The following is a 55728-nucleotide window of genomic DNA, read 5'->3' on the forward strand; positions in this document are numbered from 1 at the left end:
CGGATGCGGCGGGTGGTGGGTGGCGGGCAGGCCATGCGGTGATCCGCCGGAAGCGACGAACCCTGCAGTTTCGCCCGACGGGCCTCCCCGGAAACCCGTCCCGGCCGAATACCCGCGCCGGTGGCGGGGTGAACGCGCGACCGCGTGCGGCGGCGCGCGACTGGCCCTACAATCGCCGGACGTCATAAGCAAATTACCCGGCGCGATAACGGCCGGCATTGCCGGCGATGCGCGCCGGCCTTTTCCCAGATCACATCATGTTCACGAGACTGCGCGAAGACGTTGCAACGATTCGCGAGCGGGATCCCGCCGCTCGCAGTGCGTGGGAAGTGCTGACCTGTTATCCGGGGCTGCATGCGCTCGTGCTGCACCGTTTCGCGCACGCCTGCTGGCGCGCGAAGCGCTACTGGCTCGCGCGGTTCGCGTCGCAGGCCGGCCGGTTCCTGACCGGGATCGAGATCCACCCCGGCGCGACGATCGGCCGGCGCGTGTTCATCGATCACGGCATGGGTGTCGTGATCGGCGAGACGGCGATCATCGGCGACGACTGCACGATCTATCAGGGCGTGACGCTGGGCGGCACGTCGCTCACGCGCGGCGCGAAGCGCCATCCGACGCTCGAGGCCGGCGTGATCGTCGGCGCTGGCGCGAAGGTGCTCGGCGGTTTCACGGTGGGCGCGGGCGCGAAGATCGGCTCGAACGCGGTGGTCGTCAAGCCGGTGCCGCCCGGCGGCACGGCGGTCGGCAACCCGGCGCGCATCGTGATGCCGGCGCAGCCGAAGCCGCAACCCGAGCGCGCGGCATTCTGCGCGTACGGGATCACGCCGAACGCCGACGATCCGATGTCGCTTGCGATTCACGGGCTGATCGATCACGCGGCGAAGGAAAGCCGTCGCGTCGACGAGATCGTCGCGGCGCTCGAACGGCTCGGTACGCATCTGGAAACGCTGCAGGGCGCCGATGCGGCGCGCCTCGACCTGCGCAGGCTGTCCGCGGTGCTGGAAGGCAAGACGGTCGAACGCCAGATGTAACGAACGAGCAGGGCGCCCACGGCTGCCGGTCGATGCGACGACAGCGGCAGCGGTGGCGTCAGTCGAGCGGCATCGCGTGGATGCCTTCCGCGTCGACGCGCAGATAGCCGCCGCGCGGCGTGCCGTGATCGAGATCCCAGTCGGGCAGTACCCAGCGGATTCCGCCCGGTTCCGCGTGGCGCGCGGGGCGGTGCGTGTGGCCGTGAATGATCACGCTTGCGCGACTTTTCCGGAACAGCGCGGCCACGCCTTCCCGCGTGACGTCGTAGATTGCTGACACGGGGCGCATGCGGCCGGCTTCGCTGTTCGAGCGCATGCGCTGCGCGAGCGCGCGGCGCCAGCGGAACGGCCACGCGAGAAACAGCCATTGCGCGACGCGGTTGCGCGCGACGCGCCGGAACAACTGATAGCCGCGATCGGCCGTGCATTGCGCGTCGCCGTGCGCGAGCACGATGCGCTGGCCGAACGCCATGATCAGCGAGGGGTCGGGCAGCAGCATCGCACCGGCCGCCTTCATGAAGCGCCGGCCGAGCAGGAAATCGCGGTTGCCGTGCATCACGTAGAGCGCGATGCCGCGCTCCGAGAACGTGTGCATCAGCGCGGCCATGCGCGCGGCGAACGGATCGTCGTCGAGGATGTCGTCGCCGATCCAGTATTCGAACAGGTCGCCGAGGATGAACACCGAATCGGCGCTGTCGGCGGTGTATTTCACGAAATGCTCGAACGCGGCGACCGTCTTCGGAATCGCTTCGCTCAGGTGCAGATCGGAGAGAAACAGGAACGGGCGTGCGGCTTGCGCGTACTCGCGCTCGCCCGGCACGCCCGCGGAGACGCTTCGCGGCGGACTCTCCTGCAACATCGAAGTGCCTCCGTGACGGCTGGTGCGTCAGACCACCACGGCCTTTTCGATCACGACGTCGTCGGTCGGCACGTCCTGATGGAAGCCCGCGTTGCCCGTCTTGACGCCCTTGATCTTGTCGACCACGTCCTGGCCCTCGACGACCTTGCCGAACACCGCGTAACCCCAGCCCTGCGGCGTCGGCGACGAGTGGTTCAGGAAGTCGTTGTCGTTCACGTTGATGAAGAACTGGGCGGTCGCCGAGTGCGGATCGTTCGTGCGCGCCATCGCGATCGTGTAGTTGTCGTTCTTCAGGCCGTTGTTCGCCTCGTTGTCGATCGGCGCGTCGGTCGGCTTCTGCTTCAGGCCCGGCTCGAAGCCGCCGCCCTGGATCATGAAGCCGTTGATCACGCGGTGGAACACGGTGCCGTCGTAATGGCCCTTCTTCACGTAGTTCAGGAAGTTTTCGACCGTCTTCGGTGCCTTCGCGGCGTCGAGTTCGAGCTTGATCACGCCGTGGTTCGTATGCAGTTCAACCATGATGAATTCCTTCGGTGAGGCGGTTTAAATGGCACGCGGCCGGTCGTGCGACGCGGCCGCGTGTGGCGCCGGACGTGCCGGCAGGTGCTTACTTCGAGACGATGCTCGCCGATTCGATCACGACCGGTTGCGCCGGCACGTCCTGCATCGGGCCGCGCGAGGTCGTCGCCACGCCTTCGATCTTCTTCACGACGTCGAGGCCCGACACGACCTTGCCGAACACCGCGTAGCCGTTGCCGTCCGGGTTCGGATAGTCGAGGCCGCTGTTGTCGACCGTATTGATGAAGAACTGCGCGGTGGCCGAATTCGGATCGCTCGTGCGCGCCATCGCGATCGTGCCGGTCAGGTTCTTCAGACCATTGCGGCTTTCCAGCGGGATCGGCGCGCGGGTCGGCTTTTCCTCGAAGTTGGTCTTGTAGCCGCCGCCCTGGATCATGAAGCCCTTGATCACGCGATGGAAGATCGTGCCGTTGTACTGGCCGGCCTTCACGTAATCGAGGAAGTTGGCGACGGATTTCGGCGCCTTCTCCGGATAGAGCTCGACGCGGATGTCGCCCTGCGAGGTCTTCAGCTGCACGACGGGGTGCGCGGTGGCCGTTTGCGCGAACGCGGGCGCGGTCGCGAGAAGGGCGGCGCCGCCAAGCGCCAGCAACAGACGTTTCATTGCGATCCTCAGGTTGGGAGGGAAGGAAGGGCGCGCCGCTTATTGCGACGGCGCGACGTACGGTGCCGCCAGTGCGCCCGACGGACCGTTGAACTGGAACGTCGGCGACATCGGCAGCGTGGTGGTGCTCACGTTCGCGGCGGCGCGGTCGGTGTAGGCGCGCGTGGCCGGCGTCGTCGCGCGGGCGTTCGGCGCGGCTTTCGGCGGCGACACGATCTTCTGGAGATCGGCGAGGCGCTGCGCGGTCGCGCCGCTCGTGCGGCCGAGCGATTGCGCGCGCTTGTACGATTCGGAAGCGAGCCGCAGGTAGAGGTCGCCGAGGTTCTCGTACGCGAGCGAGTAGCTCGGGTTCGATTGCGTCGCGGTGACGAGCGCGGTGCGCGCTTCGTCATAGCGGCCGTGCTTCGCGTAGAGCGCCGCGAGGTTGTTGTACGGCTCGGGCAGTTCGGGGTACGCCTGCGTGATCGCGACGAACTGCTGGATCGCGTCGTCGTCGCGGTTCAGGCGGGCCAGCACGGTGCCGCGCTTGAACTGCGCCTGCACGTCGTGCGGATTCGACGCGATGCGCGCGTCGAGCTGCGCGAGCGCCTGCTTCCACTGCTTGCCGGCGATCGACGCGTCGATTTCGGGGGTGCCGTCGGCGACCGCCGGGGCCTTTTGCGCATGCGCCGCGGGAGCCGCGAAAAGCGTCAGCGCGACGCCCATGACGGTGGTCGCAACGAGGGTCGCAGCGCTCGGCGCGCGGCCGCGATGAGGTTTCATAGGCGTAAATCGGAATGTTATACTCCGAGCCATTCTAACAAAACGTCTGCGCGTTCCGGCGAGCGGCAGACAGTCTTTCTTAGCCTCTCGTGGCCGTCACCGCTGTGCTTGCAGCCTGACCGCCCCATGTGATATCGAGGACGCGCGGCCTGGCGCCGCAGCAGATGGTCCGTCCGTTTCACATGCTGGGCGAGCTTCGCCAGGGCGGTTTCCTTCGGCTCACGGTTCATCTCTATGGAATCACTGCGCATCTACAACACGCTCGCGCGTGACAAGCAAGTTTTCGTGCCGCGCCAGTCCGGCGAAGTGCGGATGTACGTATGCGGGATCACCGTCTACGACTATTGTCACGTGGGCCACGCGCGCATGCTGGTCGTGTTCGACCTCGTCCAGCGCTGGTTGCGTGCGATCGGCTATCGGGTCACGTATGTGCGCAACATCACCGACATCGACGACAAGATCATCCGCCGCGCGGTCGAGAACGGCGAGACGATCAAGTCGCTGACCGACCGCTTCATCGGCGCGATGCACGAGGACGAAAGCGCGCTGGGCATCCAGCGGCCCGACATCGAGCCGCGCGCGACGCAGTTCATCCCGCAGATGCTCGGCATGATCGAGACGCTCGAGACGAACGGCTACGCGTACCAGGCGAGCGACGGCGACGTCAATTACTCGGTGCGCAAGTTCACGAACTACGGGAAGCTGTCGGGCAAGTCGCTCGACGATCTGCGCGCGGGCGAGCGCGTCGCCGCGAACGACGCGAAGGAAGATCCGCTCGATTTCGTGCTGTGGAAGCGTGCGAAGCCGGAAGATCCGGAAGGCGCGTCGTGGGCGTCGAAGTACGGAATGGGTCGCCCGGGCTGGCACATCGAGTGCTCGGCGATGGGCTGCTCGCTGCTCGGCAATCATTTCGACATCCACGGCGGCGGGCAGGATCTGCAATTCCCGCACCACGAGAACGAGATCGCGCAGAGCGAGGGCGCGACCGGCGAGACGTTCGTCAATTACTGGATGCACAACGGCTTCGTGCAGGTCGACAACGAGAAGATGTCGAAATCGCTCGGCAACTTCTTCACGATCCGCGAGGTGCTCGAGCGTTACGACGCGGAAGTCATGCGCTTCTTCATCGTGCGCACGCACTATCGTTCGCCGCTCAATTACAGCGACGTGCATCTCGACGATGCGCGCGCGTCGCTCACGCGTCTGTACACGGCGCTGAAGGACGTCGACGCCGATACGCTCGCGCTCGACTGGAACGAGCCGCACGCGCAGCGTTTCGCGGCCGCGATGAACGACGATTTCAACACGCCGGTCGCGGTGGCGACGCTGTTCGAGCTGGCGGGCGAAGTCAACCGCACGCGCGACGCGTCGCTCGCGCGGCAACTGAAACAGCTGGCGGGCCTGCTGGGCCTGCTGGGCCGCGAACCGCGCGCGTTCCTGCAGCAGGCGTCGGGCGCCGCGCAGGCGGGCGGGCTCGCGGCCGACGAGATCGAAGCGAAGATCGCCGCGCGCGTCGCGGCGAAGCAAGCGAAGGACTATGCCGAAGCGGACCGGATCCGGGCGGAATTGCTCGAAGCCGGTATCGCACTTGAAGACAAACCGGGCGGATCGACCGAATGGCGTCGCGTATGAGCGCGGTGCGTTCCACTGACCGATCCGTCAGGTAGGAGGCAAGATGGCAACGGCCAGAAAAGCGCCGGTCAGGCGCGCGACCCCGGTCGCCGCGCGTCCGGCAGCCAAGCGTGTACCGGCGGCGAAGTCGGACGCGACGCGCGCCGTGCCGAACGGCGCGCTGAACGGTCATGCGCAGCCGGCGGCCGCGCTGCCGGCCGCCGACGCGGCCCGCAAGACACGTGCGTCCGAAGCGGACGGCGAGGAGGTCGTCGTGCGTCCTGCCTATTGGGACAAGGCATGCGCGGACCTCGTCAAGCGCGACCGGATCCTGAAGAAACTGATTCCGAAGTTCGGTCCCGCGCATCTCGTGAAGCGCGGCGACCCGTTCGTCACGCTCGCGCGCTCGGTCGTCGGCCAGCAGATTTCGGTGCCGTCCGCGCAGTCGCTGTGGGCGCGCATCGAGGACGCCTGTCCGAAACTCGCACCGCAGCCGGTGATCCGGCTCGGCGCGGACAAGCTGATCGCGTGCGGGTTGTCGAAGCGCAAGACGGAATACATCCTCGATCTCGCGCAGCATTTCGTGTCGGGGGCGCTGCACGTCGACAAATGGATGTCGATGGACGACGAGGACGTGATCGCGGAACTCACGCAGATCCGCGGCATCAGCCGCTGGACGGCCGAGATGTTCCTGATCTTCAACCTGTCGCGGCCGGACGTGCTGCCGCTCGACGACCCGGGCCTGATCCGTGCGATCAGCGTCAATTACTTCAGCGGGGAACCCGTCACGCGCAGCGAGGCGCGCGAGGTTGCGGCCAACTGGGAGCCGTGGCGCACCGTCGCGACCTGGTACATGTGGCGCAGCCTCGATGCGCCCGACGCCGACGCCTGAGTGTCGGCTATCGGGTTTTAAACATCAATAGTTGAGAGCCGGTTTTGAGCGTCGCCCGCGCGGGTAGAATACGCGCTGCCGCAAGACCCAAGGATTCGAACACATGAAGACCACGTTTCTGGATTTCGAACAGCCGATCGCCGAACTCGAGGCCAAGATCGAAGAGCTGCGATTCGTGCAGGACGACTCGGCTGTCGATATTTCGGAAGAAATCGAGCGGCTGTCGAAGAAAAGCCAGCAACTGACGAAAGACCTCTACGCGAACCTGTCGCCATGGCAGGTTTCGCAGATCGCGCGGCACCCGCAGCGTCCGTACACGCTCGATTACGTTGCGGAACTGTTTACCGATTTTCACGAGCTGCATGGCGACCGCGCGTTCGCGGACGACCTGTCGATCGTCGGCGGTCTCGCGCGCTTCGGCGGCCATCCGTGCATGGTGATCGGTCACCAGAAGGGCCGCGACACGAAGGAGCGCGCCGCGCGCAACTTCGGGATGCCGCGCCCGGAAGGCTATCGCAAGGCCGAACGGCTGATGCGTCTGGCCGAGAAGTTCGGGCTGCCGATCTTCACGTTCGTCGACACGCCGGGTGCGTACCCGGGTATCGGCGCGGAAGAGCGCGGCCAGTCGGAGGCGATCGGCCGCAACCTGTACGTGATGGCCGAGCTGAAGACGCCGATCATCACGACGGTGATCGGCGAGGGCGGCTCGGGCGGTGCGCTGGCGATCGCGGTGGCCGACACCGTGATGATGCTGCAGTTCTCGACCTACTCGGTGATCTCGCCGGAAGGCTGTGCGTCGATCCTGTGGAAGAGCGCCGCGAAGGCGCCGGAAGCCGCGGAAGCGCTCGGCCTGACCGCGCACCGCCTGAAGGCGCTTGGCCTGATCGACAAGATCATCAACGAGCCGCTCGGCGGCGCGCATCGCGATCCGAAGGGCATGGCCGCGCTGCTGCGCCGTGCGCTGGCCGATTCGCTGCGCCAGTTCCAGGGCATGAGCATCGACGCGCTGCGCGAGCGTCGCTTCGAGCGCCTGATGGCCTACGGCAAGTTCAAGGAAACCACGCCGGGCGCATGACCGGCTGCGTATTCAATTCGCGCGCCGTTGCGCGCGTGTCCCGCTCGTGATCCCGCCCACCGAATTCTCCGCCGACCGCGCCGTACTCGACGCGGTCGGCGTTGCGCTTTCCAGCCTGCCGCCTGATGCGCGCATCGCGATCGCCTACAGCGGCGGCCTCGATTCGACCGTGCTGCTCGACGCGGCCGTGCGCGTCGCGGGCGCCTCGCGCTGCGTCGCGCTGCACGTGCATCACGGCCTGAGCGCGAACGCGGACGCCTGGGTCGCGCATGCCGAAGCGGATGCGGCGCGACTCGGTGTTGCATTCGAATCGATGCGCGTCGACGTGCCGCGCGACAGCGGGCTCGGCATCGAGGCGACCGCGCGCGAGCGTCGCTACGCGGCGCTCGACGCGATGGGTGAACGCCACGGCGTGGCGACGCTGTGGCTCGCGCAACATGCGGACGATCAGGCCGAGACGGTGCTGCTGCAACTGTTGCGCGGGGCGGGAATCGCGGGGCTTGCCGCGATGGCGCCGCGTTATCGCCCCGACGGCGTGAGCATCGAGCGTGTGCGCCCGTTGCTGCGGCTGTTGCGCGCACAACTCGAGCGCTATGCGGAGCAGCACGCGCTTGCCTGGATCGATGACGAATCGAACGGCGATACGCGCTATGCGCGCAATGCGCTGCGCCTCGACGTGCTGCCGGCGCTGGCCGTGCATTTTCCGGGTTTTCGCGATGCGCTCGGTCGCGCGGCCCAGCATGCGGCCGCCGCGCAGCGGCTGCTCGACGATCTGGCCGAGCTGGATTTCGCCGTCGCCGCGCGCGACGACGGGCGGGCGCTGTCGCGCGACGCGCTGATCGGATTCGACGATACGCGCGGTGCGAATCTGCTGCGCTTCTGGATGCGCCGGCTCGGTTTGCCGGGCGCGTCGGCTGCGCGGCTCGCCAACATGATGCGGCAACTGCGTGCCGCGCACGACGCGCATGCGCTGCGCGTCGATCACGCGGGGCAGTGCCTGAGGCTCTATCGCGATGTCGTGTACTGGGAAGCGGGCGACAGCAGCGAACCGGCCGACGACGGCACCGGTACGCCGCACCCGGAGGCGGCGCTTGCATGGGACGGGCAGGAAGTGTGGCATCTGCCGGGATGGCGCGGCACGTTCGTGTTCGCGCCGGCCGACGCGGGGAGCGCCGATGCGGTACCGGAGGCGCTGCTGCGCGGTGCGCGGCTGGCTGCGCGCGCCCGGGCGGGCGGCGAACGGATGCGTACGTCGCCGGGCGGGCCGGGTCGGACGCTGAAAAACCTGTTCCAGGAGCGCGGCGTGCCGGCCTGGCAGCGCGACGTGCCGCTGCTGTTCGCGGGCGACCGGCTGATCTACGTGCCGCGGCTGGGCGTCAATCGCGACATCGACGTGCCTGACGGCGCGACGTCCGGCGCCGCCGCATGGCGCCGGATCGAATGGTGTCCCGACCTGCTGATCGCGTAGCGGCGGCAGCCTGCCGGCGGCGCGATGGCGTGCCCGTTTTCACCATTTGGTAAACAGCGCCGGAACGGCCGCCGACACGGCGTGCGGCTTGTCAAGCGGGCTTCTATCGGGTACGCTCGGTCGTTTGCTCGGCTCGATTTTTGAGCGTTTTGTGCAGGTTTTCCGCGTGACGTACCCGGTTTGCGCGGCCTGATCGGCCTTCCGGGCAAAATCCGTCACGCTTGCGTGTTGCGTCCCAGCCGTCCCCCTCGTCGTCCGTCCACAGCCACAAGCCGCGTGACCGAACGGCTACGCGGCCTGCCCAGCGCGCCCGTGCGGTTTCTCCTCCAGTTCAGAACGACAATGGCACTCATCGTACACAAATACGGCGGCACTTCGATGGGCTCGGTCGAGCGCATCAAGAACGTCGCGAAACGCGTCGCAAAATGGCATCAGGCCGGGCACCAGATGGTGGTCGTGCCGTCGGCGATGTCCGGCGAAACCAACCGTCTGCTCGGTCTCGCGAAAGAGATTTCGAGCCAGCCGAGCCCGCGTGAGCTCGACATGATCGCGTCGACCGGCGAGCAGGTCAGCGTCGGCCTGCTGTCGATCGCGCTGCAGGAAATCGGCGTCGAGGCCGTGAGCTATGCCGGCTGGCAAGTGCCGATCAAGACCGACAGCGCGTTTACGAAAGCACGCATTCACTCGATCGACGACGAGCGTGTGAAGGACGATCTGAACGCGGGCAAGGTCGTGATCATCACGGGCTTCCAGGGCGTTGATCCGGACGGCCACATCACGACGCTGGGCCGGGGCGGCTCTGACACGTCGGCGGTGGCGGTGGCGGCTGCGCTGGGTGCCGAAGAGTGCCTGATCTATACCGACGTCGACGGCGTCTACACGACCGATCCGCGTGTCGTCGAAGAGGCGCGCCGCCTCGATCGCGTGACGTTCGAGGAAATGCTGGAAATGGCCAGCCTCGGCTCGAAGGTCCTGCAGATCCGCTCGGTCGAATTCGCCGGCAAATACCAGGTGAAGACGCGTGTGCTGTCGAGCCTGACCGATCCGCTGATTGCGCTCGACGAAGAAATGCGCTCGGGCACCCTGATTACTTTTGAAGAAGACGAGACCATGGAAAAGGCAGTCATTTCCGGCATCGCGTTCCAGCGCGACGAAGCACGCATTGCTGTGATGGGCGTGCCCGACAAGCCGGGCATCGCATATCAGATCCTCGGGCCGGTGGCCGATGCGAACGTCGACGTCGACATGATCATCCAGAACCAGAGCGTCGAAGGCAAAACCGACTTCACGTTCACGGTTGGTCGCGGCGACTACCAGAAGGCGATGGATATCCTCACCAACCAGGTGCAGGGCCATGTGAGCGCCGAGCGCGTGCAGGGTGACCCGAAGGTGTCGAAGGTGTCGGTCGTCGGCGTCGGCATGCGGTCGCACGTGGGCGTCGCGAGCAAGATGTTCCGCACGTTGTCGGAAGAGGGCATCAACATCCAGATGATCTCGACGTCCGAAATCAAGATTTCGGTGCTGATCGACGAGAAATACATGGAGCTGGCCGTCCGCGCGCTGCACAAGGCATTCGAACTCGACCAGGCATCGTGAATTTTTCGTGATGCATTGAAGAAAATGCATCACGGAAATTGACGGGCGGTTCGAAACCCTATATTATTTCGTTCTCGTCGCACTGCCTCCCTGGTGCGAGCGAAAGTTTGGGAGACGTGGCCGAGAGGTCGAAGGCACTCCCCTGCTAAGGGAGCATCTGGGCCAAAACCTGGATCGAGGGTTCGAATCCCTCCGTCTCCGCCAAAAGCGGTGACAAAGCCCCGCAAGTTCTCGGACTTGCGGGGCTTTTTCTTTTTCAGTCCTCAGCGGGCCCATCAGCAAGAATGCGCTGGACGTAGGTGGGTACCGGTTGGCGCCGCGTGGTATTGCGCGCTGCCGTCGCGCGCGAGGGCAGCGCTTGACGATTGCTCGTCCGGGCACGCCGGGGAAAAGACCCATCCGAGATGCTTCGGAACGCGCCTGAAGCGGCGGATGCGGCTGCCGAGCGTCCCAAGCATGCCGGACTGGCCTCTGCGGGCAAGCGCCCGGAGCGGGTGGCCCTGCCGTAGCACAGCTGCGGTCTCAAGCGGTAAGCCGCCGATCTCCGCAAGGTCTCGATAACACGCCCGATCTCCTCTGATTGCATGACCTGATAGCGCGCAGAGACAACCGACAGCAGTGCTTCGGTATCCGAACGATAGAGGGCCTTCCGTTCGTGAAACGCGTGAATCGAGCCGAGGCTGCGATTGCCAGCGGCGACGAAGCGCACTTCGTCTTGTTCGATCCGCCCGTTCATGCCGGCGGCACGCTTCCAGACTTCGAGCCGGCGCCGGATCGTGCTTGCCCGGCCGATCCTCGCTCAAATGCACGCGGCACGAAATGAAATAACAATGAAAGGTTATTTGTAAGGAGCGAGGCGCCGAGCGACCGGGGCACAGCCGAACACCGATCATGCTGTTCCGGCCCTCCGAAATGACCGGTTGACATCAAAAATGCGGCGCTGCGTCGATTTTCATCGCGCACGGCATCAAGCAATACGAAAAATTACTCAAACAAATCAGTGAACTACGCTGCCGCCGAAAATCGATGCTCTGCTGCGCTGCAGAAAATAATCAATCGTCTTATGCTGGTTAACCCGATCGCATTTGAGCGGCGTCAAGTTTTCCGGTGATGCCGCTTTACATTTTGCCAACATTGGCGATTCACGAAATCTACCTGTCGATTTGATTTCGTTCCTTTCGTCGCGCCTTTCCCCGATGCAGGGCGCGACCTCCTCAAGGCCCTGTTGACATGCATGATTTCCCCTTCCTGAGCCTGGCCATCTGGGTTCCGATACTGTTCGGCGCGGGCCTGCTGCGCGCCGGTTCCGACCAGCAGGCACGCCGGATACGACTGATCGCGCTGGTCGGCGCGATTGCCGGGCTGGCGGCCGTGGTTCCGCTCGTTGCCGGCTTCGATGCGCATTCGGCCGCGATGCAGTTCGTCGAAAGACGCGACTGGCTGGCGGCATTCAATTCCGGGTGGCGGGTCGGCATCGACGGCGCGTCGCTCTGGCTCGTCGTGCTGACCGCATTCACGACACTCGTGGTGGTGGTGGCGTCGTGGGAGTCGGTCACGGTGCGCGTCGCGCAGTACTACGCGTCATTCCTGATCCTGTCGGGGCTGATGGTCGGCGTGTTCGTCGCGCAGGACGGGCTGCTGTTCTTCATCTTCTTCGAGGCGACGCTGATCCCGCTGTACTTGCTGATCGGCACGTGGGGGCGCGAGCGACGCGTGTATGCGGCCGTGAAGTTCTTCTTCATCTCGTTCGCCGGCTCGCTGTTGCTGCTGATGGCGATGCTGTACCTGTACGCGCAGTCGCATACGTTCGACATGGCCGTGTGGCGCACGCTGCAGCTCGGTTTCGCGCCGCAGTTGCTGGTGTTCCTCGGCTTCTTCGCCGCGTTCGCGGTCAAGGTGCCGATGTGGCCGGTCCACACGTGGCTGAGCGACGTCTACACGGACGGCCCGACGGGCGCCGCGCTGATGCTCGCGATGCTCAAGCTCGGCGGCTACGGGTTCCTGCGCTTCGCGCTGCCGATCACGCCGGACGCGAGTCACTTCTTCGCGCCGGCCGTGATCGCGCTGTCGCTGTTCGCGATCGTCTACGCGAGCCTCGTCGCGCTCGCGCAGACCGACCTCGGCAAGCTGCTGGCGTATTCGACGGTCGCGCACATGGGGATCGTCACGCTCGGCCTGTTCCTGTTCAATCGGATCGGCGTCGAAGGCGCGATCGTGCAGCTCGTGTCGTACGGCTTCGTGGCGGGCGCGATGCTGCTGTGCGTGAACGTGCTCGTGGACCGCACCAAGCAGCGCGAGATCGCCGCGTACGGCGGCGTGGCGGGCGTGATGCCGCGTTTCGCGACCTTCACGCTGCTGTTCGCGATGGCCAACGTCGGCCTGCCGGGCACGTCGGGGTTCGTCGGCGAGTTCATGGTGATCATGGGCGCGATCCGCTTCAATTTCTGGATCGGCGCGATCGCGGCGCTCACGCTGATCCTCAGCGCGTCGTACACGCTGTGGATGCTCAAGCGCGTCGTGTTCGGCAAGGTCGCGAGCCAGCGGATCGCGAAGCTCGCCGACCTGAACCGTCGCGAGATCGTGATGTTCGCGTCGCTCGCGCTGATCGTGCTCGCGGTCGGCATCGATCCGAAGCCGTTCACCGATGCGATCGATCCGACCGTCGGCAGGCTGATCCAGGAAGCGAGCCATTCGAAGGTGCCGGCAGGGGATGGCCCCACGCCGGCGCTGCCGTCGTACATGGCCTCGACGCACGACTGATCCCGGCACGTCGAGCCGCGCAAGCGCGCCGCCTCACGCGGCGCGCGTCGTTGCGCGCGCATCGATCACGGTCCGGCACGGCGCGTGCCGGGCCCGCTTCCGGCTGCGTGAAATTGCCCCGCGACAATGTGACTCACGGCAGATTTTGCAATGATGATTTGCCGCATGCACCGGTTTTTCATCGCACTCGCGCGACGTATGATTCGGCCAATTTCGTGAATCGAATGCGCATCGGGCGTACGCAAACGGATTCAATGACCCTCGGGCTGTGTGATGAAAAGAAGAGCTTCAAGAGGCTGGTCGGCGCTGATGTCCATGGGCGCGGCATTGAGCCTGTCAGGTTGTAATTTAGATGTACTAAATCCGAAAGGAAGCGTGGGTGCGGCCGAAAAGGCGCTGATCGCGACGTCCACCTGGGCGATGCTGATCGTCGTCGTGCCGGTGATCCTGCTCACGCTATGGTTCGCGTGGCGTTACCGCGCGTCGAACCGCAACGCCGCCTATGCGCCGAACTGGTCGCACTCGACCGCGATCGAGGTCGTGATCTGGACCGTACCGACGCTGATCATCCTGTTCCTCGGCGTGCTCACGTGGAAGACCACCCACGAGCTCGATCCGTACAAGCCGCTCGAATCGGCGGTGAAGCCGCTCGACGTCGAGGTGGTCGCGCTCGACTGGAAGTGGCTGTTCATCTATCCGGAACTCGGTATCGCGTCGGTGAACCAGCTCGCGATTCCGGTCGGCACGCCGGTGAACTTCCGCATCACGTCGGATTCGGTGATGAACTCGTTCTTCATCCCGCAGCTCGGCGGCCAGGTCTACGCGATGGCCGGCATGCAGACGCGCCTGCACCTGATCGCCGACGAGCCCGGCAACTACGCGGGCACGTCCGCCAACTTCAGCGGCCGCGGTTTCTCCGACATGAAGTTCCGCACGCTCGCCGAGCCGCGCGAGCAGTTCGATGCGTGGGTGCAGAAGGTGAAGGCGTCGCCGGACCGGCTCGACGCGACCCTGTACGGCAGCGTCGCGCAGCCGAGCGAGAAGGCGCCGGTGCGCTACTTCTCGTCGGTCGATCCGAGGCTCTTCCACAACATCATCGCGAAATACAACGATGGCCACGTCCTCGACCTGAAGGACGCCGCCTGCGGCACGAAGGGGTAACGCATGTTCGGCAAACTCACACTTTCGGCGATCCCGTTCGATCAGCCCATCATCATGGGGGCCGGCGCCTTCATGGGGCTGGTCGTGCTGGGCATTCTCGCCGCGCTGACGATCACCGGCCGCTGGAAATGGCTGTGGACGGAATGGCTGACCACGGTCGACCACAAGAGACTCGGCGTGATGTACATCATCGTCGCGCTGATCATGCTGCTGCGCGGCTTCGCCGACGCGATCATGATGCGCATGCAGCTCGCGCTCGCGTACAACGCGCCCGGCTACCTGCCGCCGCACCACTATGACCAGATCTTCACGGCACACGGCGTGATCATGATCTTCTTCATGGCGATGGTATTCATGGTCGGCCTGATGAACCTGATCGTGCCGCTGCAGATCGGCGCGCGCGACGTCGCGTTCCCGTTCATCAACTCGCTGTCGTTCTGGATGACGGCGGTCAGCGCGATCCTGATCAACGTGTCGCTCGTGATCGGCGAATTCGCGCAGACGGGCTGGCTCGCGTACCCGCCGCTGTCGGAGCTGCAGTTCAGTCCGGGGGTAGGGGTCGACTACTACCTGTGGGCGCTGCAGATCTCCGGGGTCGGCACGCTGCTGACCGGCGTGAACTTCTTCGTGACGATCATCAAGATGCGCGCGCCGGGCATGACGCTGATGAAGATGCCGGTGTTCACGTGGACGGCGCTCTGCACGAACGTGCTGATCATGGCGTCGTTCCCGATCCTGACCGCGACGCTCGCGCTGCTCGGCCTCGACCGTTACCTCGGCATGCATTTCTTCACGAACGAAGCCGGCGGCAACGCGATGCTGTACCTGAACCTGATCTGGGCGTGGGGCCATCCGGAGGTGTACATCCTGATCCTGCCGGCGTTCGGGATCTTCTCGGAAGTCATCGCGACGTTCGCGAAGAAGCCGCTGTTCGGCTACAAGACGATGGTGTATGCGACCTGCGCGATCATGGTGCTGTCGTTCCTCGTGTGGCTGCATCACTTCTTCACGATGGGCTCGGGCGCGAACGTGAACGCGTTCTTCGGGATCATGACGATGATCATCGCGATTCCGACCGGCGTGAAGGTGTTCAACTGGCTGTTCACGATGTACCGCGGCCGGATCGAGTTCACGACGCCCGTGCTGTGGACGATCGGCTTCATGGTCACGTTCACGCTCGGCGGCATGACCGGCGTGATGATGGCGATCCCCGGCGCGGACTTCGTGCTGCACAACAGCCTGTTCCTGATCGCGCACTTCCACAACGTGATCATCGGCGGCGTGCTGTTCGGCTATCTCGCGGGCTTCAACTACTGGTTCCCGAAGGCGTTCGGCTTCAAGCTGAACGAGAAGCTCGGCAAGGCCGCGTTCTGGTTCTGGCAGGTCGGCTTCTACGTCGCGTTCGTGCCGCTGTACGTGCTCGGCTTCATGGGTATGACGCGTCGCCTGAACCACTACGACAACCCGGCCTGGCATCCGTGGCTGCTGGTCGCCGCGTTCGGCGCCGTGCTGATCGCGATCGGCATCGCATGCCAGCTGCTGCAACTGGTCGTCAGCATCCGCAACCGTCACCTGCCGGAATACCGCGACACCACGGGCGATCCGTGGGGCGGCCGCACGCTGGAATGGGCGACGTCGTCGCCGTCGGCCGACTACAACTTCGCGGTGATCCCGCAGGTGCGCACGCTCGACGCGTACGCGGACATGAAGGCGCGCGGCGAAGGCCGGCCGAACCCGGCGGCGATTCGCGACATCCACATGCCGTCGAATACCTGCGCGGGCCTCGTGATCGCGATCTTCAGCCTGGTGCTCGGCTTCGCGCTGGTGTGGCACATCTGGTGGATGGCGATCGGCGGGCTCATCGGAATCATTGCGACGCTCGTGATCTACAGCTCGCGCGATAACGACGGCTATTACATCCCTGCGTCGACGGTGCGCAAGACCGAAGACAAGCAGCCGACGCAGCGCACGGCCGCGCGCGTCGACGACGTGGAACTGGAGGCCAACTGATGTTGCAGAAAACCTTGAGCGCGACCCTGCTCGAGCACGACGACCATCCGCCGTCGCATTCGGTGTTCGGGTTCTGGCTGTACCTGATGACCGACTGCGTGATCTTCGCGGCGCTGTTCGCGACGTTCGCGGTGCTCGGTCACCAGTACGCGGGCGGGCAGACCGCCAAAGAGCTGTTCGACATTCCGGGCGTCGCGGTCGAAACCGCCGCGCTGCTGCTGTCGAGCATCACGTACGGTTTCGCGATGCTCGCGGCATACAAGCAGCAACGCGGCGCGCTGCTCGCGTGGCTCGCGGTGACGTTCGTGCTCGGCGCGGCGTTTCTCGCGATGGAACTGCGCGAGTTCTCGCACCTGATCGCGGAAGGCGCGGGCCCGCAGCGCAGCGCGTTCCTGTCGGCGTTCTTCACGCTGGTCGGCACGCACGGGCTGCACGTGACGGCCGGCCTGCTGTGGATGCTCGTGCTGGCCGCGCAGATCGTGTTCCGTGGCGGCGACCTGACCGATCGCGACCTGCGGCGCCTGACGTGCCTGAGCCTGTTCTGGCACTTCCTCGACATCGTGTGGATCTGCGTGTTTTCCTTTGTCTATCTCGCGAGCGTGATCTAAATGGCCCATTCGCATTCGTCTCAACTCGAAGAAGGGCACGGCAGTGTCGGCGGCTACGTCGCCGGTTTCATCCTGTCGGTGCTGCTCACGGCCGCGTCGTTCGGCCTGGTGATGGGCGGTGTGCTGTCGCCGCATGCGTCGCTGATCGGGCTGGCCGTGCTCGCGTTCGTGCAGATCGTCGTGCACCTCGTGTACTTCCTGCACATGAACGGCTCGTCGGGCCAGCGCTGGAACGTGATGGCGTTCAGCTATACGGTGCTGACCGCCGCGATCGTGATCGTCGGCACGCTGTGGGTGATGCACAACGTCAGCATGAACATGATGTCGCGGTGAGCGGCAGCGTCGCGCATCGGGTTCGTATCCATGCGTGTTCATGAAGAAAAGGCGGCACGCAGGTGCCGCCTTTTTGCTTTTCCGGCTGCGTCGCGCCGGACCGTACAGTCAGTGCGGCGTGCCCGCGTCGGCGGTCAACGCATGCGTGCAGTCGGCGCGGTACTCGGCGGCGAGCCGATGCTTCGCGCCGTCGAGATCGTCCGGGTAATACGGGCTCGCATGGGCGGGGTCGTAGCCGACCTGTTCGAGCTCGGTCAGCTCGCGCACGAGGTCCGCGCGCGTGACGTCGTGGCCCGTGTGCACGAACGGGTACGCATTGCATTCCTGCGGGGTGAGGTGCGGCCCCGCGAACGCGGCGGTGCTGGCGCAGGCGAGCAGCATGCAGACGAGGGTGGTCGACGGTTTCATCCGGTAGCTCCTGGTTTCGCGGCCCGATGCCGCATGACGTGAGCGTAGGCGGCACCGGCCGCGGGGCGGGCGACGCCTGGATGAAACATGTTTCACGCGTGCGGCCGCGCGGCCGGATGAAGCTATTTTCATCTGGCGCCGCACGGCGCTCGCGGCGCTTACGATAGCGTCGTGCGCGTCGTGCGCGCCCGTCTTGAGGTTCATTGCGAGGGCAATCATGCGAGTACTGACGGTCGAGGACGATGCGGTGACCGCGAACGAAATCGTCGGCGAACTGACCGCGCGCGGATTCGAGGTCGACTGGATCGACAACGGTCGCGAAGGGATGATGCGGGCGATGAGCGCCTCGTACGACGCGATCACGCTCGACCGGATGCTGCCGGGCGCGGACGGCCTCGCGATCCTGACCGCGATGCGCACGGTCGGCATCGACACGCCGGTGCTGATGCTGAGCGCGCTCGGCGACGTCGACGAGCGGATTCGCGGGCTGCGCGCGGGCGGCGACGATTACCTGACGAAGCCGTTCGATTCGGGCGAACTGAGCGCGCGCATCGAAGTGCTGCTGCGCCGCCGGCAAGCCTCGGGCGTGCCGCAGCAGACGCTGCTGAAGGTCGGCGCGCTCGAGCTCGACCTCATTTCGCGCTGCGCGCGTCGCGGCGCCGACGAGATTCCGCTGCTGCCGACCGAGTTCCGCGTGCTCGAATTCATGATGCGCAACGCGGGCCAGACGATCACGCGCACGATGCTGTTCGAGGCCGTGTGGGGCTATCACTTCGATCCCGGCACGAACCTGATCGACGTCCACATGGGCCGGCTGCGCAAGAAGATCGATCCGCCTGGCGCGAACCCGATGATCCAGACGGTGCGCGGATCGGGCTACATGCTCGCTTGACGGAGGCACGGATGGACGCAGCTCGCGCGGCGAATTTCACGCGCCGCTGGCATACGACGACGTTTCGCTGGCTGTGCGCGTACGCGGCGATCTTCTCGGTGTCGCTGCTGCTGCTCGCGGGCGTGATCAGCGTCGCCGCGACGCACACGATGACACGCGACACCGACGACGTGCTCGCGTGGCAACTGATCTATTTCGATTCGATTCCCGATGCCGAGCTGCCGCTCGCGATCCATCGGCGGCTCGAGCACGAGCACATGCACACGAATTTCTACGGGCTGTTCGATGCGAGCGGGCGCCGCGTGGCCGGTGACATCGCGACGCCGCCGGCGCTGCGCACCGATCGCCACGGCCGGACGCTGAACCGCACGCTTGCGCCGCTCGACGGCCAATCGTCGCCGATCGCGCGCGCGATGGCCGTGCGCCGCGACAACGGGATGACGCTGGTCGTCGCGCGCGACCTGTCGCATTTCATCCAGATCCGCGACGTCGCGATCCGCGGGCTCGTGGTCGGCGGCGTGATGATCCTGATCGCCGGCATCGCGGGCGGCAGCATGCTCGGCATGCGGCAGATGCGCCGCGTCGCCGCGATCCGGCGCGTCACGCGGCAGATCGCCGAAGGCGATCTCGGCAAGCGGCTGCCGGTCGGCCGCTACGACGAACTCGATCTGCTCGCGCATCTCGTGAACCACATGCTCGACGAAGTCGAGCGGCTGATGGGCGAGGTGCGCCATGCCTGCGACGGGATCGCGCACGACCTGCGTACGCCGCTCGCTCGCGTGCATACGATGCTGGCGCGGCTCGCCGACCAGCCGGTCTGCGCCCACGATCCCGCGTCGGCGGCGCTGCTGGCTTCGGCGCGCGACGAGACCGACCGGCTGCTCGAACGTTTTCGCGCGATGCTGCGCATCTCCGAGATCGGCACGCTGAGCCGGCGCGGCGGCTTTGCCGCGGTCGACGTCGCCGTCTTGCTGCGCGACGTGTGCGAGCTGTACGAGCCGCTGGCCGAGGCCGTCGACGTGTCGTTCGAGCTCGAGGCGGCCACGGTCGACGGCATCCATGGCGATCGTGCGTTGCTGTTCGAGGCGTTCAGCAATCTCGCGGACAACGCGATCAAGTTCACACCGCCGGGCGGTCACGTGCGCGTCGTGCTCCAGACGACGCCGCATGGTCCGCTCGTCCGGTTCGAGGACACCGGGCCCGGCATTCCGCCCGGTGAGCGCAATGCGGTGCTCGAACGCTTCTATCGCGGCGAGCGCACCCGCCACGTGAACGGTTCGGGGCTTGGATTAAGCATCGTGTCGGCGGTGATGCGCGTACATGGTTTCGCACTGCGGATCGGCGATGCGCAGCCGGCCGGCGCGGCGATCACGGTCGAATGCTGGCCGCGTTCGCTCGCATGAGCGCGCAGGAGACCGATCGATGCGCATCCTGCTGATTGCTCCGCCGAATCCGGACGTGTCGCGGCTCGACAAGGCGTTTCGGGAAAGCATGCACGGCGTCGAGCGCGTCGACGAATGGCGCGACGGCTGTTTCGCGGCGACGCAGGACCGGTTCGACGCGATCGTGGTCGTCGCCACCAATGGCGCGGCCGCGCCGGCGATTCTCGATGGCTTGCCGCTGCTCGCCGCGTCGGCCGGCAGCGCGCCGATCGCCGCGATCGTTGCCGGCGCCACGTCCGCCCAGCGCGCGCAGATGCTGAAGGCGGGCTGCGACGTATGCCTGGCCCATCCATGCTCGTTCGTCGAATTGCACGAGCGGTTGCGCGCGCTGTGGCGCCGTGCGGGCGTGATCGCGATGCGTGACTCGATCCGGCTCGACACGGCGACGCGCGCACTCGAGGAGCGGGGCCGGCGGCTCGCGCTCAGCGCACGGGAGTTTCGCGTGGTCGAATGCCTGCTGCGCGAAGCGGGGCGGCCGGTCGGCCGCGATGCGGTGCTGCGCTATGCGTGGGGCGACGCCGACATCGAACCCGAGACGGTCAATGCGCTCGTCGTACGGTTGCGGCGCAAGCTGGTCGCGCATGCGTTCTCCGCGCGGATCGAAACGGTGGCGCGATACGGCTTCCGGTTCGACACGGGCGGCTGACGGAGTGGTGCCGCGCCCCGTTTCGTCAAGACAGGCATGCCGCACGTCGCGCGGCATGCCCGGTCACGTGAGGCGGGGCCACTCAATGCGAATAGAGCTCGCGATTGAGCCGCTCGAGCTGGCCATCGCGTTCGGCGTGGACCAGTTCGCGATAGACCTGCGCGCGCGTCAGCGGGGCGGCCTGCGGTGCATTCCATGCCGATTGCTGCGACACCGGTGCGGGCGTCGACGATGCGAGCGTCTGCGGGGCAATTGCCGCGTCGGCTTGCGTTGCGCTGGCCTGGCCGGGCAGGGCGACGCAGAGCGCCGAGAGGAGGGTGGCGAACATCAAGGTTTTCATGGCGTGATCCTTTTCAGGTGGCAGGGGCCGTCGCCGCGATGGCGATGCCGGCATGACACACGTTATCGGGCACACCCCGACGGACGCCGGGCGTGCCGATGAAGAAACGTTCATGAACGCGCGCCGCGCCAGCCGCCGCCGAGTGCGCGTACGAGCCCGACGGACGCTTGCAGGCGCCGCGCGTCGACATCGAGCGCCGCGATCTGCGTATCGAGTTCGGTCGTCTGCGCGGTGACCACGTCGAGATAGCTGACCGCGCCGTCGCGATAGCGCGACATCGCGAGCGCCAGCGACTGCCGCGCCGCGACGAGCGCCGCGTCGTCCTGGTCCGCTTCGTCGCCGAGGCGGTGCAGCAGCGCGAGATCGTCCTCGACTTCGCGGAACGCCTGCAGCACGACGGACCGGTAGCGCGCCCCCTGTTCGGCGAACTGCGCACGGGCGTGGCGCACGCCGGCCGCGCGCAGGCCGCCGTCGAACAGCGTCATCGCGAGACGCGGCCCGATCGACCAGATCTCGTTCGGCGCGGCGAGCCACGGCGAGAACGTATCGCTCTGGAAGCCCGCGTCGAGGCCGAGCGACAGGTCCGGGAAAAAAGCCGCGCGCGCGACGCCGATTCGCGCGTTCGCGGCCGCGACGCGGCGCTCGGCGGCGGCGACGTCCGGCCGGCGTTCGAGCAGCGTCGAGGCAAGTCCCGTCGGGATCGGTGGCACGCCGGGCAGTGCCGCGGCGGACGGCAGCGTGAACGTCGATGCCGACGCGCCGACGAGCGCCGCGATCGCGTGCTCGTCGAGCGCGCGGCGGGCGGCGATGTCGGACGCGCGGGCCTGGGCGAGCGCGAGTTGCGTCTGCGCACGCGCCACGTCGAGCCCCGAAGCGAGGCCGCCGCGATGGCGGCTGACGGTCAGTTGCCACGCGCGGCGGTACGTGTCGATGGTTTGCGTGAGCGTGTCGGCTTCGCGGTCGAGACCCGCGAGATCGAAGTAGGTACTCGCGACGCCGGCCTGCAGGCTCAGCTGGACCGACGCGAGATCGTCGGCGGCCGCCTGCGCGTCGTCGCGGCCGGCCGCGACCGTATTGCGGACCTTGCCCCACAGATCGACGTCGTAGCCGGTGCCGGCCGCGAGCGTGTTCGATTCGTAGACGTCAGGCTGACCGCTGCCGCGCAACGGCCGGCGCGCCGACTGCCGGTCGCGGTCGGTCTCGGCCCCGATGCCCACGGTCGGCAGCAGCGCCGCATGGGCCTCGTCGAACAGCGCGGCGGCTTCGTCGTGCCGCGCGACGGCGGCGGTGAGATCGGGATTCGCGCGCGCGACGAGCGGTTCGAGCCGGTCGAGCGTCGCGTCGCCGTACACGCGCCACCAACCGTCGCGCGGCAGGCGGTCGGCCGGCGCGGCGTCGATCCACGGGCCCGTTTCACGAAACGCGGCCGGCACCGGAACGTCGGGCGCGCGATACGTCGGCGCCAGCGAACAGCCGGCCAGCAGTGCGGCGCTGCCCAGCAACGCGGCGAGAAGACGGTCAGCCATGCGCGTGCTCCGTCGTGGCCGCGCCGGCGACGCGCACGGGGTCGCCGTCCGCGAGCGAATCGGGCGGATTGTCGATCACGCGATCGCCCGCCGCGAGCCCCGACGCAATCTCGACGCGCGTGCCGAGGTCGGTCCCGATCGACACGTTGCGCAGCCGCGCGTGCCCGTGTGCATCGAGCACGGCGACCTGCAACCCGTCGTGACGAAAGATCAGCGTGCTGGCCGGAATCGTCAGCCCATGCGCGGCGCCGGGCATCGCGATCCGCACCTGCGCGTATTCGCCGGGAAACAGTGTGCCGGCCGGATTGGCGATCGAAAACTGCGCGAGCAGCGTGCCGGAAGCGGGATCGATCGACTGCGCGGAATCCGCGAGCACGGCGTCGAACGTCATGCCGGGGCGCTCGGGCACGGTCAGCGCGACATGCATGCCCGCGCGGATCGCGGCCGCGTCGTCTTGCGGCACGTGGATGTACAGGCGCAGACGCCGCGCGTCCGACACGGTGAAGAGTTCGGCGCCGTTGCCGCTGCCCGCGTCGATCAGCGCGCCGACATCGGTCTTGCGGGCGGTCACGACGCCGTCGAACGGCGCGGTGAGCCGCTTGAACGATTCGAGCGCTTCGAGCCGCCGCAGGTTGGCGGTGCTCGCCGCGACGGCCGCGCGCTTCGCGTCGAGGTCGCTGCGTTTCTCGTCGGCTTCCTGCTGCGACACGGAATCCTGCGCGAGCATCTCGGCCCAGCGGGCGGCCGTGACGGCCGCGAGCCGCTCGTTCGCGTTCGCGCTCTGCAGGTCGGCTCGCGCCTGCTGCAACTGCTGGTCGAGATCGGGCGTGTCGATCGACGCCAGCAACTGACCGGCCTTCACGTGCGCGCCGATGTCCGCGTACCACGCATGCAGGTAGCCCGGCACGCGTGCATAGATCGGCGCGTCGACATACGCGTCGAGGCGGCCCGGCAGCACGAGCGCGTCGGCCGCGGCCGGCTGCGGCGCGACCGTCGCGACGGTCGGGACCGCCTGTTGCACCGTCCACGCGGCGACCGCGTGCGCATCGTGCTGGCGGGCAAACACACCGGCGGCCGCGGCGACGAGTGCGACCACGGCGCCCGCGATCGCGAGTGGTTTCAGGTAACGCGGCGTGCCGGGGGGACGGACTTCGAATTCAGTGGACATGCTGTTCTCCCGGAGTGACGGAAAGGGATTCGGAGCGCGGCGCGCGATCGCGCCGGTGAACGAGGCTGAACACGACGGGCACGAACACCAGCGTCGCGGCGGTCGCGCACAGCAGGCCACCGATGACCGCCCGGCCGAGCGGCGCGTTCTGTTCGCCGCCGTCGCCGAGACCGAGGGCCATCGGCGCCATGCCGATGATCATCGCGAGCGCCGTCATCATCACGGGCCGAAAGCGCGTGAAGCCGGCCTCGAGCGCGGCGACGGCCGCATCGGCGGTATGCGCGAGCCGTTCGCGCGCGAAGGTGACGACGAGGATGCTGTTCGCGGTCGCGACGCCCATGCACAGGATCGCGCCCGTCAACGCCGGCACCGACAGCGGCGTGCGCGTGACGAACAGCATCCAGACGATGCCGGCGAGCGCGGCGGGCAGCCCGCTCACGATCACGAACGCGTCGCGCCACGAATGGAAGTTCACGACGATCAACAGGTAGATCAGCAGTACCGCGCCGGCCAGGCCGGCAAGCAGGCCGCCGAACGCGCTGTTCATCGTCTGCACCTGGCCGCGCATCGTCACGCGCGAGCCTTTCGGCAGGTCCGCCGCGCTCGCGTGCAGCACGCGTTCGATGTCGGCGCTGACCGCGCCGAGATCGCGGTCCTGCGTCGTCGCGAAGATGTCGTACAGCGGCGCGATGTCGTAGTGCGACACGACCGCATCGGTCTGTCCGCGCACGATCGTCGCAAGGCCGCCGAGCAGTTGCGGCGCGCCCGCGCGGCCGGTGACGGGCAGCGCACGCAGGTCCGACAGTGACGTCATCCGGTACTGCGGGGTCTGCGCGACGATCGGATAGGACACGCCGTTGTGTGGATCGAGCCAGTAGGTCGGCGACACCTGGCTCGTGCCGGACAGGCTCGCGACCACCGCATTGGTGACGTCCTGCTCGGTGACGCCGAGCTGCGCGGCGCGGGCCCGATCGACCGACACCGTGAATTGCGGATAGGTCGACGCCTGCTGCACGCGCGGGTCGGCGACGCCGGGCACCGTGCGGATGCGCCTCAACAGCTCGGTCGCATACGCGCGGTTGGCCGCGCGGTCGGGGCCCGTCACCTGCACGTCGATTGGCGCGGGCGCGCCGAAATTGAGAATCTGGCTCACGATGTCGGCGGGCAGGAACGAAAACGTCACGCCCGGAAACGCGCGCGGCAATACGGTGCGCAACTGCTTCACGTAGCGTGCCGTCGGCGCGTGGTCGCCGGTGAGCGACACGAGGATGTCGCCGTCCTGCGGGCCGATCGTGCCGCTGTTGCTGTACGTGAGGTTGATCCCGCTGTTCGGCAAGCCCATGTTGTCGACGATGCTCGCGAGCGCATGCGGCGGCACGACGCCGCGCACCGTGCGCTCGACGCGATCGAACAATGCGGCCGTTTCCTCGATGCGCGTGCCGATCGGCGCGCGTACGTGAATCGCGATTTCGCCGGCGTCGACCGACGGGAAGAAATTGCGGCCGAGCCACGGCACCAGCGCGAACGACACCGCCACCGCGGCGAGGAACAGTGCGACGAAGCGGGCGCGGTGGACGAGGGCGAGGCCGAGCACGACGCGGTAGCCCGCGCGCAGCGCCGCGAAGCGGCGCTCGAACCCTTGCTGGAACGCCACCAGCGGATTGCGCGCGCGCGGCGGCGCGAACGGCGCGCCGTGCGGCGCGAGCACGGCTTCCGGATGCGCGGCATGCGGCTTCAGCAGGTAGCGCGCCATCATCGGCACGAACGTGCGGGACAGCACGAACGACGCGATCATCGCGAAGATCACCGCTTCGGCCATCGGCACGAACAGGAAGCGGGCGACGCCGTCGAGCAGCAGCATCGGCACGAACACGATGCAGATGCACAGCAGCGACACGAAGGCCGGCGCGACGATCTGCGACGCGCCGTCGAGGATCGCGCTGCGCACGTCCTTGCCTTGTTCGAGATGCCAGTTGACGTTCTCGATCGTGACGGTCGCATCGTCGACCAGAATGCCAACCGCGAGCGCGAGCCCGCCGAGCGTCATCACGTTGAGCGTCTCGCCCGCGGCCGCGAGCGCGGCGATCGCCGCCAGCACCGCGAGCGGGATGGACGCGGCGATGATCAGCGTCGAGCGCCAGCTGCCGAGGAACAGCAGGATCATCGCGGACGTGAGCGCGGCGGCGATCAGTCCTTCGCGCGCCACGCCGCTCACGGCGCCGTTCACGAATACCGACTGGTCGCCCATCACGACGAGCCGCAGCGACGGCGGCAGCGTCGCCTCGATGCGCGGCAGCTGCGCCTTGACGCCCGCGATGATGTCGAGCGTCGACGCCGAGCCGCTCTTCAGCACGCTCATCAGCACCGCGCGGCGGCCGTCGACGCGCACGATGTTGCCCTGTGGCGGAAAGCCGTCGCGTACGTGCGCGACGTCGCGCATGAAGATCACCGCGCCGTTCACGGTGCGGATCGGCAGCGCATTGAGCTGGTCGATGGTCAACGGGCTGTTGTTGAGGCGGATGTTGTACTCGAAGCCGCCGATCTTCTGCGTGCCGGCCGGGATGATCTGGTTCTGCTGCGCGAGCGCGGTCGCGACGTCCTGCGCGGACAGTCCCTTGGCCTGCAGCGCCTGCGGATCGAGGTCGATCTGCACCTGGCGCACCTTGCCGCCGTACGGCGACGGAATCGCGACACCGGCGACGGACAGCAACTGCGGCCGGATCACGTTGGTCGCGTAGTCGCCGAGCTGCTGTTCGTTCAGCGTGTCGCTGGTGAGCGCGAGCTGCAGCACGGGCACGGTCGACGCGTTGTAGTTGAGGATCTGCGGCGGCGTGGTGCCGGGCGGCATCTGTTTGAGCACGGTCTGCGAGATCGACGTGACCTGCGCGGTCGCGGTGCGGATGTCGACGCTCGGCTGGAAGAAGATCTTGACGATCCCGAAGCTGCGGAACGACTGCGACTCGATGTGCGCGACGTCGTTGACCGTCGTGCCGAGCGTGCGCTCGTAGTAGGTGACGATGCGCCCGGACATGTCGGCCGGCTGCAGGCCCGCGTAGTTCCAGACGACGCTGATGACCGGAATCCGGATGTCGGGGAAGATGTCGGTCGGCGTGCGCAGCGCCGCGAGCGGCCCGGCGATCAGGATCAGCAGTGCGAGGACGATGAACGTATAGGGGCGCGCGAGCGCGAGTCGGACGAGTTTCAGCATCGGCGAGGTCTCCGCCGGCGCGACGCGCCGGCCTGTCAGCGAGGTGCCGAAGCGCGGCGGGAGCCCGATTCGGCTCGCGCAGTGTGCGGGGCGCCGCTTAACGCCGGGCGCGACGCAGCATGAAAGATGTTTTAGGAAAGGGTATGGACGGGCAATCGACGTCGATTGTTACAAGACGTTAGCGCGGGCTTCCCGTTGCGATGCCGCGCATCAGTTCTTACAAACTTGAAATATGCGGGGACGGTGCTTGCCGTTATAGTCGAATCACACATGACACAACCAGAAGAGGAATCCATGAAGACTTTGCGTGTTGCCTCGCTCCTGACCGGTATGACGGCCTTGCTCGTGTCGGGCGCAGCAATGGCGGGAGTCAATGTCGGGATCAACGTCGGCGTGCCGGCACCGGTCTACGTCGCGCCCGCGCCCGTGTATGCGCCGCCGCCTCCGCCGGTCGTCTACCAGCCGGCGCCTGTCTATGCACCGGCGCCCGTGTACGCGCCGGCGCCGGCGATCGTGATCGGCTGGCACGGCGACCGCTACTGGGACGGCCGCCGCTACTGGGGCCGCGACGAGTGGTACCGCCGCCATGGCCGCGGCTGGGGCGGCGATCGCGGTCACTGGGATCACGGCCGCCACAACGGCTGGCGTTGATCGACCGGTCGCGCGTGCGTGATGCGTGCGCAACGATCGCTCGTGAGGAAACCGCCCGCGTGGCGGTTTTCTTTTGGCTCGACGGATTGAATGGGTAGAATCGTTCACGTTACTACCCTCATTCGACCGACAGGGCCTCTATGACGAAGGGTTCGCCCCGGGCCGCCGCCGCGCGCGCCCGCCTCGGCGCGCTGCGGGCCGCCGGCCGCGTGGCCGCGGTGCTGGCGCTGCACGCGGCGCTGGCCGTGCCGGCCGCGCACGCGGCCTACGCCATTGCGCAGTACGGCGAGCCGAAGTATCCGCCGGGCTTCAAGCATTTCGACTATGTGAACCCCGACGCGCCGAAGGGCGGCACGCTGGTGCTCGCGAACCCGAATCGGCTGACGTCGTTCGACAAGTTCAATCCGTTCACGATGCGCGGCAACGCCGCGCCCGGCATCGACATGCTGTTCGAGAGCCTCGCGACCGGCAGCTCCGACGAACCGGCGTCCGCGTACGGGCTGCTGGCCGACGACATCGCCGTGGCGCCCGACCGCCGTTCGGTCACGTTCCACCTGAATCCGCGCGCACGCTTTTCGAACGGCGATCGCGTCACGGCCGACGACGTCAAGTTTTCGTTCGACACGCTGAAGAGCAAGCAGGCCGCGCCGCAGTTCAGCGCGTATTTCGCGGAGATCGCGAAGGTCGTGGTCGTCGATCCGGCGACCGTGCGCTTCGAGTTCCGCAGCGCGAATCGCGAGTTGCCGCTGATCGCCGGCGGCGTGCCGGTGTTTTCGCGCAAGTGGGGATTGCGCGCCGACGGTTCGCGCATCCCGTTCGACCAGCTCGCGTTCGAGCAGCCGATCGGCAGCGGCCCGTACCTGATCGAGCGTTACGACAACGGCCGCACGATCACCTATCGGCGCAACCCCGCGTACTGGGGTGCCGACTTGCCGGTACGGGTCGGCACCAACAACTTCGAGCGGATCGTGTACAAGCTGTACGGCGACGGCGTCGCGCGGCTCGAGGCGTTCAAGGCCGGCGAATATGACGTGCTCGTCGAGTACATCGCGCGCAACTGGACGCGGCGCGACGTCGGCAAGCGTTTCGATAGCGGCGAGCTCGTCAAGCGCGAATTCCGCCAACATAACGGCGCCGGCATGCAGGGCTTCTTCATGAACCTGCGCCGGCCGCTGTTTCGCGACGTGCGCGTGCGCCAGGCGCTCGACCTCGCGTTCGACTTCGAATGGCTGAACCGCCAGCTGTTCTACAGCGCGTATACGCGCCTCAACAGTTACTTCGCCGACACCGACCTGCAGGCGACCGGTACGCCGGGCGAGGGCGAGCTGAAGCTGCTGGAGCCGCTGCGCGCGCAGCTCGATCCGGCCGTGTTCGGCCCGATGGTCACGCAGCCGGACACCCATCCGCCGGGCTCGCTGCGTGCGAACCTGCTGAAGGCGCGCGCGCTGCTCGCGCAGGCCGGCTGGACCTATCGCGACGGCGCGTTGCGCAATGCGAAGGGCGAGCCGTTCGCGTTCGAGATCCTCGACGATGCAGGCGGCGCGATGGAAGGCGTCGTGACCGCCTACCAGCGCAACCTCGCGAAGCTCGGCATCGCCGTGCGGTTCCGCACGGCCGACTACGCACTGCTGCAAAAGCGCCTCGATGCATTCGACTACGACATGACGACGATCCGCCTGCCGGGCGTGCAGGTGCCGGGCGCCGAGCAATACTCGCGTTACGCGAGCAAGTTCGCCGACGAGCCGGGCTCCGACAACTTCATCGGATTGAAATCGCCGGCCGTCGACGCGCTGCTGCATGCGCTCGGCACCGCGCAGACGCGCGAGGAACTGCTCGACGCGACGCACGCGCTCGACCGCGTGCTGATGCATGGCTACTATGCGGTCCCGCAGTGGTACAGCACGACGCATCGCATCGCGTACAAGCGCACGCTTGCCTATCCGCAGACGCTGCCGCTGTACTATTCGGCCGAGGGCTGGGTCGTGTCGACCTGGTGGGCGAAGCCCGATCACTGACCCGCGCCGGCCCTCTGTTCAACCCCGCCACCCGATCACGAGTCGACGCCCTATGTGGAGCTACATCCTCAAACGCCTGCTGCTGATGATCCCGACGCTCGTCGGCGTGCTGACGCTCACGTTCGCGGTGATCCAGTTCGTGCCGGGCGGCCCGGTCGAGCAGGCCGTGCAGGAGTTGCGCAAGGGCGCGACGGAGCAGGGCGCGACGCCGTTCGGGATGCGCGCGCACACCGGCGTCGACGCGCAGCAGCTCGCGCAGTTGAAGGCGCTGTACGGCTTCGACAAGCCGCCGCTCGAACGCTACTGGCTGATGCTGAAGCGCTTCGCGCGCTTCGATCTCGGCGACAGCTATTTCCGCCACCAGAGCGTGTGGTCGCTGGTCGTGCAGAAGCTGCCCGTGTCGATCAGCATCGGGCTGTGGACGTTCTTCCTCACGTACCTGATCTCGGTGCCGCTCGGCATCGCGAAGGCGGTGCGCAACGGTTCGCCGTTCGACGTCGCGACGAGCCTCGTCGTGCTCGTCGGCTATGCGATTCCAGGCTTCGTGCTGGGCGTGCTGCTGCTCGTGCTGTTCGGCGGCGGCTCGTTCTGGCAGCTCTTCCCGCTGCGCGGCCTCACGTCGGACAACTTCGCGCAGCTGTCGCTCGTCGGCAAGGTGCTCGACTACCTGTGGCACATCGCGCTGCCGATCACCGCGTCGGTCGTCGGCAGCTTCGCGGTCGTCACGATGCTCACGAAGAACGCGTTCCTCGACCAGATCCGCCGGCAATACGTGCTGACCGCGCGCGCGAAGGGGCTCTCCGAGCGCAGCGTGCTGTGGAAGCACGTGTTCCGCAACGCGATGCTGCCGCTGATCGTCGGTTTCCCGGCCGCGTTCATCGGTGCGTTCTTCACCGGCAGCCTGCTGATCGAGACGCTGTTCTCGCTCGACGGCCTCGGGCTGCTGTCGTACGAATCGGTCGTGCGGCGCGACTATCCGGTCGTGCTCGGCACGCTGTACCTGTTCACGCTGATCGGGCTCGCGACCAAGCTGATCTCCGATCTCTGCTATGTGTGGGTCGATCCGCGCATTCAATTCGACAACCTGGAGCGCTGACATGAAACGAGCCATGCGCATGCCCGGCGCCAGCGGGCGAGGAGCGCGATGAACCGGGCCGTCGCCTCTTCCCGTCTCGACGCCGCGCGGGCGCGCGTGTCGCCGTCGCCCGCCCGCCGCGTGTGGCAGCGCTTCAGGCAGCAGCGCGTCGGCTACTGGAGCTTCGTGATCTTCGTCGTGGCCTTTGCCGCGAGCCTCGCGGCGCCGCTGTGGTCGAACGACAAGCCGCTCGTCGTGCGCTACGACGGCCAGACCTATTTCCCGATGTTCCATGCGTACCCGGAGACGACCTTCGGCGGCGATTTCCCGACGCCGGCCGACTATCTCGATCCGTATGTGCGCAAGCGGCTCGAGGCGCCCGGCAACTTCGTCGTCTATCCGCCGAACCGCTATTACTACGACACGCTGAACTACTTCTCGAACGTACCGAACCCGGCGCCGCCGTCGCGCGAGAACTGGCTCGGCACCGACGCGCAGGGCCGCGACCTGCTCGCGCGGCTCGTGTACGGGTTCCGCGTGTCGGTCGAGTTCGGGCTGATCCTGACCGTGATCGGCACGCTGCTCGGGATCGCCGCGGGCGCCGTGCAGGGCTTCTTCGGCGGACGCATCGACATCGTCGGGCAGCGGCTGATCGAGATCTGGAGCTCGCTGCCGGAGCTGTACCTGCTGATCATCTTCGCGTCGATCTTCGAGCCGAGCTTCCTGCTGCTGATCGTGCTGCTGTCGCTGTTCGGCTGGATCGGGCTCGCCGACTACGTACGCGCGGAATTCCTGCGCAACCGCACCCAGGACTACGTGCGCGCGGCGCGCGCGATGGGGCTGACGAACTGGCAGATCATCTGGCGCCACGTCCTGCCGAACAGTCTCACGCCGGTGATCACGTTCCTGCCGTTCCGGATGAGCGGGTCGATCCTCGCGCTGACGAGCCTCGATTTCCTCGGGCTCGGCGTGCCGCCGCCGACGCCGAGCCTCGGCGAACTGCTCGCGCAGGGCAAGGGCAACCTCGACGCATGGTGGATCTCGCTGTCGACCTTCGGCGTGCTGGTCGCGACGCTGCTGCTGCTGACCTTCATGGGCGACGCGCTGCGCAACGCGCTCGACACGCGGATCGCCGACTCGGTGCGCGCCGCGGGAGGCCAGCGATGAGCGCATCGACCGTATCGACGCAGCACGAGCCGCTGCTGTCGCTCGAGCGTCTGCACGTACGCTTCGGCGACACGGTCGCGGTGGACGACGTGACGCTCGCGATCGGGCGCGGCGAGCGGGTCGCGCTCGTCGGCGAGTCGGGGTCCGGCAAGAGCGTGACCGCGCTGTCGATCCTGCGGCTGCTGCGCGACGCCGAAGTGAGCGGCGCGATCCGCTTCGCCGGGCAGGATCTGGTCGCCAAGAGCGAGCGCGAGATGCGCGGGCTGCGCGGCTCGGACATCGCGATGATCTTCCAGGAGCCGATGACGGCGCTCAACCCGCTGTATACGATCGGCGTGCAGATCGGCGAGACGATCGTGCTGCACGACGGCGTCTCGGCCGTGGAGGCGCGCAAGCGCGCGATCGCGCTGCTCGCGCGCACCGGTATCGCGGAACCGGAGAAGCGCGTCGACAGTTACCCGCACCAGTTGTCGGGCGGCCAGCGACAGCGCGCGATGATCGCGATGGCGCTCGCGTGCCGGCCGCGCCTGCTGCTGGCCGACGAGCCGACCACCGCGCTCGACGTGACGATCCGTGCGCAGATCGTCGACCTGCTGCTGGAGCTGCAGCGGGAGGAGGCGGAAAAGCGCGGGATGGCGATCCTGTTGATCACGCACGACCTGAATCTCGTGCGGCACTTCGCGCAGCGGGTCGCGGTGATGGAGCACGGCCGGCTCGTCGAGAGCGGGCCGGTCGAGCGGATCTTCACGGCACCCGAGCATCCGTATACGCAGCGGCTGCTGAACAGCCGGCCGCAACGCGCGGTCATGCCGGTGATGCCGATCGCGCCCGTCGTGCTCGACGCGCGCCACGTGAGCGTGCAGTTCGCGCGCAAGCGGCCGGGCTTCGTGGGCTGGTTCGGCACGGTGCCGGTGACGGCCGTCGCCGACGTGTCGGTGTCGGTGCGGCAGGGCGAAACGCTCGGTATCGTCGGCGAATCGGGATCGGGGAAGTCGACGCTCGCGATGGCGCTGCTCGGGCTGCAGAAGACGGCCGGCGGCGAGATCGAATTCCAGGGGCGCGCGCTATCGACCTATCGCGGCCGCGAACAGACCGCGCTGCGCTCGAACATGCAGGTGGTCTTTCAGGATCCGTTCAGTTCGCTTTCGCCGCGTCACACGATCGAGCGGATCGTCGGCGAGGGGCTCGAGCTGCATCGCCCGGACATGACGCCCGACGCGCGCCGCGCGAAGTCGCTCGCAGTGCTGCGCGAAGTCGGCCTCGACCGCACGGTGCTGCACCGTTATCCGCACGAATTCTCGGGCGGGCAGCGCCAGCGGATCGCGATCGCGCGCGCGCTGGTGCTGGAGCCGCGCATCCTGATCCTCGACGAGCCGACGTCGGCGCTCGACGTGTCGATCCAGCAGCAGGTGCTGAAGCTGCTCGCGAATTTGCAACAGAAATACAACCTCGGCTACGTGTTCATCAGCCACGACCTGGAGGTGATCGGCGCGATGGCGCACCGCGTCGCGGTGATGCAGGACGGCGCGGTCGTCGAGTCGGGGGAGGTGTCCGACGTCTTCACCAGACCGTCACATCCTTACACACAAAAGCTGTTGAAAGCGGTCTGGAAAGCGTGATAGGCGTCCAATGGTCTGACCATCTCGATTGTATTTTTTAATTTGTTTTGACAAACGATTACGCGCTGGCTAGTATCGACCGAAATTTTCCGCCAATCAGCTGATTTTTAAGCAAATTCCATCGACCAATGCAGCATCGATCCCTGACCCAGGCATGCGCGCGCACCATCGCCGGGCTGTTCATCGGCGCCCTGTTCGCAGCAGCTCCCGGCGCGTTCGCCGACGAAGTCAGCAGTTTTAACCAGAATGTCACCAATTCGACTCAGATCGGGTCGGGTTCCTCCCTCCAGCAGACCAGCGCGCAGCCGTCGGGCGGCGGCGCGAAGTCGTTCCTTGCCGGCATGGCGGGCAAGGCCGGCGACGTGGTGGTCGGCGCGCTGAACATGATCGGCGTGCGGTATCGCTGGGGCGGCAACTCGCCGGATTCGGGCCTCGACTGCAGCGGCTTCGTGCGCTACGTGTTCCAGGACACGCTCGGCATGTCGCTGCCGCGTCGCGCGGAAGAAATGAGCCGCGTCGGCGAGAAGGTGAGCATGAGCAACCTGAAGCCGGGCGATCTCGTGTTCTTCAACACGATGCGCCGCACGTTCTCGCACGTCGGCATCTACATCGGCGACAACAAGTTCGTGCACTCGCCGTCGACGGGCAGCACGGTGCGCGTCGACGATCTCGACAGCGGCTACTGGGAAAAGCGTTTCACCGGCGCGCGCCGGATCGAATCGGAATTCCCGATGAAGCCCGAAGACCTGCGTCAGCGCGTGCGCGCGACGATCGGCGACGATTCGGCGAACGGCAACAACTGACGTTTGCCGGTCGGTCGGGCCGGACGATAAAAAACCCTGTCACCGAAAGGTGGCAGGGTTTTTTGTTTTGGGGCGGGCGTTGGCGACGAAGCCGAAGCCGTTCCGTCGGTGGCCGGGACGCGGCGTGTGCCGTGGCCGCCCGCCCATCGTGGCTTACGCGGCGGCCGTCACGCCGCGCGCCGCCGCGAGCTTGCGCTGCAGTTCCGGCATGATGCGCGCGACCGCTTCCTCGCCCGCGAGGATCGCCGCGTTGCGCTGGTTGAAGTCGCTGCCGCCCATCGCCGCGAGGTTCGGGCGAATCACGACGTCCGCGTACTTGTCGAGCTCGTAGGTCTTGATCGTCTGGCCCATGATCGTGAAGGTCTGCAGCAGCATCTCGATTGGGTTGTTGGTCGCCGCGCCGTCCGGTCGGGCCGAGATGTCGACCGCGATCACGAAGCTCGCGCCCATCTTGCGCGCGAACGACGCCGGCACCGGGCTCACCAACCCGCCGTCCACATATTCGCGATTGCCGATCTTCACCGGCTCGAACACCGACGGCACGCTGCACGACGCGCGCACCGCGAGCCCGGTGTTGCCCTGCTGGAACAGGATCGGCTGGCCGCTTTGCAGGTCCGTCGCGACGATGCCGAGCGGCTTCGCCATCTTCTCGATCGGTCGGTTGTTGAGCGTCTTGTTCAGGAAGTTCTGCAGCGCGACGCCTTGCAGCAGGCCGCGCGAGCGAAACGGCAGCGCCCAGTCGCTGATCGACGCCTGGTCCATGTCGAGCGCGATCTTGTTGATCTGCAGCGCGTTCATGCCGGACGCGTAGAGCGCGCCGACCACCGAGCCCGCGCTCGTCCCGGCGACGAGCTCGATCGGGATGCCGCGCGCCTCGAGCGCCTTCAGCACGCCGATGTGCGAGAAGCCGCGCGCGGCGCCGCCGCCGAGCGCGATGCCGATCTTGACGGGTTTCTCCTGCGGCAGTGCCGTGCCGGGGCGGGACTTGTCGCCGAAGGACGTACAGGCGGCGAGGCTGGCGGACGCGCACGCGATCGTGAAGTGGCGGCGCGACAGGCGAGGGGACGACATCGAATGGTTCTCCGGCGGCTTGGCGGCGGGTTACACGGCCCGCGGCGGCGATAGGTTCCGAGCGGCCGCGCAGGAGGTTCCGTGCGGCCGGCGCCGCGCCGGCTGGCGGCCGCGGCGCGCACATCATAAAGCAAGCGGTGCGCTTGGCGCGATGTCCGGCGCGAGTATAATTCCGGCTTCTTTCCCGTTCCGGGCGCCGCCGGCTCCGTTGCTGTCCGGGCTGCCGTCGTCGTCCCGCGTCGAATCATTCATGCGCCCCAGGCGTTCGAGTTACCGTTTATGACCCGTCCTGTCCGTACCCGCTTCGCGCCGAGTCCCACCGGCTTCATCCACCTCGGCAACATCCGCTCCGCACTCTATCCGTGGGCGTTCGCCCGCAAGATGAAAGGCACGTTCGTGCTGCGCATCGAGGATACCGACGTCGAGCGCTCGTCGCAGGAAGCGGTCGATGCGATCCTCGAAGGGATGCAATGGCTCGGGCTGGATTTCGACGAAGGCCCGATCTACCAGATGCAGCGGATGGATCGCTATCGCGAAGTGCTCGCGCAGATGCTCGAGAAGGGTCTCGCCTATCCGTGCTACATGTCGGCCGAGGAACTCGACGCGCTGCGCGAACGCCAGCGCGAAGCCGGCCTGAAGCCGCGCTACGACGGTACGTGGCGTCCGGAGCCCGGCAAGGTGCTGCCGGAGCCGCCGGCCGGCGTGAAGCCGGTGCTGCGCTTCCGCAATCCGCTGACGGGCACGGTCGTGTGGGACGACGCGGTGAAGGGGCGTGTCGAGATCTCGAACGAGGAACTCGACGACCTCGTGATCGCGCGCCCGGACGGCACGCCGATCTACAACTTCTGCGTGGTGGTGGACGACATGGACATGGGCATCACGCACGTGATCCGTGGCGACGACCACGTGAACAACACGCCGCGCCAGATCAACATCCTGAATGCGCTCGGCGGCGAGCCGCCCGTCTATGCGCACCTGCCGACCGTGCTGAACGAGCAGGGCGAGAAGATGAGCAAGCGGCATGGCGCGATGAGCGTGATGGCGTACCGCGACGCGGGCTTCCTGCCGGAAGCCGTCGTCAACTATCTCGCGCGTCTCGGCTGGTCGCACGGTGACGCCGAGATCTTCTCGCGCGAGCAGTTCGTCGAATGGTTCGATCTCGAGCATCTCGGCAAGTCGCCCGCGCAGTACGACCACAGCAAGCTGAGCTGGCTGAACGCGCATTACATCAAGGAAGCCGACAACGCGCGCCTTGCCGAACTCGCGAAGCCGTTCCTCGACGCACTCGGCATCGATGACGCGGCGATCGCGACGGGCCCCGCGCTCGACGCGGTGGTCGGCCTGATGAAGGATCGTGCGACGACGGTCAAGGAGATCGCGGAAGGCGCGACGATGTTCTACCGCGTGCCGGCGCCCGAGGCCGATGCGCTCGCGCAGCACGTGACCGATGCGGTGCGCCCGGCGCTGGCCGATCTCGTCGCCGCGCTGAAGGCGGCCGACTGGACGAAGGAAGCAGTATCCGCGGCGTTGAAGGCGACGCTCGCCGCACACAAGCTGAAGATGCCGCAGCTCGCGATGCCGGTGCGCCTGCTGGTGGCGGGCACGACGCACACGCCGTCGATCGACGCGGTGCTCGTGCTGTTCGGTCGCGACGTCGTGGTGTCGCGCATCGAGGCCGCGCTGGCCTGACGTTCGTGCGTGCGCGAAGCCGTCCGCGCATGCGCGCGCGGCGGCTTCGCAAAAAATTTCGTGCGAATCGTAAAAAGGGTATTTACAAGTTCGAAATCGGTCCATATAATCTCATTTCTGTTCTGCAAGGGGGTATAGCTCAGCTGGGAGAGCGCTTGCATGGCATGCAAGAGGTCAGCGGTTCGATCCCGCTTACCTCCACCAACAGAACAAACCGAATTGATTGGCGAAGCAGCGGTAGTAATAAATGCTTCACAAAATGATTCAAAGCAGTTAGAATTTCGGCCTTCGCTGTTGACCAGAAGTGAATAGCGAAAGTCAGACAAATCTGAAAAGATTTTGTCCCCTTCGTCTAGAGGCCTAGGACATCACCCTTTCACGGTGAGTACAGGGGTTCGAATCCCCTAGGGGACGCCAGATTCAGCGGCGTTTCATAGAAGTGTCGCGAGGCTTGCAGGAACGTAACCGACGTCCTGCAGGTTGGGTAAGAAAGCTGGAGCGGTAGTTCAGTCGGTTAGAATACCGGCCTGTCACGCCGGGGGTCGCGGGTTCGAGTCCCGTCCGCTCCGCCAGAACGAAGCCCGTTCAAGACGTTTTTGAGCGGGCTTTTGTATTAAAGATGTAAGCAGTACGTTGTCCCCTTCGTCTAGAGGCCTAGGACATCACCCTTTCACGGTGAGTACAGGGGTTCGAATCCCCTAGGGGACGCCAGATTCAGCGGCGTTTCGTAGAAGTGTCGCAGCGTGTGCAGGAACGTGACGAGATCCTGCAGGCGATGGTGCAGAAAGCTGGAGCGGTAGTTCAGTTGGTTAGAATACCGGCCTGTCACGCCGGGGGTCGCGGGTTCGAGCCCCGTCCGCTCCGCCAGAACGAAGCCCGTTCAAAAAGCGTTTTTGAACGGGCTTTCTCGTTAAAGATGTAAGCAGTACGTTGTCCCCTTCGTCTAGAGGCCTAGGACATCACCCTTTCACGGTGAGTACAGGGGTTCGAATCCCCTAGGGGACGCCAGATTTCGGCGTCGTTCGAACAAACGACGCGCCGGCAGGAAGTAACCGACGCCTGCCAGGCAAGCAGCAAGACTGGAGCGGTAGTTCAGTCGGTTAGAATACCGGCCTGTCACGCCGGGGGTCGCGGGTTCGAGTCCCGTCCGCTCCGCCAGAAAATGAAGAAGCCCGCCTTGTGCGGGCTTTTTCATTTGCATCGTGCGTCGTGCCCGCTTGCGGGCAGTGTGACGGCGGGGCGGAGGAAGCCGCCTGCGCGGCTTCCGGCGGGACTCGAAGGGCTGCGCTTGCAAGCGCAGCCGCGGCCTGCGGAATGTAGGCGAGTCCCGTCCGCTCCGCCAGAAAATGAAGAAGCCCGCCTTGTGCGGGCTTTTTCATTTGCATCGTGCGTCGTGCCTTCCGTTCGCCCCTCACCACGCGTGCTACATCGCGCACCGCGTCCTACGAGAAATTCGCGATTGCATCCGCACGCGACTGCGCTATCGTGGCGGGATGCGTTTCTGACTCCTGCGCGATGCTCGATCCGACCGACCTGCGACTCCTGTATCAGCTCCGGCCCGCGGAGCCCGGCGATTTTCCGTATGCCGAAGCGTTGACGCACGGCAACATGGGCGGCTACTACAAGCGCCATGGGCTCGTGTGGCGCAGCGACCTGTTCTATGCGAGCTGGCGCGAATCCGAGAACTTCATCCTCGAGGCCGACGGCGAGCGCATCGGCGTGCTGCGCGTGACCGAGGAGGGCGATTCGCTGCACATCCGCGACGTGCAGATCGCGGCCGGCCATCGCGGCCAGGGCGCCGGCACCTACATGCTCGAGATGTCGCATCGTTGGGCACGGGCGCGCGGTCTGCATGAACTGCAGTTGCGCGTATTCGTCGACAACCCTGCCGCGCGTCTGTACCTGCGCATGGGCTACCAGGTCACCGGGCCGCGGCTCGCGCAGCTCGGCTCGATCCGTCATATGGTGCGGCCGGTCTGACGATCCGGCACGCCACGGCGCGCATTCAGCGCATCGTGTCGAGCGCGCCGTCGTCGTCGTCCGGCGTCTCGTTATCCGCGACGCTGCCTTCCGGGCCGCGATGCTCGTAGCCGCGCAGCATGAACGCGCGCGGGCTTTCGCCGAAGGCCCGGCGGAACATGGCCGAGAACGCGCTCTGGCTCTGGTAGCCGAGCTCGCGCGCGATATGCGACAGCGGACGCCCCTGGTTCAGCAGCGGAATCGCCCGCGCCAGCAGCGCCTGCTGGCGCCACTGCGAAAAGCTCACGCCCAGTTCCTGCTTGAAGAGCCGCGATATCGTGCGCGTGCTCGCGCCGACCTCGCTCGCCCAGTGTTCGAGCGACTCCGCATGCGCGGGATGCGCGAGTACCGATTCGCACAGCAGGCGCAGCCGTTTCTCGTCGGGCATCGGCACCGCGAGCGGCAGCGGCTCGGCATGACTCAGTTCGTCGAGCACGAGCCCGCACAGCAGGCGCTCGCGCGCGGTGCTCAGGTCGCGTGCGTCGAGTGCGACGATCAGTTCGCGCAGCAACCCCGTCACCTCGACGACGCGGCATGCATCGAGCCCGTCCGGCACGATCGACTCGTCGATATACAGCGTGCGCAAATAGGCCTCTTCGACGATCACGACCTCGTGCGTCACGTGCGGCGGCACCCAGATCGCGCGGGACGGCGGCACCATCCAGGTCGTGCCGGTCGTCGCGACGCGCAGCACGCCGCGCGACGCGTATGCGAGCTGCGCCCACGCATGCGTGTGCAGCGGGATGCGGCGGCCGGCATCGACCTGCCGCGCGCGCACACGCATCGGATGGACGGCGGTCGGCGCGAATTCCGGCGGGATGTCGATGACGTCGTACGGTTTCGATACGTCGGCTGGGGCGGGCGGATTCATGAACGGTTCGGGCGGCGCGGCGGCGATGCCGTTATTTTAGAAGGCGCAGCGCAAGCGCATGCGGCGGTTTTCGGGCCATCATGCCGGGTGCAAATGAACTTTGTGTGGGCCTTGGCGCATGCGGGGCGGCTCCCCACGTCGGCGCGCGCCGACGGTTCGAACCATCGGGCCGGTATCGGGGTCTATCGATGCGTGCGCCATGTCGGGCCCATTGCGCGCCGATCGCACGCAAATACGGCAACACACGAATCGAAGAGGAGAACCACGATGCGCCACGTATTCGTCTATGGCACCTTGAGAGCCGGACAGGCCAACGACATCGGCCATGCGGCCGCCCGCCACGGCATCGCCGCGCCGACGCTGCTGGGCGCGGCCGCGCTGCCGGGCGAACTGTACGATTTCGGCACGTATCCGGGCATGATCGCCGGGCCGGCCGGCAAGTCGCTGGTGTGGGGCGACGTCTACGAGGTCGACGAGCAGCTCGTCCCGGTGCTCGACGAGATCGAGCGCGTGTATCCGGGCGTCGACTCGCTGTTCAAGCCGGAAGAGGTGATCGTCGAGCTCGGCGGCCGGCAATATGCCTGCCTGTATTATCCGGTCGCCGCACATGCGGCAGCCGGGCGTCCGCGCATCGCGTCGGGCGACTGGGTTCAGCACCGGCGCGAGCAGGAAGCCGCCTGAGCGCGCCTGCCGGCGGCGGTTGAATTCGCCACACAAGAAAAAAAGCGCCCCGCGGGGCGCTTTTTTCATGCCGTCACCGCATGCGAGCGGCGGCACAGCGTGGGCCGGCCGTCGAGCGCATCGGACAGGCGCGTCAGATTTCCTCGTACAGCGGCAGCGTCAGGAATTCGGTGAAGCCTTCCGACGTCGACATCTGCTCGAAGATCGCCGCGGCGCGTTCGTACGGCTGCGTGTTGCCGCCGACCGCGCGCTTCACGTTGTCGAGCTCGATCTTCGCGAATTCGCGCACGAGTTCGGCCGTGACCTTGCGGCCGTCGTCGAGCACGCCCTTCGGCGAGCGGATCCACTGCCACACCTGCGAGCGGGAAATCTCGGCCGTCGCCGCATCTTCCATCAGGTTGTGGATCGGCACGCAGCCGTTGCCGTCGAGCCACGCGCCGAGGTAGTGAATCCCGACGTTGATGTTGTTGCGCAGGCCGGCTTCGGTGATCGGCGCTTCCGGCTGGAAGTCGAGCAGGTTCTTGCCTTCGACCTGCACGTCGTCGCGCTGCTTCGCGATCTGGTTCGGCTTGTCGCCGAGCACCTTGACGAACTCTTCCATCGCGATCGGCACGAGGCCCGGGTGCGCGACCCAGCCGCCGTCGTAGCCGTCGGTCGCGTCGCGCTGCTTGTCCGAGCGCACGCCGCCCATCGCCTTGTCGTTCGCTTCCGGATCGTTCTTGATCGGGATCAGCGCGCTCATCCCGCCGATCGCCGGCGCGTTGCGCTTGTGGCAGGTCTTCAGCAGCAGCAGCGCGTACGCCCGCATGAACGGCACCGTCATCGTGATCTTCGAGCGGTCGGCCAGGCAGAAGTCGCGGTCGTTCTTGAACTTCTTGATCGCCGAGAAGATGTAGTCCCAGCGGCCGGCGTTCAGGCCCGAGCTGTGTTCGCGCAGTTCGTACAGGATCTCGTCCATCTCGAACGCGGCGAGGATCGTCTCGATCAGCACCGTCGCGCGGATCGTGCCGCGCGGCACGCCGACCGCTTCCTGCGCGGCGACGAAGATGTCGTTCCACAGGCGCGCCTCGAGATGGCTTTCCATCTTCGGCAGGTAGAAGTACGGGCCCGACCCGCGCGCGAGCAGTTCCTTCGCGTTGTGGAACAGGAACAGCGCGAAATCGAAGATGCCGCCGGACACGCGCTGGCCGTCGACCGTCACGTGCTTTTCGTCGAGGTGCCAGCCGCGCGGACGCACGATCAGCGTCGCGACCTTGTCGTTCAGCTTGTACGACTTGCCGTTCTGTTCGAGCGAGATCGTGCGGCGGACCGCGTCCTTCAGGTTGATCTGGCCGTCGATCTGGTTCGTCCAGCTCGGCGCGTTCGAATCCTCGAAGTCCGTCATGTACGAATCGGCGCCCGAGTTCAGCGCGTTGATGATCATCTTGCGCTCGACGGGGCCCGTGATCTCGACCCGGCGGCATTGCAGGTCCGCCGGCAGCGGCGCGACCTTCCAGTCGCCTTCGCGAATCGCCTTCGTCTCGGCCAGGAAGTCGGGGCGCTCGCCTGTGTCGAGGCGTTTCGTCCGCTCGACGCGCGCCTGCAGCAGCGCCTGGCGGCGCGGCTCGAACGTGCGGTGCAGCGCCGCGACGAGTGCCAGCGCGTCGGGCGTCAGGATGGCTTCGTAACCCGGCTTGATTTCGCCGGTGATCGTCATGCCTTGCGGCAGCGTGATCGGGGTGCTCATGAGTCTCATCTCCTTGGTCGGTCAGTTGCGGTTTCGGTGAAGGGGGAAGGCGGCAGCTACGAGCGTCATGCACCCGGGCCGGGGCGCGTGCGGTTCGCAGGTTTGCCGGACGGAGCCGGGGTGGCGAGGAAGGCGAGCAGGTCGGCCATGCCGGTGCCCGTGCCGTCGGGCGGCGCGCCGAGTTCCTCGGCGGGCGCGCCCGTGCGGTTGAGCCAGAACGTCGTGTAGCCGAACCAGGTGGCGCCAGCGACGTCCCACGCGTTCGACGACACGAACACGATGCCGCGCCGGTTCGCCCCGAACGCGGCGGTGCCGAGCGCGTAGGCGGCCGGGCTCGGCTTGTACGCGCGCACGGTGTCGGCCGACAGCACGCGATCGAACAGCCCGGACATGCCGGCGCTCTTGATCGCGATGTCGAGCATCTGCGGGGTGCCGTTGGACAGGATCGCGAGCGGCGGGCGCGGTTCGAGCGCGCGCAGCTTGCGCAACGCGGGCACCGTGTCGGGATAGGTCGACAGGCACGCGTATTCGTCCATCAAGCGCTTCTCGGCCGCGCTATTCAGCGCGAGCCCGAGCCGGCGCGCGGCGAACCGCAGCGCATCGAGCGTGATGTCCCGGAACGGGCGGTAGCGGGCGCCGGCCGGATCGGCGAGCGTGCGCAACTGCGAGTATTCGATCTGCTTGCGTCGCCACAGCTGCGACAACCGTTCCCCGTGACCGGGAAACATCTGCTCTGCCGCGGCCAGCACGGCACGCACGTCGAACAACGTGCCGAAAGCGTCGAAGAGAATGGCGTCGGGAGAGGAGAGTGTCGTTGTGGCCGACATAGCCTTGCGCTCCAGTTTCAGAGGTCGGGTCGATTCTATTCGTGATCGAAGGTGCTAAAAAAGACGCTAATCATCACTTGATCTTTTACTTTCATATACCTAATCTTGAGCGGCTCACGCTATTTGAAGGGCGGCGATGCCGTCGCCGAGAGTCATGGACCGGTTCAAACAGATCGAAACGTTCGCCGCGGTCGCGGCGAAAGGCAGCCTGTCGGCGGCGGCGCATGCGGAAGGCGTCGCGCCGGCGATCATCGGGCGCCGCCTCGACGCGCTCGAGGAGCGGCTCGGCGTCAAGCTGCTGGTGCGCACGACGCGCAAGCTCACGCTGACGTTCGAGGGCTCGGCATTCCTCGAGGATTGCCAGCGCATCATCAACGACATGCAGAACGCGGAAGCGAGCGTGTCCGCCGGCGGCGTCAAGGCGAGCGGCCACCTGCGGATTTCCGCGCCGGCCGGCTTCGGCCGCCGGCACGTCGCGCCGCTCGTGCCCGAATTCAGCGTCGGGCACCCCGACGTGTCGGTCACGCTCGACCTGTCCGACCGGATGGTCGATCTCGTCAACGAAGGGTTCGATTGCGCGGTGCGGCTCGGCGAGCTGCCCGACTCGTCGCTGGTGTCGCTGAAGCTCGGCGAGAATCGCCGCGTGTGCGTCGCGTCTCCCGCATATCTCGCGCGGCGTGGCACGCCGGTCACGCTCGCGGAACTGGCGCGGCACAACTGCCTGGCCCTGGCGGCGAACGCGAACCAGCAGCGCGGCTGGGCGTTCCAGGAGGACGACAAGGTCGTGTCGATCCGCGTGAACGGCACGATGGAATGCTCGGACGGCGCGGTGCTGCACGAGTGGTGCCTCGCAGGCCATGGCCTCGCGTGGCGCTCGTGGTGGGAAGTCGGCGAGGACATCGCGGCCGGGCGGCTCGTCAGCGTGCTCGACGCGTTCGCCGCGCCGCCGATCGGCATCCACGCGGTGTTTCCGCAGCGCCGGCATCTGCCGCTGCGGGTGCGCCTGTTTCTCGATTACCTGAAGCACACGTACGAGCGGCCCGGTTATTGGGGCGAATAGGCGGGGGCGACGCGCGCCCGCGTGTTTCCGATATGAGGGCGAACCCGCTGGCGGTGCGGCTGGCGCGATTTCGCACACTACAATCGTAAGAGGCATGCGCGTCGTGTCGCGGCCGGCTCGGCTGGAGCCGCGGCGCGCGGCGTGCGATTGACGAAGGAGGGCGCGATGTTCCGGCACATCCTCGTTCCAACCGACGGTTCCGAACTGTCGCAGAAGGCGATCGACGGTGCGATCGACCTGGCTCGTGCGGTCAGCGCGCGCGTGACGGCCTACGCGTGCCTGCCGCAATATCCGTACTCGCCGTTTTCCGAAGTGATCATCGAGCCGCCCGCCGATTTCCGCGCGCGCAGCGAGCGCGAGGCGCGTGCGCATCTCGACGAGGTGGAAGCGGCCGCGCAGGCGGCCGGGGTCGAGTGCGACACGTGGACGAGCGTGCACCCGTCGCCGTATCTCGGCATCATCGAGGCGGCCGAACGCGGGGGGTGCGACGTGATCTTCATGGCGTCCCACGGACGCCGCGGGCTCGGCAGCCTGTTGATCGGCAGCGAGACGCAGCGCGTGCTGACCCATACGAAAATTCCGGTGATCGTCTATCGGTAGGGCAGCGCCGGCCGTGGCCAGGCGGGCTGCACCGTAGAAAAAGGGCGCGCCGGACGAAGCCGGCGCGCATCGTTGCTGGCGGCCCGCAGGCCGCGCGGCCGGTCGCGCGATCGGTGTCGCGCGCCTGCCGTCTCCTCCCTGATTGTTGTTCCGGTGGCCGATGCCGCGGCGGCGCGAGACGCGGCAGGCATCGGCGTCACGCCTGGGCGTGTTACGCGACCTTCTTGCCGTCGAAGAACTGTTCGTCCTCGGTCGACCCGTGCAGCGCGGTCGTCGACGCTTCGCGCTCGACCGTCTGCGTGACCGCGTCGAAGTAGCCCGTGCCGACCTCGCGCTGGTGCTTGACGGCCGTGAAGCCCTTGTCGGCGGCCGCGAACTCGGCCTGCTGCAGTTCGACGAATGCGCTCATCTGCGTGCGGGCATAGCCGTGCGCGAGGTTGAACATCGAGTAGTTCAGCGCATGGAAGCCGGCCAGCGTGATGAACTGGAACTTGTAGCCCATCGCGCCGAGCTCCTTCTGGAACTTCGCGATCGTCGCGTCGTCGAGGTTCTTCTTCCAGTTGAACGACGGCGAGCAGTTGTACGACAGCAGCTTGCCCGGGAACTGCTTGTGGATCGCTTCCGCGAACTTCTTCGCGTACTCGAGATCCGGCTTGCCGGTTTCGCACCAGATCAGGTCGGCGTACGGTGCGTACGCGAGGCCGCGCGAGATCGCCTGTTCGAGGCCCGGCTTCGTGCGGAAGAAGCCTTCGACCGTGCGCTCGCCGGTCAGGAACGGCTTGTCGTTGTCGTCGACGTCGGATGTGATCAGGTCGGCGGCTTCCGCGTCGGTGCGGGCCACCAGCACGGTCGGCGTACCCATCACGTCAGCCGCGAGACGCGCGGCCGACAGCTTCGCGACGGCTTCGCGCGTCGGCACGAGCACCTTGCCGCCCATGTGGCCGCACTTCTTCACCGACGCGAGCTGGTCCTCGAAGTGAACGCCCGACGCACCGGCCTCGATCATCGCCTTCATCAGTTCGAACGCGTTGAGCACGCCGCCGAAACCGGCTTCCGCATCGGCGACGATCGGCGCGAAGAAATCGACGTAGCCTTCGTCGCCCGGATTCTTGCCTTCCGACCACTGGATCTGGTCGGCGCGCGTGAGCGTGTTGTTGATGCGCTTGACGACGAGCGGCACCGAGTTCGCCGGGTACAGCGACTGGTCCGGGTACATTTCGCCCGCGACGTTCGCGTCGCCGGCGACTTGCCAGCCGGACAGGTAGATGGCCTTCAGGCCGGCCTTGACCTGCTGCATCGCCTGGTTGCCGGTCAGCGCGCCGAGTGCGTTGACGAACGGCTCGTTGTTGATGAGGTTCCACAGTTTTTCCGCGCCGCGCTTGGCCAGCGTGTGCTCGATCGGGATCGAGCCGCGCAGGCGGACCACGTCCTCAGCCAAGTAGCCGCGCTTGATGCCCTTCCAGCGCGGATCGGTTTCCCATTGCTGCTGCAGTTCCTGTGCCTGTTGCTGACGCGACATGATGAGCTCCTTGATGCGAGGTATGCGTGACGGTCCGAATCCGACGGGGTGATGCTGTTCGCGAGGGAAGCGAGGCGTTCCGTTCCGCGAGGTCTTGTATAAGAGTCTAGGCAAATCGTCGGGAGCGAAACAGGGGCTATCGCGGGAAGTGTCGATTTTTTTAGTTGTTTTGAATCAATGGGTTGCTTGCATCATTTCGAGATAAGAAATGCATTTTCCTATCCCGCAATCACACGGGTTGTGCCGTGCAGCATGATTTTTTACGACACAAAAAAATTTCCCGCATCGTGAAATTTCGACAAGGCGAAAAAAAACCGGCGCGGATGCGCCGGTTGGCTGGATGGGCAGGGCGCCGATCCGCGGGGCGGCCGCGGGGCCGCCCGGGTGTGCTTACGATGCCGAATTGCTGCGGCGCGGGCCGCCGCTGCGTTGACCGTCGCGACGCGGGCCGCCGTCACGGCTGCCGCCCGGCTTGCCGCTCCAGCCGCCGCCATTGCCGCCGCCGTAGCTGCGGCCGTTGCCGTTGCCGCCATAACCGCCGCCCGGCTTGCCGCCGAAACGACGACCGCCGTTACCGCCGCCCGGACGGCCGCGGCCGCCGTTGCCGCCGTTACGCGGGGGCGCCTTGCGCGGCTCGAAACCTTCGATCACGTTGACCGGCAGCGGCGAGCGCACGAAGCGCTCGATGCGCTTGAGCGCGCCTTGCTCGGCGTGGTGCACGAGGCTCACCGCGATACCCGAACGGCCCGCGCGGCCGGTACGGCCAATACGGTGCACGTAGTCTTCCGCGAACTTCGGCAGGTCGTAGTTGAACACGTGCGTGATGCCCGGGATGTCGATGCCGCGTGCCGCGACGTCGGTGGCCACCAGCACGCGCACGCGGCGCTCGCGCAGCGCACGGATCGTGCGGTTACGCGCGCCCTGCGGCAGGTCGCCGTGCAGCGCGGCCGATTCGAAACCTGCGTCGGCAAGACGGCCGGCGAGCTGGTCGGCATCGATCTTGGTCGCCGTGAAGATGATCGCCTGGTCGAGCGCGTCGTCGCGCAGCAGGTGATCGAGCAGGCGATCCTTGTGATCGCGGTCGTCGACGTAATGGACGGTCTGCGCGATGTTCGCGCGCGATTCCAGGCGCTGCTGGATCTCGATGCGCTCGGGGTCCTTCAGCAGGCGGCTCGTCAGCGAACCGATCTTGCCGTCGAGCGTGGCCGAGAACAGCATCGTCTGGCGCGTGTCCGGCGTGGCGTCGACGATCGTTTCGATGTCTTCGATGAAGCCCATGTCGAGCATGCGGTCGGCTTCGTCGAGCACGAGCATCTTCAGTTCGGACAGGTCGATGCGGCCGCGCTCGAGGTGATCGAGCAGGCGGCCCGGCGTGGCAACCAGGATTTCCGGGTTCTTCGCGAGCAGCATCAGCTGCTGGCCGTACGCGACGCCGCCGAGGATGCTGACCGTGCGCAGGCGCTTCAGGTGCTTGCCGTACGTCGAGGCGGCCGTCGTGACCTGCATCGCGAGTTCGCGGGTCGGCGTCAGCACGAGCAGGCCCGGGCGCGCGACGGGTTGCGGGCGGCGCACGCGGCGGTCGCCCTGGTTCGGTTCACGCGGCGCGCGCGGTTGCTGCGCCTGCGTCTTCTGGAGCTGCGCGAAACGTTCGATCGCGGGCAGCATGAATGCGGCGGTCTTGCCCGAACCGGTCGGGCTCGACACCAGCAGGTCGCGGCCGGCGATGCCGGCCGGAATCGCGCGCTGCTGGACCGGCGTCGGCTTCACGTAGCCGGCGGCCTGCAGCGCGGAGACGATCTCCGGCGACAACCCGAGCGACGCGAAGCTCGGCTCGTCCGACGCCGGTTCGACCGCGGCCGGTGCGGCGGCGTCGTCGAGACCGAGCGCCTGGTCGGCGATCGCGTTGAGCGGGCTGGAGTTGATGCTCGAAGTCATAACAATCCTTGAAACACAGTGGGTGAAACGTCGGCGCCAATCGCGCATACCCAAGTCGTCGGATTCAGCGAGCAAATCGGGAAACGGGTGCAATCCGCCGAACCGTCGGCGGATGAGGCATTAGAAGCTGTTTTGGGTGCGGCGCGCTTCAGGAGCGGGGCCGCCAGCCTAGTTGACGACCGCAAGGGTCGAAGCAGGAGGGGACAGGTTCTAAACCGGATTGGAGCTTAACGCTACGAGGCGTCGGGCCGGAACGGCTTGCGAGCCGAGCGCGGGAGGTGACGCAGGCCGCATTATAAAGAAATTTGCTGCGCTGCGCCACTGATTTGATTGCCGATTGCGGCGGCGTCGATTCCGTCAGGACGCCGTGCCGTTTTTCAGCGATTCGACGAGTTCGATGTACTGCTGCTTCGCCGCATCCTGCGATGTGCCCTTCAGCGCTTCCCAGGCATCGTACTTGTATTTGCCGACGATGTCGGTGAAACCCGGCTTGTCGCCGTGCGCGTCGCCGTCGGTCGCCTGCTTGAAGAGCGCGTACAGGCGCAGCAAGGTCAGGTTGCCCGGCCGTTCCGTCAGTTGCTTGACGTCGATCTGGGCCTGGTCGAATTGGGCGGTGAGTTCGCTCATCGGGTGTCTCCGTAAGGGTTTCAGATCGGCCGATCTTAACAAGCGGACCGTCGCGCGGGGTCGAGCGATCCTTCCAAACCGCCGCCGGCGCCGCCCGTGCGCACAGATCGGGCCCGATCGCCCGTGGGAGCGGGGCGGCGCATTACAATGTCGGCCATGACGCAAACAGTGCTCCTCGCCATCGATACGTCGACCGAATACTGCTCGGTCGCGCTGCTGCGCTCGGCCCACGCCGATGACGCCGTTTCCACCCCGCAAACCTGGGTCCGTCACGAGCCGACGGGCGCCGTGTCGAGCACGCGCGTGCTGCCGGCGATCCAGGAACTCTTCGCCGAATCCGGGCTGACGCTCGCCGATTGCGACGCGATCGCGTTCGGCGCGGGCCCCGGCTCGTTCACCGGCCTGCGGACCGCGACGGGCATTACCCAGGGCCTCGCGTTCGGGGCCGGGCTGCCGGTCGTGCCGATCGGCACGCTGCTCGCGTGCGCCGAGCATGCGCGCCTGCGCGCACCCGGCACGACCCGCGTGCTCGCCGCGCTCGACGCGCGGATGGATGAAGCGTACTGGGCGGATTTCGCGTGGGACGACGGCATCGGCGACTGGCGCACGCTGCAGCCGGCGTCGCTCGACGCACCGGGCGCCGTCGGCGTACCCGACGTGCCGTTCACGCTCGCCGGCAATGCGGCTGCCGCGTTCGGCGCGCAGTTGCCGGCCGCCGCACGGGCGGCCGCGATCGACGGCGACGCGATGCCGCACGCACTGGCGGTCGCGCATGCGGCGCTGCGTGCGTTCCGTGCCGGACGTGCGGTGCCGGCCGACCAGGCCGCGCCCGAGTACGTGCGCGACAAGGTCGCGCAGACGACTGCCGAGCGCATCGCGGCACGGGCCGCGCAGACGGGCGGAGCGAAGGGATGACGGGCGTCCTGCTGAGCGACCGCTATCTGGCGCCGATGACGGACGCCGATCTCGACGAGGTCGTCGCGATCGAGCACGTCGCGTACGAGTTCCCGTGGAGCCGCGGCAACTTCGAGGATTCGTTGCGCAACGGCTATCTGGGCGTATGCCTGCGGCACGTGACGGGGTCGCTCGTCGGCTATTGCGTGCTGATGCCCGTGATCGACGAGATGCATCTGCTGAACCTGTGCGTCGCACCGGCCGCGCAGCATGCGGGCGCGGGCCTCGCGCTGCTGCGCGAGGCCGTGCGCATTTCGCGCGCGGAGGGGCTCGATGGCGTGCTGCTCGAAGTGCGGCCGTCCAATCCGCGCGCGATTCATCTGTACGAGCGCTTCGGCTTCGTGACGATCGGCCGGCGCAAGAACTACTATCCGGCGAAGCATCGCAGCCGGGAGGACGCGATCGTGATGCGTCTGACGCTGAACAAGGACGAGGGGGACGCGCATGGCATGGGCTGAAGCGGCGCTCGAGGAACTGGGCCTCGCGCAGATCTGGGTGCGGCGCGGGCAGCGCGCGGATGAAGGCGCGGCAGCCGAAGCGCCTGCCGTCGCACCAACCGCGGCGGCCGACGACGGTTCGGCCGTCGCGGTCGAGCGGCCGGTGCGTGCAGCGCATGCGCCGGTGCAGGGCGATGCGCCGACGGCGGTCCCGCGTGGCGCTGCCGAGGGCTTGCCGGCGCGCGAGTCGCGGGCGCCGGCGCACGGTGTCGTCGACGGCGATCGTCCGCGCGCGCAGGCTGCATCGCCCGCATCGACCGATACGATGCCGCCGACGGGCGATGCGCCGCCGGCGGCAGACGACGATTTCGCGTGGTTCGACGCGGCGCCGCCGGGCGAATCCGTGCCCGTGCCGGCCGCCGAATCGCGCCCCGCCGGCGCACCGGTCGCCGCGCTCGACTGGGATGCGCTGGCCGCCCGCGTGGCCGACTGCACGCTGTGCCGTCTGTGCGAGAAGCGGACCAACACCGTGTTCGGCGTCGGCGATCGCGAAGCGGACTGGATGCTGATCGGCGAAGCGCCGGGCGAGAACGAGGACAAGCAGGGCGAGCCGTTCGTCGGCCAGGCCGGCAAGCTGCTCGACAACATGCTGCAGTCGCTGTCGCTCAAGCGCGGCGACAACGTTTACATCGCGAACGTGATCAAGTGCCGGCCGCCCGGCAACCGCAACCCGGAGCCGGACGAAGTCGCGAGCTGCGAGCCGTATCTGCAGCGCCAGGTCGCGCTCGTGAAGCCGAAGCTGATCGTCGCGCTCGGCCGTTTCGCGGCGCAGACGCTGCTGAAGACAGACGCGAGCATCGCGTCGCTGCGCGGCCGCGTGCATGCGTACGAAGGCGTGCCGGTGATCGTTACCTACCACCCGGCCTATCTGTTGCGCAGCCTGCAGGACAAGTCGAAGGCGTGGGCCGACCTGTGCCTCGCGCGCAATACGTTCCGGCGTGCGGAAGGCGCCGACGCGAACGGCCCGGCCGGGCAATGACGAGCGACGCGGCGTTCGCATTCGTCGACACGCTGCATGACGTCGCGGTGCGCGATCTGGGCTGGCTGCTGGCCAGCCCGAGCCTGCTCACCGCGGTACCGGGCGCGCCGCTCGCGTGCCCATGGCCGGATGCGGCGGGCCAAGCGGCCGTCGAGGCGTGGCTCGCCGCGCTCGATGCGCAGCCGGGGCCGCTGCATCGCGCGCTCGACGGATTTCGGCCCACCCGGCTGGGCCGCTACGCCGAATGCCTGCTCGAGTACTTCCTGACGCACGGGCCGTCGCTGCGGCTCGTCGCGGCCAATCTGCCACTGCGCAGCAACGGCCGCACGCTCGGCGAAGTCGATTTTCTCGTCGATGCGCCGGACGGCCGGCGCCTGCACTGGGAACTCGCGGTGAAGTGTTATCTGTGCGCGCCGGTCCGCGACGGCGCGTCGCTCGCCGATTTCGTCGGCCCCAATCTCGTCGACCGGTTCGATCGCAAGCGCAGCCGGCTGCTCGACCATCAGTTGCGGCTCGGCGAACACGACGGCTTTGCCCGGCTCGGCTACGGCGCGCCGTCCGATGCGCAGATGTTCATCAAGGGCTGGCTGTTCCATCCGCACGGTGCGCCGGTGCCGCCGGTGTCCGCCGAAATCGCGCCGGATCACCCGCGCGGTTTCTGGCTGACGCACGCGCAGTGGCCGGCGTGGGCGGCCGCGCAGCGGGACGGCGCGGCATGGAGCGTGTTGCCGAGACTGGCGTGGCTGGCGCCGCGGCGGGCTGCCGCCGACGCGGGTTTCGCGCCCGAGCCGCTGGCGCGCGCGCTGGCGTTGCCGCCCGTGCTGGCGACGCGCCAAGCGCCTGATCTGATCGCGGTCCATGAGAAGGGTAGTGACGGCACGTGGCGCGAGACGGCGCGCGGTTTCGTCGTGCCCGACGACTGGCCGGTGCGCGCGCAGGCGTTCGCGGCGCAGGATCACTGACCCCGCGTCAGCGGGCGCTCACCACCAGCGATGAAAGTGATGGACCGGGCCGACGCCGTGGCCGACGTCGAGGTGGCCGCTCGCGGCGATCGCACCGGTCAGGTAGGTCTTTGCTTCGCGTACCGCGCTTTCGAGGTCGGGCTGCTGCGGCAGCAGCGCGGCGATCGCCGACGACAGCGTGCAGCCGGTGCCGTGCGTATTGCTGACCGGCACGCGCGCGCCGTCGAGCCGCACGGTGCGCGTCGCTTCGACGAGCCAGTCGGGGCTGGCGGACGCGTCGGGCAGGTGGCCGCCCTTCATCAGCACCGCGCGGGCGCCCGTCTGCAGCAACGCGCGGCCTTGCCGCACCATCTCGTCTTCGGTGGTGGCGGGTGCGTCGTTCAGCAGCGCGGCCGCTTCGGGCAGGTTCGGCGTGACGACCGTCGCGAGCGGCAGCAGCGTGTCGCGCAGCGCGTCGACGGCATCGGGTGCGAGCAGCGCGTGGGCGCTCTTCGAGATCATCACCGTGTCGAGCACGACGAAGCGCGGCGCGTAACGGCGCAGCGCGTCGGCCACCGCCTGCACGATCGTTGCGTTCGCGAGCATCCCGATCTTGACCGCATCGATGCGGATGTCGCCGAACACCGCGTCGAGCTGCGCGGTCACGAACGCGGCGTCCGGCGCATGCACGCCCGTCACGCCGCGCGTGTTCTGCGCGGTCAGCGCGGTGATCACGCTCGCGCCGTACGCGCCGAGCGCGGAGAACGTCTTCAGGTCGGCCTGAATGCCTGCGCCGCCGCCCGAATCGGAGCCGGCGATCGTCAGGATGTTGGGTATCGGGTGCGTCATGAGGGCAACGCGCCGGTTCGAGGCCCGGCGCCGGCGGACGGAAACGGAGAGTGTAGCGTCAGTGCCGCGATTCGCCGATCAGCGCGACCGAGTCGAACTGGCGCTGGTTCGCCTGGTGGCGGCGCATCACGAGCCACATCGTCAGGCACACGAACGTGCCGAACAGCACGATCACGACGCCGACCGGTACGTCGAGCCACACGAGCACCGCATACAGGCACAGCATCACGAGCACCGACAGGTTCTCGTTGAAGTTCTGCACCGCGATCGAGTGGCCGGCCGACAGCAGCACGTGGCCGCGGTGCTGCAGCAGCGCGTTCATCGGCACGACGAAGTAGCCGGACAGCGCGCCGACGCCGATCAGGAAGATGTAGGCGACGATCAGGTAGAACGGCAGGCGCAGATGGCCGAAGTGCACGGCCCAGTGCGACGGAAACAGATCGCGCGTGTAGAACGCCATCAGCATCACCGCGATGCCCATGACGATGCCGACGGGCAGCACGGTCAGCGACTTCTTCAGCGGAATCCGGGCGGCCGCGGCGATCGCGCCGGCCGCGACGCCGACCGCGACCACGGCCTGCAGGATCGCGCCTTCGGACAGCGACATGTTGAGCGACACCTCGGCCCACTTCAGCACGATGAACTGCAGCGTCGCACCCGCGCCCCAGAACAGCGTGGTGACCGCCAGCGAAATCTGGCCGAGCTTGTCGCGCCAGAGCACCATGAAGCAGTCGGCGAAATCGGTGAGCAGCTTGACCGGGCCGCGTTCCTGCTTCGGGTAGCGGGCGCCGGTGTCGGGAATGCGCAGGTTGAACAGCGCGGCGACCACGTAGATGGCCATGATGATCGCCATCGCGGCTTCGGCCGGCGTGCCGATCCAGGCGGGCGTGTGCGCGATCACGTGCGACGCGATGTGCGGGCTGATCAGCGCGCCGCCGAGCACGGTGCCGAGGATGATCGAGCTGACGGTCGTGCCTTCGATCCAGCCGTTCGCGGCGACCAGCCGGTCGGCCGGCAGCAGCTCGGTGAGAATTCCGTATTTGGCGGGCGAGTAGGCCGCCGCGCCGAACCCGACGATCCCGTACGCGATCAGCGGGTGGGCGCCGAACAGCATGATCAGGCAGCCGATCACCTTGATCGAGTTGGTGATGAACATCACGCGGCCCTTCGGGCGCGAATCCGCGAAGGCACCGACATACGCCGCCAACACCACATACGACAACACGAAGAACAGCTTCAGCAGCGGTGTCATCCAGTTGGGGGCGTGGAGGTCTTTCAGCAGGGCGATGGCGGCGATGAGAAGCGCATTGTCGGCCAGCGACGAGAAAAACTGCGCGGCCATGATGGTGTAAAAACCTTTTTTCATCTGATGCGATGCTTTCGTCGCTGCGGCAGGGCCGCGTAGGCCGCCTGGTATGCGATCGGCTTATTCCGTTCGAAATGGGTTGTGCGCACGGCTTTATAACATGAAAATACGCGAATTCGGACTAGCAAGATTCCCCGATCGTTCCGCAAATTGTCGGCTTCGGTGCTCAAAAGGCGCGGTAAGCTGATGATTCGCAAGCGTCTTTACGTAAATTTCCCATGCCGCGCCCGATCTCCGCCACCATCCACACCGCCGCTCTCGCGAACAATCTCTCCGTCGTCCGCCGCTTTGCCGGCCCGTCCAAGGTCTGGGCGGTCGTCAAGGCCAACGCGTACGGCCACGGTCTCGCCCGCGTGTTTCCGGGCCTGCGCGGCACCGACGGCTTCGGCCTGCTCGACCTCGACGAGGCCGTGAAGCTGCGCGAGCTCGGCTGGGCCGGCCCGATCCTGCTGCTCGAAGGCTTCTTCCGCTCGACCGACATCGACGTGATCGACCGCTACAGCCTGACCACGACCGTCCACAACGACGAGCAGATGCGGATGCTGGAAACGGCGCGGCTGTCGAAGCCCGTCAACGTGCAGCTCAAGATGAACAGCGGGATGAACCGGCTCGGTTACGTGCCGGAGAAATACCGCGCCGCGTGGGAGCGCGCCCGCGCGTGCCCCGGCATCGGCCAGATCACGTTGATGACCCATTTTTCGGACGCGGACAACGAGCGCGGCGTCGCCGAGCAGCTCGCGACGTTCGAGCGCGGCGCGGAAAACATCGCCGGCGCGCGCAGCCTCGCGAATTCGGCGGCCGTGCTGTGGCATCCGGATACGCACTTCGACTGGGTGCGGCCGGGGATCGTCCTGTATGGCGCGTCGCCGTCCGGGCTGTCGTCCGATATCGCGGATACCGGGCTGAAGCCGGCGATGACGCTCGCGTCCGAGCTGATCGCGGTGCAGACGATCGCGAAGGGCCAGGCGATCGGCTATGGCTCGACGTTTTCCGCGCAGGCGCCGATGCGGATCGGCGTGGTCGCGTGCGGTTACGCGGACGGCTATCCGCGCGTTGCGCCGGAAGGCACGCCCGTGATCGTCGACGGCATCCGTACGCGGATCGTCGGTCGCGTGTCGATGGACATGATCACCGTCGACCTGACGCCGTGCCCGCAGGCCGGCGTCGGCGCGCGGGTCGAACTGTGGGGCAACGCGCTGCCGATCGAC

48 protein-coding genes, 8 tRNA genes and 2 pseudogenes (1 of these 58 only partly in view) are annotated in these 55728 nt (G+C 67.0%); 38 read left to right on the plus strand and 20 right to left on the minus strand.

Features of this window, described 5'->3' with window-relative positions; translation table 11 throughout:
• Positions 1–257: 257 nt before the first annotated feature.
• Positions 258–1031: a serine O-acetyltransferase gene (gene cysE, locus H0X95_RS01545; protein WP_012492700.1), complete on the plus strand. Its 774-nt coding sequence runs from the start codon at positions 258–260 to the stop codon at positions 1029–1031.
• A gap of 58 nt (positions 1032–1089) precedes the next feature.
• Here cysE and H0X95_RS01550 read toward each other — a convergent pair whose 3' ends face one another.
• From H0X95_RS01550 to H0X95_RS01565, 4 genes are all read right to left on the minus strand, one after another.
• Entirely contained in the window at positions 1090–1890 is an 801-nt protein-coding gene (locus tag H0X95_RS01550) for a UDP-2,3-diacylglucosamine diphosphatase (RefSeq protein ID WP_006483982.1), read from the minus strand.
• Between the two features lie 27 nt (positions 1891–1917).
• Positions 1918–2409 (minus strand): peptidylprolyl isomerase, encoded by a 492-nt coding sequence (locus H0X95_RS01555; protein WP_006483987.1) that lies wholly within the window; start codon positions 2407–2409, stop codon positions 1918–1920.
• Between the two features lie 88 nt (positions 2410–2497).
• Positions 2498–3073 carry a peptidylprolyl isomerase gene (locus tag H0X95_RS01560; RefSeq protein ID WP_006484003.1) on the minus strand — a complete coding sequence of 192 codons (576 nt, stop codon included), beginning with the start codon at positions 3071–3073 and terminating at the stop codon, positions 2498–2500.
• A 39-nt stretch (positions 3074–3112) separates the two neighbouring features.
• On the minus strand, positions 3113–3835 hold the full coding sequence (locus H0X95_RS01565) for a tetratricopeptide repeat protein (RefSeq protein WP_080403580.1): 723 nt from the start codon (positions 3833–3835) through the stop codon (positions 3113–3115).
• A gap of 234 nt (positions 3836–4069) precedes the next feature.
• On the opposite strand from H0X95_RS01565, the gene cysS reads away from it, so the two are divergent.
• The 4 genes from cysS to tilS all read left to right on the plus strand — a co-directional run bounded on the left by cysS (position 4070) and on the right by tilS (position 8881).
• Positions 4070–5467 (plus strand): cysteine--tRNA ligase, encoded by a 1398-nt coding sequence (gene cysS / locus H0X95_RS01570; RefSeq protein ID WP_006484007.1) that lies wholly within the window; start codon positions 4070–4072, stop codon positions 5465–5467.
• Between the two features lie 43 nt (positions 5468–5510).
• Positions 5511–6338, plus strand: a complete 828-nt coding sequence (locus tag H0X95_RS01575; protein ID WP_006484005.1) for a DNA-3-methyladenine glycosylase family protein — start codon at positions 5511–5513, stop codon at positions 6336–6338.
• A 103-nt stretch (positions 6339–6441) separates the two neighbouring features.
• Positions 6442–7413: an acetyl-CoA carboxylase carboxyltransferase subunit alpha gene (locus H0X95_RS01580; protein WP_006478433.1), complete on the plus strand. Its 972-nt coding sequence runs from the start codon at positions 6442–6444 to the stop codon at positions 7411–7413.
• A 46-nt stretch (positions 7414–7459) separates the two neighbouring features.
• A complete protein-coding gene (gene tilS, locus H0X95_RS01585) occupies positions 7460–8881 on the plus strand; it encodes a tRNA lysidine(34) synthetase TilS (RefSeq protein WP_059722814.1) in 1422 nt (473 codons plus the stop codon).
• 122 nt (positions 8882–9003) lie between these two features.
• Here tilS and H0X95_RS36355 read toward each other — a convergent pair.
• A pseudogene (locus tag H0X95_RS36355) lies at positions 9004–9241 on the minus strand (hypothetical protein); the annotation flags it as partial.
• Here H0X95_RS36355 and H0X95_RS01590 point away from each other — a divergent pair.
• Positions 9224–10477 (plus strand): aspartate kinase, encoded by a 1254-nt coding sequence (locus H0X95_RS01590; RefSeq protein ID WP_012492698.1) that lies wholly within the window; start codon positions 9224–9226, stop codon positions 10475–10477. The pseudogene H0X95_RS36355 and the gene H0X95_RS01590 overlap by 18 nt on opposite strands.
• A 110-nt stretch (positions 10478–10587) precedes the next feature.
• A tRNA-Ser gene (locus tag H0X95_RS01595) sits at positions 10588–10681 on the plus strand.
• 248 nt (positions 10682–10929) lie between these two features.
• Here H0X95_RS01595 and H0X95_RS35860 read toward each other — a convergent pair.
• Positions 10930–11243: pseudogene (locus H0X95_RS35860) on the minus strand (DUF932 domain-containing protein); the annotation flags it as partial.
• A gap of 464 nt (positions 11244–11707) precedes the next feature.
• Here H0X95_RS35860 and H0X95_RS01600 point away from each other — a divergent pair.
• The 5 genes from H0X95_RS01600 to cyoD all read left to right on the plus strand — a co-directional run bounded on the left by H0X95_RS01600 (position 11708) and on the right by cyoD (position 17349).
• A complete protein-coding gene (locus H0X95_RS01600; RefSeq protein WP_006483984.1) occupies positions 11708–13237 on the plus strand; it encodes a complex I subunit 4 family protein in 1530 nt (509 codons plus the stop codon).
• Between the two features lie 273 nt (positions 13238–13510).
• Entirely contained in the window at positions 13511–14398 is an 888-nt protein-coding gene (gene cyoA, locus H0X95_RS01605; protein WP_012492697.1) for a ubiquinol oxidase subunit II, read from the plus strand.
• A 3-nt stretch (positions 14399–14401) separates the two neighbouring features.
• The gene (gene cyoB / locus H0X95_RS01610) at positions 14402–16408 is read left to right on the plus strand and encodes a cytochrome o ubiquinol oxidase subunit I (protein ID WP_059722812.1); all 2007 of its coding nucleotides are present in this window, start codon (positions 14402–14404) and stop codon (positions 16406–16408) included.
• Positions 16408–17016 carry a cytochrome o ubiquinol oxidase subunit III gene (gene cyoC, locus H0X95_RS01615; RefSeq protein WP_006483998.1) on the plus strand — a complete coding sequence of 203 codons (609 nt, stop codon included), beginning with the start codon at positions 16408–16410 and terminating at the stop codon, positions 17014–17016. Before cyoB ends, cyoC begins: the two co-directional genes overlap by 1 nt.
• The gene (gene cyoD / locus H0X95_RS01620; RefSeq protein WP_006478441.1) at positions 17017–17349 is read left to right on the plus strand and encodes a cytochrome o ubiquinol oxidase subunit IV; all 333 of its coding nucleotides are present in this window, start codon (positions 17017–17019) and stop codon (positions 17347–17349) included.
• A 108-nt stretch (positions 17350–17457) separates the two neighbouring features.
• On the opposite strand, the gene H0X95_RS01625 is transcribed toward cyoD, so the two are convergent.
• Complete coding sequence (locus H0X95_RS01625; protein WP_196445880.1) at positions 17458–17757, minus strand: DUF4148 domain-containing protein; 300 nt, start codon at positions 17755–17757, stop codon at positions 17458–17460.
• A 217-nt stretch (positions 17758–17974) separates the two neighbouring features.
• On the opposite strand from H0X95_RS01625, the gene H0X95_RS01630 reads away from it, so the two are divergent.
• The 3 genes from H0X95_RS01630 to H0X95_RS01640 are packed head-to-tail and all read left to right on the plus strand — an operon-like array spanning position 17975 to position 20737.
• Complete coding sequence (locus H0X95_RS01630; RefSeq protein WP_006483985.1) at positions 17975–18649, plus strand: response regulator transcription factor; 675 nt, start codon at positions 17975–17977, stop codon at positions 18647–18649.
• Positions 18650–18660: 11 nt separating this feature from the next.
• Entirely contained in the window at positions 18661–20052 is a 1392-nt protein-coding gene (locus tag H0X95_RS01635; RefSeq protein WP_006484004.1) for a sensor histidine kinase, read from the plus strand.
• Between the two features lie 19 nt (positions 20053–20071).
• Entirely contained in the window at positions 20072–20737 is a 666-nt protein-coding gene (locus tag H0X95_RS01640) for a response regulator transcription factor (RefSeq protein ID WP_059722810.1), read from the plus strand.
• An 82-nt stretch (positions 20738–20819) separates the two neighbouring features.
• Here the strand turns inward: H0X95_RS01640 and H0X95_RS01645 are convergent, their stop codons facing one another.
• The 4 genes from H0X95_RS01645 to H0X95_RS01660 form a co-directional block, all read right to left on the minus strand.
• Positions 20820–21077: a DUF4148 domain-containing protein gene (locus H0X95_RS01645; protein WP_006498655.1), complete on the minus strand. Its 258-nt coding sequence runs from the start codon at positions 21075–21077 to the stop codon at positions 20820–20822.
• A gap of 110 nt (positions 21078–21187) precedes the next feature.
• A complete protein-coding gene (locus H0X95_RS01650; protein ID WP_059722808.1) occupies positions 21188–22603 on the minus strand; it encodes an efflux transporter outer membrane subunit in 1416 nt (471 codons plus the stop codon).
• The gene (locus H0X95_RS01655) at positions 22596–23771 is read right to left on the minus strand and encodes an efflux RND transporter periplasmic adaptor subunit (protein ID WP_006498657.1); all 1176 of its coding nucleotides are present in this window, start codon (positions 23769–23771) and stop codon (positions 22596–22598) included. Before H0X95_RS01655 ends, H0X95_RS01650 begins: the two co-directional genes overlap by 8 nt.
• Entirely contained in the window at positions 23761–26979 is a 3219-nt protein-coding gene (locus H0X95_RS01660) for an efflux RND transporter permease subunit (RefSeq protein WP_059722806.1), read from the minus strand. Before H0X95_RS01660 ends, H0X95_RS01655 begins: the two co-directional genes overlap by 11 nt.
• Before the next feature lie 294 nt (positions 26980–27273).
• Between H0X95_RS01660 and H0X95_RS01665 the strand changes: the two genes are divergently transcribed.
• From H0X95_RS01665 to H0X95_RS01690, 6 genes are all read left to right on the plus strand, one after another.
• Positions 27274–27630, plus strand: coding sequence for a hypothetical protein (locus H0X95_RS01665; protein ID WP_012328786.1), 357 nt, complete (start codon positions 27274–27276; stop codon positions 27628–27630).
• Positions 27631–27770: 140 nt separating this feature from the next.
• Positions 27771–29645, plus strand: coding sequence for an extracellular solute-binding protein (locus tag H0X95_RS01670; RefSeq protein WP_196445881.1), 1875 nt, complete (start codon positions 27771–27773; stop codon positions 29643–29645).
• A gap of 52 nt (positions 29646–29697) precedes the next feature.
• Positions 29698–30741: a microcin C ABC transporter permease YejB gene (locus H0X95_RS01675; protein WP_006481944.1), complete on the plus strand. Its 1044-nt coding sequence runs from the start codon at positions 29698–29700 to the stop codon at positions 30739–30741.
• A gap of 48 nt (positions 30742–30789) precedes the next feature.
• Positions 30790–31887 (plus strand): ABC transporter permease, encoded by a 1098-nt coding sequence (locus tag H0X95_RS01680; protein ID WP_006481943.1) that lies wholly within the window; start codon positions 30790–30792, stop codon positions 31885–31887.
• Positions 31884–33506, plus strand: coding sequence for an ABC transporter ATP-binding protein (locus H0X95_RS01685; RefSeq protein ID WP_059722802.1), 1623 nt, complete (start codon positions 31884–31886; stop codon positions 33504–33506). Before H0X95_RS01680 ends, H0X95_RS01685 begins: the two co-directional genes overlap by 4 nt.
• A 128-nt stretch (positions 33507–33634) precedes the next feature.
• Positions 33635–34309 (plus strand): C40 family peptidase, encoded by a 675-nt coding sequence (locus tag H0X95_RS01690; protein ID WP_059722801.1) that lies wholly within the window; start codon positions 33635–33637, stop codon positions 34307–34309.
• Positions 34310–34462: 153 nt separating this feature from the next.
• On the opposite strand, the gene H0X95_RS01695 is transcribed toward H0X95_RS01690, so the two are convergent.
• Positions 34463–35380 carry a patatin-like phospholipase family protein gene (locus tag H0X95_RS01695; protein ID WP_006498663.1) on the minus strand — a complete coding sequence of 306 codons (918 nt, stop codon included), beginning with the start codon at positions 35378–35380 and terminating at the stop codon, positions 34463–34465.
• A gap of 279 nt (positions 35381–35659) precedes the next feature.
• Here H0X95_RS01695 and gltX point away from each other — a divergent pair, with 279 nt between their 5' ends.
• From gltX to H0X95_RS01740, 9 genes are all read left to right on the plus strand, one after another.
• Complete coding sequence (gene gltX / locus H0X95_RS01700; protein WP_006481951.1) at positions 35660–37069, plus strand: glutamate--tRNA ligase; 1410 nt, start codon at positions 35660–35662, stop codon at positions 37067–37069.
• Between the two features lie 128 nt (positions 37070–37197).
• Positions 37198–37273: transfer RNA gene (locus H0X95_RS01705), tRNA-Ala, on the plus strand.
• A 137-nt stretch (positions 37274–37410) separates the two neighbouring features.
• Positions 37411–37486 (plus strand) — tRNA-Glu (locus H0X95_RS01710).
• Between the two features lie 78 nt (positions 37487–37564).
• A tRNA-Asp gene (locus H0X95_RS01715) sits at positions 37565–37641 on the plus strand.
• Positions 37642–37704: 63 nt separating this feature from the next.
• A tRNA-Glu gene (locus H0X95_RS01720) sits at positions 37705–37780 on the plus strand.
• 79 nt (positions 37781–37859) lie between these two features.
• Positions 37860–37936: transfer RNA gene (locus tag H0X95_RS01725), tRNA-Asp, on the plus strand.
• Between the two features lie 65 nt (positions 37937–38001).
• Positions 38002–38077: transfer RNA gene (locus H0X95_RS01730), tRNA-Glu, on the plus strand.
• A gap of 73 nt (positions 38078–38150) precedes the next feature.
• A tRNA-Asp gene (locus tag H0X95_RS01735) sits at positions 38151–38227 on the plus strand.
• Positions 38228–38584: 357 nt separating this feature from the next.
• The gene (locus H0X95_RS01740; protein ID WP_006481948.1) at positions 38585–39049 is read left to right on the plus strand and encodes a GNAT family N-acetyltransferase; all 465 of its coding nucleotides are present in this window, start codon (positions 38585–38587) and stop codon (positions 39047–39049) included.
• Positions 39050–39074: 25 nt separating this feature from the next.
• Here H0X95_RS01740 and H0X95_RS01745 read toward each other — a convergent pair whose 3' ends face one another.
• Positions 39075–39959, minus strand: a complete 885-nt coding sequence (locus H0X95_RS01745; protein WP_006481946.1) for an AraC family transcriptional regulator — start codon at positions 39957–39959, stop codon at positions 39075–39077.
• A 267-nt stretch (positions 39960–40226) separates the two neighbouring features.
• Between H0X95_RS01745 and H0X95_RS01750 the strand changes: the two genes are divergently transcribed.
• Positions 40227–40640, plus strand: coding sequence for a gamma-glutamylcyclotransferase family protein (locus tag H0X95_RS01750; protein WP_006481949.1), 414 nt, complete (start codon positions 40227–40229; stop codon positions 40638–40640).
• A gap of 133 nt (positions 40641–40773) precedes the next feature.
• On the opposite strand, the gene aceB is transcribed toward H0X95_RS01750, so the two are convergent.
• Together aceB and H0X95_RS01760 are read right to left on the minus strand one after the other, a co-directional pair.
• The gene (gene aceB, locus H0X95_RS01755) at positions 40774–42366 is read right to left on the minus strand and encodes a malate synthase A (RefSeq protein WP_059720686.1); all 1593 of its coding nucleotides are present in this window, start codon (positions 42364–42366) and stop codon (positions 40774–40776) included.
• A 65-nt stretch (positions 42367–42431) separates the two neighbouring features.
• Entirely contained in the window at positions 42432–43193 is a 762-nt protein-coding gene (locus H0X95_RS01760) for a haloacid dehalogenase type II (RefSeq protein WP_006498665.1), read from the minus strand.
• Positions 43194–43347: 154 nt separating this feature from the next.
• Between H0X95_RS01760 and H0X95_RS01765 the strand changes: the two genes are divergently transcribed.
• Both H0X95_RS01765 and H0X95_RS01770 read left to right on the plus strand, forming a co-directional pair.
• On the plus strand, positions 43348–44253 hold the full coding sequence (locus H0X95_RS01765) for a LysR family transcriptional regulator (RefSeq protein WP_006481938.1): 906 nt from the start codon (positions 43348–43350) through the stop codon (positions 44251–44253).
• Between the two features lie 165 nt (positions 44254–44418).
• A complete protein-coding gene (locus tag H0X95_RS01770) occupies positions 44419–44853 on the plus strand; it encodes a universal stress protein (protein WP_006481942.1) in 435 nt (144 codons plus the stop codon).
• Between the two features lie 211 nt (positions 44854–45064).
• On the opposite strand, the gene aceA is transcribed toward H0X95_RS01770, so the two are convergent.
• From aceA to H0X95_RS01785, 3 genes are all read right to left on the minus strand, one after another.
• Positions 45065–46372: an isocitrate lyase gene (aceA, locus tag H0X95_RS01775; protein ID WP_006498666.1), complete on the minus strand. Its 1308-nt coding sequence runs from the start codon at positions 46370–46372 to the stop codon at positions 45065–45067.
• A 390-nt stretch (positions 46373–46762) separates the two neighbouring features.
• Entirely contained in the window at positions 46763–48307 is a 1545-nt protein-coding gene (locus H0X95_RS01780; protein ID WP_059720683.1) for a DEAD/DEAH box helicase, read from the minus strand.
• Between the two features lie 357 nt (positions 48308–48664).
• Positions 48665–48934: an acyl-CoA-binding protein gene (locus tag H0X95_RS01785; RefSeq protein ID WP_006478462.1), complete on the minus strand. Its 270-nt coding sequence runs from the start codon at positions 48932–48934 to the stop codon at positions 48665–48667.
• A 147-nt stretch (positions 48935–49081) separates the two neighbouring features.
• On the opposite strand from H0X95_RS01785, the gene tsaB reads away from it, so the two are divergent.
• Genes tsaB through H0X95_RS01805 form a run of 4 tightly spaced genes read left to right on the plus strand, consistent with a single transcriptional unit; the run spans position 49082 to position 52326 of the window.
• Entirely contained in the window at positions 49082–49849 is a 768-nt protein-coding gene (gene tsaB / locus H0X95_RS01790) for a tRNA (adenosine(37)-N6)-threonylcarbamoyltransferase complex dimerization subunit type 1 TsaB (RefSeq protein ID WP_048989261.1), read from the plus strand.
• Positions 49846–50346: a ribosomal protein S18-alanine N-acetyltransferase gene (gene rimI / locus H0X95_RS01795; protein ID WP_006486170.1), complete on the plus strand. Its 501-nt coding sequence runs from the start codon at positions 49846–49848 to the stop codon at positions 50344–50346. Before tsaB ends, rimI begins: the two co-directional genes overlap by 4 nt.
• Positions 50333–51364 carry a uracil-DNA glycosylase gene (locus tag H0X95_RS01800; RefSeq protein WP_034201580.1) on the plus strand — a complete coding sequence of 344 codons (1032 nt, stop codon included), beginning with the start codon at positions 50333–50335 and terminating at the stop codon, positions 51362–51364. Before rimI ends, H0X95_RS01800 begins: the two co-directional genes overlap by 14 nt.
• Positions 51361–52326: a DUF1853 family protein gene (locus H0X95_RS01805; RefSeq protein WP_006498670.1), complete on the plus strand. Its 966-nt coding sequence runs from the start codon at positions 51361–51363 to the stop codon at positions 52324–52326. The genes H0X95_RS01800 and H0X95_RS01805 overlap by 4 nt, the downstream gene beginning before the upstream one ends.
• 18 nt (positions 52327–52344) lie before the next feature.
• Here the strand turns inward: H0X95_RS01805 and thiD are convergent, their stop codons facing one another.
• Together thiD and lplT are read right to left on the minus strand one after the other, a co-directional pair.
• Complete coding sequence (gene thiD, locus H0X95_RS01810; protein ID WP_048989263.1) at positions 52345–53154, minus strand: bifunctional hydroxymethylpyrimidine kinase/phosphomethylpyrimidine kinase; 810 nt, start codon at positions 53152–53154, stop codon at positions 52345–52347.
• Positions 53155–53212: 58 nt separating this feature from the next.
• On the minus strand, positions 53213–54520 hold the full coding sequence (gene lplT / locus H0X95_RS01815) for a lysophospholipid transporter LplT (RefSeq protein WP_006488251.1): 1308 nt from the start codon (positions 54518–54520) through the stop codon (positions 53213–53215).
• Positions 54521–54738: 218 nt separating this feature from the next.
• On the opposite strand from lplT, the gene alr reads away from it, so the two are divergent.
• Positions 54739–55728, plus strand: the 5' portion of a protein-coding gene (alr, locus tag H0X95_RS01820; RefSeq protein WP_006488243.1) for an alanine racemase. It continues 81 nt past the right edge of the window; the window shows 990 of its 1071 coding nt (coding positions 1–990); the start codon lies at positions 54739–54741; the stop codon falls past the right edge of the window.

The sequence above is a fragment of the Burkholderia sp. 9779_493 genome (assembly GCF_015712215.1).
Lineage (GTDB): Bacteria > Pseudomonadota > Gammaproteobacteria > Burkholderiales > Burkholderiaceae > Burkholderia > Burkholderia cenocepacia.

What these genes read in the sequence shown, in the direction of transcription:
- cysE (WP_012492700.1), top strand. Translation starts at nt 258, where the DNA reads ATGTTCACGAGACTGCGCGAAGACGTTGCAACGATTCGCGAGCGGGAT.
- H0X95_RS01550 (WP_006483982.1), bottom strand. Translation starts at nt 1,890, where the DNA reads ATGTTGCAGGAGAGTCCGCCGCGAAGCGTCTCCGCGGGCGTGCCGGGC.
- H0X95_RS01555 (WP_006483987.1), bottom strand. Translation starts at nt 2,409, where the DNA reads ATGGTTGAACTGCATACGAACCACGGCGTGATCAAGCTCGAACTCGAC.
- H0X95_RS01560 (WP_006484003.1), bottom strand. Translation starts at nt 3,073, where the DNA reads ATGAAACGTCTGTTGCTGGCGCTTGGCGGCGCCGCCCTTCTCGCGACC.
- H0X95_RS01565 (WP_080403580.1), bottom strand. Translation starts at nt 3,835, where the DNA reads ATGAAACCTCATCGCGGCCGCGCGCCGAGCGCTGCGACCCTCGTTGCG.
- cysS (WP_006484007.1), top strand. Translation starts at nt 4,070, where the DNA reads ATGGAATCACTGCGCATCTACAACACGCTCGCGCGTGACAAGCAAGTT.
- H0X95_RS01575 (WP_006484005.1), top strand. Translation starts at nt 5,511, where the DNA reads ATGGCAACGGCCAGAAAAGCGCCGGTCAGGCGCGCGACCCCGGTCGCC.
- H0X95_RS01580 (WP_006478433.1), top strand. Translation starts at nt 6,442, where the DNA reads ATGAAGACCACGTTTCTGGATTTCGAACAGCCGATCGCCGAACTCGAG.
- H0X95_RS01590 (WP_012492698.1), top strand. Translation starts at nt 9,224, where the DNA reads ATGGCACTCATCGTACACAAATACGGCGGCACTTCGATGGGCTCGGTC.
- H0X95_RS01600 (WP_006483984.1), top strand. Translation starts at nt 11,708, where the DNA reads ATGCATGATTTCCCCTTCCTGAGCCTGGCCATCTGGGTTCCGATACTG.
- cyoA (WP_012492697.1), top strand. Translation starts at nt 13,511, where the DNA reads ATGAAAAGAAGAGCTTCAAGAGGCTGGTCGGCGCTGATGTCCATGGGC.
- cyoB (WP_059722812.1), top strand. Translation starts at nt 14,402, where the DNA reads ATGTTCGGCAAACTCACACTTTCGGCGATCCCGTTCGATCAGCCCATC.
- cyoC (WP_006483998.1), top strand. Translation starts at nt 16,408, where the DNA reads ATGTTGCAGAAAACCTTGAGCGCGACCCTGCTCGAGCACGACGACCAT.
- cyoD (WP_006478441.1), top strand. Translation starts at nt 17,017, where the DNA reads ATGGCCCATTCGCATTCGTCTCAACTCGAAGAAGGGCACGGCAGTGTC.
- H0X95_RS01625 (WP_196445880.1), bottom strand. Translation starts at nt 17,757, where the DNA reads ATGAAACCGTCGACCACCCTCGTCTGCATGCTGCTCGCCTGCGCCAGC.
- H0X95_RS01630 (WP_006483985.1), top strand. Translation starts at nt 17,975, where the DNA reads ATGCGAGTACTGACGGTCGAGGACGATGCGGTGACCGCGAACGAAATC.
- H0X95_RS01635 (WP_006484004.1), top strand. Translation starts at nt 18,661, where the DNA reads ATGGACGCAGCTCGCGCGGCGAATTTCACGCGCCGCTGGCATACGACG.
- H0X95_RS01640 (WP_059722810.1), top strand. Translation starts at nt 20,072, where the DNA reads ATGCGCATCCTGCTGATTGCTCCGCCGAATCCGGACGTGTCGCGGCTC.
- H0X95_RS01645 (WP_006498655.1), bottom strand. Translation starts at nt 21,077, where the DNA reads ATGAAAACCTTGATGTTCGCCACCCTCCTCTCGGCGCTCTGCGTCGCC.
- H0X95_RS01650 (WP_059722808.1), bottom strand. Translation starts at nt 22,603, where the DNA reads ATGGCTGACCGTCTTCTCGCCGCGTTGCTGGGCAGCGCCGCACTGCTG.
- H0X95_RS01655 (WP_006498657.1), bottom strand. Translation starts at nt 23,771, where the DNA reads ATGTCCACTGAATTCGAAGTCCGTCCCCCCGGCACGCCGCGTTACCTG.
- H0X95_RS01660 (WP_059722806.1), bottom strand. Translation starts at nt 26,979, where the DNA reads ATGCTGAAACTCGTCCGACTCGCGCTCGCGCGCCCCTATACGTTCATC.
- H0X95_RS01665 (WP_012328786.1), top strand. Translation starts at nt 27,274, where the DNA reads ATGAAGACTTTGCGTGTTGCCTCGCTCCTGACCGGTATGACGGCCTTG.
- H0X95_RS01670 (WP_196445881.1), top strand. Translation starts at nt 27,771, where the DNA reads ATGACGAAGGGTTCGCCCCGGGCCGCCGCCGCGCGCGCCCGCCTCGGC.
- H0X95_RS01675 (WP_006481944.1), top strand. Translation starts at nt 29,698, where the DNA reads ATGTGGAGCTACATCCTCAAACGCCTGCTGCTGATGATCCCGACGCTC.
- H0X95_RS01680 (WP_006481943.1), top strand. Translation starts at nt 30,790, where the DNA reads ATGAACCGGGCCGTCGCCTCTTCCCGTCTCGACGCCGCGCGGGCGCGC.
- H0X95_RS01685 (WP_059722802.1), top strand. Translation starts at nt 31,884, where the DNA reads ATGAGCGCATCGACCGTATCGACGCAGCACGAGCCGCTGCTGTCGCTC.
- H0X95_RS01690 (WP_059722801.1), top strand. Translation starts at nt 33,635, where the DNA reads ATGCAGCATCGATCCCTGACCCAGGCATGCGCGCGCACCATCGCCGGG.
- H0X95_RS01695 (WP_006498663.1), bottom strand. Translation starts at nt 35,380, where the DNA reads ATGTCGTCCCCTCGCCTGTCGCGCCGCCACTTCACGATCGCGTGCGCG.
- gltX (WP_006481951.1), top strand. Translation starts at nt 35,660, where the DNA reads ATGACCCGTCCTGTCCGTACCCGCTTCGCGCCGAGTCCCACCGGCTTC.
- H0X95_RS01740 (WP_006481948.1), top strand. Translation starts at nt 38,585, where the DNA reads ATGCTCGATCCGACCGACCTGCGACTCCTGTATCAGCTCCGGCCCGCG.
- H0X95_RS01745 (WP_006481946.1), bottom strand. Translation starts at nt 39,959, where the DNA reads ATGAATCCGCCCGCCCCAGCCGACGTATCGAAACCGTACGACGTCATC.
- H0X95_RS01750 (WP_006481949.1), top strand. Translation starts at nt 40,227, where the DNA reads ATGCGCCACGTATTCGTCTATGGCACCTTGAGAGCCGGACAGGCCAAC.
- aceB (WP_059720686.1), bottom strand. Translation starts at nt 42,366, where the DNA reads ATGAGCACCCCGATCACGCTGCCGCAAGGCATGACGATCACCGGCGAA.
- H0X95_RS01760 (WP_006498665.1), bottom strand. Translation starts at nt 43,193, where the DNA reads ATGTCGGCCACAACGACACTCTCCTCTCCCGACGCCATTCTCTTCGAC.
- H0X95_RS01765 (WP_006481938.1), top strand. Translation starts at nt 43,348, where the DNA reads ATGGACCGGTTCAAACAGATCGAAACGTTCGCCGCGGTCGCGGCGAAA.
- H0X95_RS01770 (WP_006481942.1), top strand. Translation starts at nt 44,419, where the DNA reads ATGTTCCGGCACATCCTCGTTCCAACCGACGGTTCCGAACTGTCGCAG.
- aceA (WP_006498666.1), bottom strand. Translation starts at nt 46,372, where the DNA reads ATGTCGCGTCAGCAACAGGCACAGGAACTGCAGCAGCAATGGGAAACC.
- H0X95_RS01780 (WP_059720683.1), bottom strand. Translation starts at nt 48,307, where the DNA reads ATGACTTCGAGCATCAACTCCAGCCCGCTCAACGCGATCGCCGACCAG.
- H0X95_RS01785 (WP_006478462.1), bottom strand. Translation starts at nt 48,934, where the DNA reads ATGAGCGAACTCACCGCCCAATTCGACCAGGCCCAGATCGACGTCAAG.
- tsaB (WP_048989261.1), top strand. Translation starts at nt 49,082, where the DNA reads ATGTCGGCCATGACGCAAACAGTGCTCCTCGCCATCGATACGTCGACC.
- rimI (WP_006486170.1), top strand. Translation starts at nt 49,846, where the DNA reads ATGACGGGCGTCCTGCTGAGCGACCGCTATCTGGCGCCGATGACGGAC.
- H0X95_RS01800 (WP_034201580.1), top strand. Translation starts at nt 50,333, where the DNA reads ATGGCATGGGCTGAAGCGGCGCTCGAGGAACTGGGCCTCGCGCAGATC.
- H0X95_RS01805 (WP_006498670.1), top strand. Translation starts at nt 51,361, where the DNA reads ATGACGAGCGACGCGGCGTTCGCATTCGTCGACACGCTGCATGACGTC.
- thiD (WP_048989263.1), bottom strand. Translation starts at nt 53,154, where the DNA reads ATGACGCACCCGATACCCAACATCCTGACGATCGCCGGCTCCGATTCG.
- lplT (WP_006488251.1), bottom strand. Translation starts at nt 54,520, where the DNA reads ATGAAAAAAGGTTTTTACACCATCATGGCCGCGCAGTTTTTCTCGTCG.